Raw genomic sequence first — 56,247 nt, 5'->3', positions numbered from 1 at the left:
CCGGGGCGATGAGACTCATCATCCTCGACCGTGACGGCGTGATCAACTTCGATTCGGAAAGCTTCATCAAGTCGCCGCGTGAATGGATCCCGATTCCCGGATCGCTGGAAGCCATTGCACGCCTGAACCAGGCCGGATACCGGGTGGTTGTCGCCACCAACCAGTCGGGCGTGGCGCGCGGCAAGTTCGACATGGTGACGCTCAACGCGATCCACCAGAAGATGCACGACAGCGCCCAGAAAGCAGGTGGCGAAATCGATGCGATCTTCTTCTGCCCGCACGCCGCCGATGAGGACTGCGATTGCCGCAAGCCGAAGGCCGGCATGCTCAATGCCATTGCCCGCCGCCTGAATGTGAGCCTGAAAGGGGTGCCGGCGGTCGGCGACTCCCTGCGCGACCTGCAGGCCGGATTCGTGGTCGGTTGCGTGCCCTATCTGGTACTGACCGGCAAAGGCGAAAAAACCCTCGAAAAGGGCGGCCTCCCGCCCGGCACCCAGACATTCGACAATCTCGCGGCGGTGGTGGACCACCTGCTGCTCATGCCCACCGCCGCTGGCAGCGACGCCGGCGCATCCAAAGAAAGCAGGAAAAAACAGTGACCCATGAAGAAATGACCAGCCCGCGGCGCTCGTTGCCGAACCTGTTCCTGCGTTCCTTGTTGTTCGCCCTGGTGATGCTGGTAATGACCGTGATCTGGGCGCCGCTGTGCTTCCTGTTCGCGCCGCTGCCCTATCACCAGCGCTACTACATGACCGGGCGCTGGAATGTGGTCGTAATCTGGGCGGCGAAGGTGATCTGCGGAATCCGCTACCAGGTGAAAGGCATGGAGAACCTGCCGGATGCACCGGCCGTCGTGCTCTCCAAGCACCAGTCCGCCTGGGAGACAATTTTCTACATCGTGCTGATGCCGCGTCCACTGGTCTATGTGTTCAAGAAGGCGCTGACCTACATTCCCTTCTTCGGCTGGGGCATCGCGCTGTTGCGCATGATTCCGATCGACCGCAGCAAGGGCACGGATGCGATGAAGCAGGTGGTCGCGATCGGGCGCAAGCGCCTGGCCGACGGACAATGGATCATCATGTTCCCCGAGGGCACCCGCAGCCAGGTCGGCTCGAAGGAAAAATACAAGATCGGCGGCCCCCGCCTTGCGGTCGAGACCGGGGTGCCGGTCATACCGGTGGCAATGAATTCGGGCGAATGCTGGCCCAAGAATTCCTTCATCAAGAAGCCGGGCCTGATCACCGTATCGATCGGCAAGCCGATCTCGTCGGAAGGGAAGAGCGCGCTCGAATTGCTGCATGAAGTTGAAAATTGGATAGAATCGGAAATGCGGGTAATTTCTCCTGCTGTGTACGCCCGATCCAGTCCAGTCCAGAGTCCGCCAACGTCTTGAAAAAGCTGCTCCGCAACCTGCTGCCCGATCCAAAACAGCTTGCGCTGCAACTGGACTTTTTCACATCGCCTTCGATTTTCAGGACCGGATCGCGAGATCCGGCCCCTGCTGCGCCTGCTGCCCCGCCCCCCTCACCCAAGACTGCAACGCCTGGCCAGGCCACCCCTGGCCGGCGCCGGATCCAGTTGCGCGAGAACGCGCTCGATTACACGCTGCGGCGCTCCAAGCGGCGTTCCATTGGCTTCGTCATCGACGAAGACGGGCTGCACGTTGCAGCGCCGCGCTGGGTGACCGTCGCCGAGATCGAAGGCGCAATCCGTGAAAAGGAACGCTGGGTTTTCGCCAAACTGGCGGAGCGGCGTGAGCGATCGGCGCGCATGCGCCCGCCAATGGAATGGCGCGACGGGGCCAGCCTGCCCTACCTGGGACGCGAGGTGGTGCTGCGCATTTTGCAGCAACAGCAACAACAGCAGCAGCGCCAGCAGGCCACGCATTTCGACGCGGACCGCAATGAACTGCTGGTGTGCCTGCCGAGCGATGCTGGCGAACAGCAGCTCAAGGACCAGGTGCTGGGCTGGCTGCAGCGGGAAGCAAAGCGCGTGTTTGCGGAACGGCTGCCCTTGTACGCAGAAAAGCTCGGCGTCGAATACCGCTCCTTCGCGCTATCATCGGCGCTGACGCAGTGGGGATCGTGCACGCATGACGGCCGCATCCGGCTCAACTGGCGCCTGATGCATTTCGGCCTGCAGCAGATCGATTATGTGATCGCGCACGAACTTGCCCACCTGCGCGAGATGAATCACAGTCCGCGCTTCTGGGCCACCGTGCAATCCGTATTTCCCGAGTTCGAAGCCGCGCGCCGCGCGCTGCGCGAACAGGGTCCGGAAACGCTGCCGATTTTCTGAAGTAACGTTTCCCCGTTTAACTCGGGGCAAGCAACCAACATCGAGGACAGACAATGCGACTGCTACACACCATGCTGCGCGTAGGCGACATGCAGCGATCGATAGACTTCTACACCAAGGTGCTCGGCATGAAACTGCTGCGCACGACCGACCGCCCGGACCAGCAATACACGCTGGCATTCGTCGGCTACGAATCAAATCCGGAACAGGCCGAGATCGAACTCACCTACAACTACGGCGTCGACAAGTACGAGATGGGAAGCGCGTACGGCCACATCGCGATCGGCGTGGACGACGCGTACAAGATGTGCGCCGAGGCCAAGGCAAAGGGTGGCAATGTCACGCGCGAGGCCGGCCCGGTGAAGGGCGGCAGTACCGTGATCGCGTTCATCACCGATCCTGATGGATACAAGATCGAGTTGATACAGCGCGGGACGTAATCAATGCATAAATGGGCTCAGGCTCGAATTAAACGAGTTTAATTCGAGCCTGAGCCCATTTAAGTCACCCCATTTAACGGATACCAGTCAAGTTCCTAGCATCCTCGCCAAGCCTACAAACCCCTCTACCGCCACCGTCTCCGGCCGCGCCTGCGGGTCGATCCCTGCGTCCCTGATCTGCTCTTCCGTAAACATCCCCGACAGGCAATTGCGCAAGACCTTGCGCCGCTGCGAGAACGCCTTGGTCACCACTTGGCCCAGCAAGGCCGGGTCGCAGGCCAGCGGCTCGCGCAGCGGGATCATGCGCACGATCGCAGATTCAACCTTCGGTGGCGGGTCGAACGCAGTCGGCGGCACCACCATCAGCATATCCATCTGGTAGCGCCACTGCAGCATCACGGACAGGCGTCCGTACACCTTGCTGCCAGGCTCCGCCACCATGCGCTCGACCACTTCCTTTTGCAGCATGAAATGCTGGTCGACCACGATGTCGGCGAAATCGGCGAGATGGAACAGCAGGGGCGACGAAATGTTGTACGGCAGGTTCCCGACCACGCGCAAGCTGCGCTGCGAACCGGATCCCGGTGGCGCTTGAACGTCGCCGGACGGCAGCAGCGAGCGAAAGTCAAAGGCCAGCGCGTCGCCGGAATGCACGATCAGCCTGGCCGGGTCGAACTTGCGTGACAGCCGTTCGACCAGGTCGCGGTCGAGCTCGACTACGTGCAGGCGTTCAAGCGAGCCCAGCAACAGGCTGGTCATGGCACCCAGACCGGGGCCGATCTCCACCATCAGGTCGCCGGGCTGCGGCCCGATCGCACTGATGATGTCATGCAGTACGGTCTTGTCGGTCAGGAAATTCTGGCCGAAGCGCTTGCGGGGAATGTGTTTCATTGCGCCTTCTGTGCAGCGGCCATGCTTGCCGCCACCTTGATTGCCTGCAGCATGCTGCCGACGTCCGCACGGCCGATTCCGGCAGCGGCGATATCCAGCGCAGTGCCGTGGTCAACCGAGGTGCGGATCAGGGGCAGGCCCAGTGTAATGTTGACGCCGCGGCCGAAGCTGGCGTGCTTGAGCACCGGCAGCCCCTGGTCGTGATACATCGCCAGCACGCAGTCGGCGCGGTCGAGGTATTTTGGCTGGAACAGGGTGTCGGCCGGATAAGGGCCTTCGACCGCGATGCCCTGTGCCTTGGCACGCGCCAGCGCCGGTTCGATGATGTCGATTTCCTCGCGGCCGAGGTAACCGCCCTCGCCCGCATGCGGATTGAGTCCCGTCACCAGTATGCGCGGCTGCGCCAATCCGAACTTCGCTTGCAGGTCGCGATGGATGATGGAGATGGTCTGCAGCAGGCTGTCGATGGTGATCGCCGCAGCGACATCTTTAAGTGGCAGATGGGTGGTCGCCAGCGCGACCCTGAGCGGATGCGGCCCGGCGCCGTCAGCCAGCATCATTACCACCCGCGGCGTGCCGGTTTTTTCAGCCAGGTATTCGGTGTGGCCGGAGAATGGCACGCCGGCATCGTTGATCGTGCTCTTCTGCAGCGGTGCCGTCACGATTGCGTCGAACAGCTTGTTCATGCCGCCGTCGATCGCCATGTCGAGCGTGCGCAGCACCGGCAATCCATTGACGGCATCGAGCTTGCCGGGCACGACCAGCGCATTCAGGGGGCAATCGATCACCGCGACACGATCCACGCCGAATGACGGCAAGCCGTCATTGCGTACCGCCTGCCACGACAGTGCTACCAGCCGGATTTCGGGATCGATTGCGTGGGCGGTCATGCTCAACAGCGCAGAATCGCCGATCAGCACGCATTCGACGCTGTCACGCAGGGCCCATGCCGCGCGTATGGATATCTCCGGTCCGATACCGGCCGGTTCGCCACAGGTGACTGCGATGCGCGGACGTCCCATCAGCGCCGGCCGTCGGCGTCGTCGCGGTATTCGACATAGGCACGGTCGCGCAACTGGCGCAGCCATTCCTCCTGGGCCTCGGCCGCCTTGCGCTCGCGCAGGACTTGCCTTGCGGCTTGCCGCTGCCGCTCCTTCGATACGTCATCACGCTTGCGTTCCATCACCTGGATCAGGTGGAAGCCGAACTGCGACTCGATCGGTTCGCTGATGTCGCCCGGCTGCAATGCATTCATGGCCCGCTCGAACTCGGGCACCGTGTCGCCCGGATAGACCCAGCCAAGGTCGCCGCCGCGGGACGCGGTGGAGTCGTTGGAATACAGGCGCGCCATCTCTTCAAAGGTGGCGGCCTTGTTGGCCAGGCGCTCCCTGACCTCGGCCAGCTTGCGGCGGGCATCGGTGGACGACACGACCTGGTTCACCTTGATCAGGATATGGCGCGCCCGGGTCTGCACTACTGCCGGCACGCTGCCGCCGCTGGTGCCGCTGGTGCCGGCCTCCGCCTTGCGGGTACCGAGCAGCTTCAGGATATGGAAGCCATTTGCGCTCTTGACGGCGGCGATGTCACCCGGCTTGCTCTTGGCCATTGAATCGACGAACAATTCAGGCAGGCGATCCGGCGTGCGCCAGCCGATCTCGCCGCCGCGCAATGCATCGGCCGAGTCCGAAAATGTGGCGGCGACCTTGGCAAAGTCAGCGCCGCCTTTCAATTGTTGCACAGCCTGCTCGGCACGTTCCCGGCGCTGGCTGATTTGCTCCGGCGATGCGTTTTCAGGAATCCGGATCAGGATTTGTGCAATGTTCAGTTCGGTCGGTTCGGCGGTGGCCGGGCTCTCGGCCATGAAATTGTCGATCTCGGATTCGGAAATCTGGATCTTGCTGTCGACTTCCCGCTCGCGCAGCCGCTGCAGGGTGATCTCCTCGCGGATATCCTCCCTGAAACGGGCGAAGCTCATGCCGTCACGTTCCAGCTGGTTGCGGAACTCCTGCATGTTCATCTTGTTCTGCTCTGCAATGCCGGCGACCGCCCGGTCCAGCATCTGGTCGTCCACCCGTATGCCGGACTCCTTCGCCAGCTGCATCTGGGCCCGGTCAACGATCAGCCGCTCCAGCAACTGCTTGCGGAATTCGGCACGCGGCGGCATCGCCACGTTCTGGCTGCGCATGCGCGCCTCGACCATCTTGATACGGTCTTCCAGTTCACGGTTGGTGATCACTTCGTTGTTCACGACCGCAACGATGGAATCGACCGCTTGCACATTTTGCCGGGCGGGCGCTGCTGCCGGGCCTTGTGTCTGGGCATGGACCGCCGGCAGCGCAAGGATGGCGGCGGCGGCCAACAGCCAGCCGCCAGGCGCGCGCCGGGGCTGGCGTGGCGATCGACGAATTGCGGTTGCAGAAGATGACTGTTGTTTCATGTTCGTTTCTCGTTATGCCTAGGGCGAGGTAAGCGACTGGTAACCTGGGACGTTGGTACGCAGGATCTGCAATGGATTCGAGCCGATTTTCGACAAGCCGTTCAGTTCCAGCTGCAGGAAGATGGTGGATGTGGACACACCGGTGCCGGTCGGTATCCGCTGTGCCACCAGACGGAAGATCCAGCAGTCCGCCTTGTATTCGATGCCGGCTACGCTTTCTGCCAGGCGGTTCTCTTGCAGCGAGTAATTCAGCCGGCCCACGCCGTACAGCCGGTTGGTCAGCGGCCACTGCGCCGAAATGTCGAACAGCCGCAAAGGCGTGGTCTGGTCGCGCCGGTACTGCACGTTCAGCACCCGATTGGCGCCAGGACGCCAGCGCACGCCGAAGCTGGTGCGTTGCCAGGAATGCAGGCTCTGGCTGTATTGGAAAGTGCTGTCCACCGCCACCGTGGAAGACACCTGCCCATACCCGAGCAGCAGTATGTCGGATTTTGTCTCGGACTGCAGCCCGCCGATCACCCTTTGATCGTTGAAATAAAAGCGCTGCGCCAGGGCGACGTTCATCCGCTCGACGCCGCTCTCTTCGATGAAACGGCTCGACACTGCAGCAGTAAGCTGATTGGCGTCACTGATACGATCATGGCCGCTGAAACGGTTTTCGCGAAACATCTGCGTGTAGTTGAAGTCGGCCAGCGCGGTGTCGAAGATCGGGAACTGGCTCTGGTCCTTGTAGGGCGTGTACACGTAGTACAGGCGCGGCTCGAGCGTCTGGGTCAGCGTCCGGCCCATGAGCGCCGTCTGCCGCTCGAACACCACGCCGCTGTCTACCGACAGCGTTGGCAGCACCCGGTTGAATGTGGTCGGCAGGCCTGCTGCCTGGTTGGTCAGGTTATAGCTGGTCGCATGCACCGAAGCGCTCGGCGTAACAAAAAATCCCGGGTAGATCAGCGGATAGGATACCCGCGGATTCACCACCATCCTGGTGCCCTGCACGAATGTCGGATGCGCAAACCTGGTGAGTTCCGAGTCGAACCCCAGGTCGAAGCCCTTGACGTCGACCCTGGATGCGACCAGTCCGACCTGTGGCAGCCGTTCGTAAGGCTTGACGATAGGCGATAGCGGGTCCTGCAACACCTGGTAACCGCTGGCGCGGGCGTACGCTGTCCAGCCGGCGCCGGCATAGCCCAGGCTGGCGTCGCGCAACAGGATGCGCTGTGTCGACGTCGTGATCGTATTGGTGAAGTCGTTGGGATAATTGCCGTCCGACGCCGCGTTGATGTTGGTACTGAGTGCCAGTTGCGGGGTCAACTGCTGGGAATGCACGGATGAAATCGCGTAACGACTGCGGCCGGCAAGCTGGTCGTCCAGCATCCCTTCGAATCGGGTCTGGCCGGAATATGTCTGGCCGAGATAACGCGCCTGCGCCCCCATCTGGAAGCCGCGCTGCGCAATGATGCGCGGGTACAGCGTCAGGTCCCGATTGGGCGCGATGTTCCAGTAATAAGGCATCTGGATCTGCAGGCCGCCGCGGCTGCTGGTGCCGAAGCTCGGCGGCAGCAGGCCGGACTTGCGTTCGGACGTCATCGGGAACGACAGGTAGGGCGAGGCCAGCAGCGGAACGCCCTTGAAGATCACGACCGCGTTCCTGGCGGTCCCGATGTCGCGCTCACGATCCAGCGTCAGCTTCCCGGCACGCAGTTGCCAGTCGGGATCCGGCCCCTCGCAGGTGCTGTAGTTGCCCTGTTCGATCACGGCGCGGTCACGCGACTCGAACTCGAGGCGTTCGGCGCTGCCCTGGGCGTTGTTGTTCTCCAGCCGGTAAGTCGGATGGACGACGTAGCCCTCGCCCGTGTCCAGCTTCAGGTTGAGTTCCTCACCAGTGTAGCGGTCGCCGAAATTGCGCAGGCGGACATTGCCGGTCGCGCGCACGCGGTCGTCAACGATGTCGAAATCGGCCCGGTCGGCATTGAGCGTCATGCTGCCGCGCTGGATTTCGACATCGCGCTCCAGGCTGATCTCGCGATCAGGGCGCCCGGAGAGCCGCTCGGCGTCCACCGTGGTCGGGGCGTCGCTCTCGTCCGGGCGAGCCGGTTTCGGCCCCCCCTGTGCCAGCGCCCCGTCCGCCATGGCGGCCGCCGACAGCGCAACCGTCAAGGCATGCACCAGCCGGCTGGTTCGGGTAAATCGTCTGCGCAGGGTCATGTAGCGGGCGGAAGGCGTACCATGTAGGGACGATTTTTCAGGGTGAATCCCGTATTATAGGGGAACTCAACGCGCTAACTCATCGCACTAACTCATCGCCAATCAAACGCAGCTCAAACGCACCTCCTCCCTTCGCCATGCCCTCCGATTCCACTTCAGATCAACGCCTGGTGGCGCTCCAGCAATGGCTGGCCACCCTGCAGGCCCCCGCAATTGACGCCGGCAGCATCCGGCCAGCGTCCTCGGACGCCAGTTTCCGCCGTTACTTCCGTGCCGACGGCGACGACGGACTTACCTATATCGTGATGGACGCGCCGCCGCCGCAGGAAGACGTGCGGCCATTCATCCATGTTGCCGACGTGTTCGGCAAGACCGGGGTATCTGTGCCGGCGATCATCGCCGCCGACGTCCCCCAGGGCTTCCTGCTGCTGTCGGACCTCGGGTCCACCACCTATCTCCACCAGCTCAATATCGACACCGCCCACAAGCTGTACATGGATGCGATCGACGCGCTGGTGCTGATGCAGGTGCAGAGCAAGCCCGGCGTGCTGCCCGAATACGACCGCGCGCTGCTGCTGCGGGAACTGATGTTGTTTCCCGATTGGTATATCGGCAAGCACATCGGCCTGGCCCTGAGCGACCAGCAGACTGCCGACCTGAACAAGGTGTTCGATGCGCTGCTGGCCAACAACCTGGCCCAGCCGCAAGTGTATGTGCACCGGGATTTCCATTCCCGCAACCTGATGGTGCTGCCCAAGGGCAACCCCGGCATTCTGGACTTCCAGGATGCCGTCTACGGGCCGATCACTTACGACCTGGTATCGCTGCTGCGCGACGCCTACATCCAGTGGGATGAGGAAATGGTGCTCGACTGGGCGATCCGGTACTGGGAGCGCGCGCGCCGCGCCGGCCTGCCGGTCAGCCACGATGTCGACGCGTTCTACCGCGACTTCGAATACATGGGACTGCAGCGGCATCTCAAGGTGCTTGGCATCTTTGCCCGGCTATATCACCGCGACGGCAAGCCGGCTTACCTGAACGACATGCCGCTGGTGCTGGAATACACGCGGCGGGCAGCAGGACGCTATCGCGAACTGGCACCACTGATCCGCCTGCTCGACGCGCTGGAAGACAAGGCGCCCTCGGTCGGATACACCTTCTAGGCCAGCCGATGAAAGCAATGATCTTCGCTGCCGGCCGCGGCGAGCGCATGCGTCCGCTCACGGACGATTGCCCCAAGCCGCTACTGAAGGTGCGCGGCAGGCCGCTGATCGTGTGGCACATTCTCAACCTGGTGCGGGCGGGCATTACCGAGATCGTCATCAACCATGCGCACCTCGGCGACATGATCGAGCAGGCGCTGGGAGACGGCTCGGCATTCGGCGCCAGCATCGCGTACTCTCGGGAAGGCACTGCGCTGGAAACGGCGGGCGGCGTCGCCCTTGCCCGACCATTGCTGGGCGTGGAACCGTTTGTCGCGATCGCCGCCGACGTCTACTGCCCGCATTTCGATTTCTCGCAAGTCAGCGACACGCTCAAGGACAATGACCTGTGGGGAAACCCGCATGCGATCGACAAGCGCGACGTCGCCTGGCTGTACCTGGTCAAGAATCCGGCGCACCATCCACAGGGCGACTTTGCCCTGAACAATTTTTCGGTCACCAACGAAGGCGAGCCACGCTATACGTTTTCCGGCATCGCCGTCTATCGGCCCTCGATGTTCGACAGCGTGCAGGCAGGCGATACGGCGAAGCTGGCGCCGCTGCTGCGCGAATATGCCGCTCGCGGCCAGGTCGGCGGAGAAGTCTATCGCGGCGACTGGACCGATGTCGGCACCGCCGAACGGCTGGACCAGCTGAATGCACCCTACTCCCCAAGGAGCTGAAATGAGTTCATATGCAAGGCGGCGCGCCGAAGTGCTGCGCCAGATGCGCGAAAAAGGCGGCGGCGTCGCCATCCTGGCCACCGCGCGCGAAACCATGCGCAATGCGGACGCCGATTTCCCCTATCGCCACGACAGTTCGTTCTACTACCTGACCGGGTTCACCGAGCCGGAAGCCGTGCTGGTGCTGGTAACCGGCCAGGCCGGGCAGGCCGATCAGTCGATCCTGTTCTGTCGCGAGAAAAATGAAGAGCGCGAGATCTGGGATGGCTATCGCTATGGTCCGGAAGCGGCGCGCGAATCGTTCGGTTTCGATGCTGCGCATCCGATCGGCCAGCTCGATGCCGAGATGACCCGGCTGCTGGCGAACGCGCCGGCAGTGTTCTATGCGCTCAGCACCGACCATGAGCTGGATGCCCATGTGCGCCGCTGGCTGGACGCGGTACGCATGCAGGCGCGCTCCGGCGTGGTTGCCCCGTCCACCGCGATCGACCTGCATGTGATGCTCAACGAGATGCGGCTGGTGAAAGATGCCGGCGAAATCGCCATCATGCAGCGCGCCGCCGACATCTCCGCGGTCGCTCACATCCGCGCGATGAAGCTGGCGCAACCTGGCCGGCGCGAGTACGAACTCGAAGCCGAGCTTCTGCATGAGTTCCGCCGCAACGGCTCGCAGTTTCCCGCTTATGGCTCGATCGTCGCCACCGGTGCCAGCACCTGCGTGCTGCACTACCGCGCCGGCGATGCGATCCTGAAGGATGGCGACCTGGTGCTGATCGACGCCGGCTGCGAACTCGACAGCTATGCGTCCGACATTACCCGCACCTTCCCGGCCAACGGCCGCTTTTCCGGGCCGCAGCGCGAACTGTACGAAATCGTGCTGGCCGCGCAGGAGGCGGCAATTGCCCATACCGGCCCGGGACGGACCTTCATGGAAGGCCACGATGCCGCCGTCAGGGTGCTGGCGCAGGGCATGCTCGACACCGGCCTGCTGAACCGGGACAAGCTCGGCACGCTCGACGACGTCATCGCCAAGGGCGACTACCGGCAGTTCTACATGCACCGCACCGGCCACTGGCTGGGCATGGACGTGCATGATGTCGGCGAATATCGTGAACGCGAAGCGCTGGAGGAGGAAAAGCCATGGCGCAAGCTGAAGCCCGGCATGGTGCTGACGGTCGAGCCGGGCATCTACGTGCGCCCGGCGCCCGGCGTGCCGGAGCAGTACTGGAATATCGGCATCCGCATCGAGGACGACGCCGTCGTGACTGAAAGCGGCTGCGACATCATCACCCGCAATACGCCGAAGTCGATTGCCGACATTGAAGCGCTGATGCGGCATTGAGTATTGACCACCCGATGCCAACTGATTTCGACATAACGATCTGCGGCGCCGGCCCGGTCGGCCTGGCGCTTGCTGCCTTGCTGGCGCGCCGCGGCGTGGAACCTGCACGAATAGCCCTGATCGATGGCAAAACGCTGGCGGCATCGGTCGCCGATCCGCGCACCATTGCCCTTTCCTATGGCAGCCGTCAGGTACTGGAACAGATCGGAGCATGGCCTGTTGCGCACGACCCGATCCGGGAAATACACGTATCGCGCCGCGGGCACTTCGGGCGCGCGCTGCTGCGCAGCAGTGAGTTCGGGGTACCCGAGCTCGGTTATGTCTGCCGCTACGGCAAGCTGGTCGAGCGCCTCGCGGGCAGCGTGGCACAAGCCGGCGTCACGGTCCGGCGCCCCCTCACCGTCATCAATACGGCAGAGGCGGCGGACGAGGTGAGCATCAGCCTCGACAACGGCCAGGTGCTGTCATCGCGAATCCTGGTACAGGCCGAGGGCGGCTTGTTCGGCGCGCAGGCTGACCGGCCGGTGCACCGCGACTACGGCCAGACCGCCATCATCAGCCATGTGCGCGTTTCTGCACCGCAGGACGGGCGGGCTTATGAACGGTTCACGGAAGAAGGCCCGCTGGCGCTGCTGCCGCAAGAGCAGGGTTATGCCCTGGTCTGGTGTGTCGGGCCGGATCGGGCGCAGATGCTGATGGCGTGCAAGGACGATGAATTCCTGGCCGAGTTGCAGAAAACATTTGGCGAACGCGTCGGACGATTCGTGAGCGCCAGTGCGCGCCACCCGTTCCCGCTCGGCCTGAATGCGCACCCGCTTCAGACGCAGCGCTGCGTCGCCATCGGCAATGCCGCGCAAACCTTGCATCCGGTCGCCGGCCAAGGGCTCAATCTCGGCCTGCGTGATGCGACCGTACTGGCGGAATTGCTGGCGCGTGACCTTGCCTCCGACACTGCCCCCGACGCCCTGGCCCGATTCTCGGCCATGCGCAAATCCGATCGCGGCCTGACGATCAGGCTGACAGATGCGATGGCGCGCCTGTTTGCCGGCGCAGCCGATGGCAGCGGATCGCAGGCCATGCTGGGCGTGGGGCTGGGACTGATCGATGCCATACGACCGGCCAAGCGCTTGCTGGCCGGGCAGATGATGTTCGGGTGGCGCTGACGGCCAAGGATCAACGCCGGGTGGAATAAAAAAGGGCGGCCGAGGCCGCCCTTTTTGCATGCCGCATGCGGATCTATTCGACCGCCTTCACCATGTCCTCGATCACTTTCTTGGCATCGCCAAACACCATCATCGTCTTGTCCATGTAGAACAGTTCGTTGTCGAGGCCGGCATAACCCGCCGCCATCGAACGCTTGTTGACGATGACCGTCTTGGCCCTGTACGCCTCCAGGATCGGCATGCCGGCGATCGGCGATTTCGGATCCTTGGCAGCCGGGTTGACCACGTCGTTGGCGCCCAGCACCAGCACCACGTCGGCCTGGCCGAACTCGCTGTTGATGTCTTCCATCTCGAACACCTGGTCGTACGGCACTTCGGCTTCGGCCAGCAACACGTTCATGTGGCCGGGCATGCGTCCCGCGACCGGGTGGATCGCGTACTTCACGATCACGCCCTTGTGGGTCAGCTTTTCGGTCAGCTCCTTCAGGGCGTGCTGCGCACGTGCCACCGCCAGGCCGTAACCGGGAACGATGATCACGGTTTCGGCGTTGCCCATCAGGAAGGCAGCATCGTCGGCAGAACCGGATTTGACCGGGCGCTGTTGCTGGGCGCCGGCAGCCGCCGTTGCCGTCTCGCCGCCAAAGCCGCCCAGCAGCACGTTGAAGAACGAGCGGTTCATCGCCTTGCACATGATGTAGGACAGGATCGCGCCGGAAGAACCGACCAGCGAGCCTGCAATGATCAGCATCGAATTGTTCAGCGAGAAGCCGATGCCCGCAGCGGCCCACCCGGAATAGCTGTTCAGCATTGACACCACCACCGGCATGTCAGCGCCGCCGATCGGAATGATGATCAGCACGCCGAGGATGAACGCGATCGCGGTCATCACCACGAATGGCAGCCAGGACGACTCGGCACCCGGTGCGAACACGAAGATCAGGCCAAAGCCGACCATCGCGATTGCCAGGGCGAGGTTGATGAAATGCTGGCCCTTGAACTGGACCGGTGCGCCCTGGAACAGGCGGAACTTGTACTTGCCGGCCAGCTTGCCGAAGGCAATCACCGAACCCGAGAACGTGATGGCGCCGACGAAGGTGCCGATGAACAGTTCCAGCCTGTTGCCGAACGGGATCGGCTGTCCTTTTGCCGCAATGCTGAAGGCCCACGGTTCGGACACGGCAGCGACAGCGATACAAACGGCAGCAAGACCGATCAGCGAGTGCATCGCAGCGACCAGTTCCGGCATCTTGGTCATTTCGACCTTCTTTGCCAGGAAGGTGCCAATGCCGCCACCGACCACGACACCCAACAGCACCAGGCCCATGCCCATGCCGCCACTGCTCATCTGCGTCTTCAGCTTGATCATCAGCAGGATGGTGGTGACGGTCGCAATGGCCATCCCGCTCATGCCGAATGCATTGCCGCGGCGCGCGGTGGATGGATGGGACAGGCCTTTAAGCGCCTGGATGAAGAATACCGACGCGATCAGGTACAGCAGCGTCACCAGGTTCATCGTGACAAAAGAGAGATTCATTATTTCGCTCCCTTGGCGTCAGCAGCGGAAGCCGATTTCGGTTCCTTTTTCTTGAACATTTCCAGCATGCGCTGGGTCACGAGGAATCCGCCGAAGACATTGACGGCTGCCAGCGCAACCGCCAGCGTGCCCATGACCTGGCCAAGCGGGCCTTCGGTCAGGCCAGCCGCCAGCATGGCGCCGACGATGATGATGGCGGAGATGGCGTTGGTGACTGCCATCAGCGGCGTATGCAGTGCCGGCGTGACCGTCCACACGACGTGGTAGCCGACGTAGATCGCCAGCACGAAGATGATCAGGTTGATCAGGGTATGACTAACTTCCATGATGCTGTTTCCTTTGATGATGAAGCCGCAGCAACGCGGCATCTGTTCCGCTTATTTTTTCAGGCCGGTGATCTGGTTGCGTTGGTCGACAAAGACGATCTTCGGGCGATAAGCCTCGATCTCGTTTTCCGTCATCGGCGCGTAGGTGCAGATGATCAGCAAGTCGCCGAGGTGAGCGCGGCGCGCAGCGGCGCCGTTCAGCGAAATCTCGCCGCTGCCGCGCTTGCCCCTGATCGCATAGGTCGAGAAGCGCTCGCCGTTGTTGATATCGTAGAGTTCGATTTTCTCGAACTCGCGGATATCGGCAGCGTCGAGCAGGTCTTCGTCAATGCCGCACGATCCCTCGTAGTTGAGGTCGCACTGCGTCACCGTGACGCGGTGGATCTTCGAACGAAGCATGATCCTCTGCATTGCCAGCCCCTACTTCCGCAGCACTTCACCGCCGCTGCACAGCATGGTCGCGGCCACGATCTCGTCCTCGCGGTTGATCGCCAGCGCGCCATCCTTGTCGACGATCAGCTTCATGAAGTCCAGCAAGTTGCGGGAATACAGGGCCGATGCGTCCGCGGCGACCAGCGCCGGCAGGTTGGCTTCGCCGATGATGTGCACGCCGTACTTGGTCACCGTCTTGCCCAGTTCGGACAGCGGGCAGTTGCCCCCCTGCTCCACCGCCATGTCGACGATGACCGAACCCGGCTTCATTGCCTTGACGGTCTCTTCGCTGATCAGCGTCGGTGCCTTGCGGCCCGGGATCAGCGCAGTGGTGATGATGATGTCGGCCTGTTTGGCGCGCTCATGCACCAGTGCCGCCTGGCGCTTCATCCATGCTTCCGGCATCGGACGGGCATAGCCGCCGCTGCCTTTGGCGATCTCGCGCTCTTCGTCGGTCTCGAACGGCACGTCGATGAATTTCGCACCGAGTGATTCGACCTGCTCCTTCACCGGCGGACGCACGTCGGACGCCTCGATCACCGCACCCAGCCGCTTGGCCGTTGCGATGGCTTGAAGTCCGGCCACGCCCACGCCCATGATCAGCACGCGCGCGGCTTTTACCGTGCCTGCTGCTGTCATCAGCATCGGCATGAAGCGCTGGTAGGTATTGGCGGCCAGCATCACTGCCTTGTAGCCGGCAATGTTGGCTTGTGACGACAGCACGTCCAGCGACTGCGCACGCGAAATGCGGGGCGCTGCCTCCAGCGCGAACGCGGTCAGGCCGTGTGCGGCCATCGCGGCAGTGTTCTCGGCATCGAACGGGTTCAGCATGCCGACCACCACAGCCCCGCTTTTCATCAGGGTGCGTTCTTCAGCGGAGGGAGCGCGCACCTTGAGCACCATCTCGGCGCCAAAAGCGTCAGCTGCGCCGCCTATGGTCGCGCCGGCCGCAACATAGGCATCGTCCGTCACGCTGGCACTGACGCCCGCGCCGGACTGAACCACCACCTGGTGCTTTGCCGCCACCAGCTTCTTTACGGTTTCCGGCGTAGCGGCGACACGGGTCTCCCCCTGCCGCGACTCGGCGGGAATGCCGATTTTCATAGATATCTCCAGATGCAATAGTAAAGTTTGGCAAGATATTACACGGAAATTACGCGGAAATTCAGGCAATCCGGAAGCGACGCACCAAATTGGGGCGGGCTGCGAACGGGATAGCATGCTACAAGCTGCGTGCTCCGGCCACCGCTCATAGGGGAAGCCGTAGCGAGCCCTGCTTGTTGCTAATGGATACGATCAATAGATTCAATGATCCGCGCGCCTTGGCGAAGCATGGCGAGGCATGGCGAGACATAAGCCCCGCCACGGATTCTCCAATTTTGCTGTGGTGCCGCATTCCGGGCCCTGCCCTGGCGCAACTTGGGCCGCGCCGCTGTAAAATGACGCCTCTCTGAAGGGAAGTCATGTCCGATATCTGGAAACCATCCGTCACCGTGGCCGCCGTGATCGAGCGCGAGCGGCGCTTCCTGCTGGTCGAGGAAGAGACCAGCGAAGGTGTGCGCTTCAACCAGCCCGCAGGCCATCTTGATCCGTTCGAATCGCTGGAACAGGCTGTTGCACGCGAGACAATGGAAGAGACCGCCCACGAATTCGCTCCAAGCTCGCTGGTCGGTGTGTACATGTCACGTTACCAGTCGGCACGCACCGGACTGGATGTGACCTACCTGCGCTTCGCATTTTGCGGCACGGTGGGCCGGGTGCACGATCGTCCGCTGGACCATGGCATCCTGCGCGCGCTGTGGCTGACATACGACGAATTGTTGGCCACCCGCGACCTGCACCGCAGCCCGCTGGTCCTGCAATGCGTCGATGATTACCTGAAGGGCCAGAGCGCCCCGCTTTCGCTGCTGCACACCACGCCGAGCGTGATCGGAGACCTGAATGGCTAGGAAGCGCGTGGTGCTTGGCATGTCGGGCGGGGTCGACTCCTCCGTCGCAGCCTGGATGCTGAAGGAGCAGGGCTACGAAGTGATCGGCCTGTTCATGAAGAACTGGGAAGACGATGACGATTCCGAGTACTGCTCGACGCGCGAAGACTGGATCGACGCTGCCAGCGTGGCCGATGTGGTCGGCGTCGACATCGAGGCGGTCAATTTCGCCAGCGAGTACAAGGACCGGGTGTTCGCTGAATTCCTGCGTGAATACGAAGGGGGACGCACACCGAATCCGGACGTGCTGTGCAATGCAGAAATCAAATTCAAGGCATTCCTGGACCATGCCATATCGCTGGGCGCGGACCTGATCGCGACCGGGCATTATGCGCGGGTACGACAAGCCGCCGATGGCCGCTCCGAACTGCTCAAGGCGCTGGATGCCAGCAAGGACCAGAGCTATTTCCTGCATCGCCTGAACCAGGCCCAGTTGGCGCGCACCCTGTTCCCCCTGGGTGAACTGCACAAGACGGAAGTACGCAGGATTGCGACCCAGCTTGGCCTGCCTAACGCGAAGAAGAAAGACTCGACCGGCATTTGCTTCATCGGCGAGCGCCCGTTCCGCGAATTCCTGAACCGCTACGTCTCGTTCAAGCCCGGCCCGATGATGACGCCGGAAGGCGACGTGGTCGGCGAGCATGTAGGCCTGAGCTTCTACACGCTGGGCCAACGCAAGGGCATAGGCCTGGGCGGCATGAAGTCCTACCGCAACGACCAGGGCGAAGCCGAACCCTGGTATGTCGCGCGCAAGGACATCGCCACCAATACCCTGTACGTCGTGCAGGGCCATGACCATCCCTGGCTGCTGTCGACATCGCTGACCGCGGACCAGATGAGCTGGGTCTCGGGCCAGGCGCCCGGCGATGCGCTGCTGGCAGCCAAGACCCGCTACCGCCAGGCCGACGTCGCCTGCCGCCACCACCTGCTGGCCGAACCGGGCATGTTCGCCCTTGAATTCCCGCAGCCCCAGTGGGCGGTCACGCCCGGCCAGTCGGCCGTGCTTTACGATGGTGAAATCTGCCTTGGCGGGGGCATCATCGCTTCCGCCGGCGCAGTCGTACCAGCCTGACGCAGCGCCGCCACGACGGCGCTGCCCCCCCCCTCCCTGCACGATCCCCTCCGGCCGCGCCTTGCCGGCTTGCCGGCACTTGAGCACGTTCCACACGCTCCGCACGTTCCACTTGCCAAGCTCGTTCTTTTCGAGAATAATCTAAATGCGAATTGTTCGCATTTAGATTTAGCCAACAGATACGGGCGGCAACAAGATGATCGGGATGGAACTGAAGGTCGATGAAGCAGGTGGAGAAAGCAAGAGCCGGCCAGCGGTTTCGGCCGTCCGCCGCATCTCGAGCCGGGATTTGCTGGGCGACACCCGCGAGCTCGAAATCGATCACGACGGGCGCATCTACCGCCTGCGCCTGACCCAGTCCAACAAACTGATCCTGACCGCCTGACAACAAGGACACTGCCATGATTCCGACACTCATGATCAGCTTCAGGGAAGGACTTGAAGCATTCCTGATCATCGCAATCTCCCTGATATTCCTGAAGAACACCAATCGCCGCGAGCTGGTTCCGGCGGTGTATTCAGGTGTCGCGCTGGCGGTCGTGCTCTCCTGCCTGCTGGGCGTGCTGCTGGCACGGCTTGGCGCCCTGTCGCCGTTCTGGGAAGGCTTGATGGCGTTGATCGCGGCGGTGTCGGTGATCTACTGCACCGTGCACATGATGAAGATGGGCCGTTTCATGAAGCGCGAGATTGCCGAAGGTCTTGGCCGAACCGATCGTTCGGCACGCCAGGCATGGATGCTGGTGTTCCTGTTTTCCGCGTTCATGGTGGGCCGCGAGGGCGTGGAAACGGCGACGATGATTGCATCCCTGTCGCAGCAAGCCGGGAACGGACAGATGGCTGCCGGCGGATTCATCGGCGTCGTCCTCGCCGCCATGCTCGCATGGGCTTGGGTCCGCTTCGGCCAGCGCGTGAACCTGCAGCGTTTTTTCCAGCTGACGGCGATATTCATGGTGGCGTTCGCCATCCAGCTCGTCATCTACGCATTTCATGAATTTACCGAATCGGCTTCGCTGCCATTCCTCGACAACGCCTGGTGGCATATTGCGACCGAACCTTGGGGACCGGAAGGCGACTATGGCCAGTGGTTCTCGTACAGCCTGGGCATCCTGCCGCTGGGCTGGCTGCTTTATTCCTGGCTGGCTGACCGCCGCGCCGGAACCACCCGCTCCGCCGTCCACTGAACCCTTCCACCAACTCCGGTGCCTAAATGATCGTTTGTGTCTGCAATAACGTCTCTGACCGAAAAATCCGTGCCGCCGTGGACGAGGGCCTGACGTCGATGCGCGAACTGCGCAGCGAACTCGAGGTCGGCACCTGTTGCGGCAAATGCCACGCCTGTGCCAAGCAGGTACTGCGCGAGTGCCTCGACGAGAAGCTGTCAGCCGTGCCGGTCTTTTTCCAGTCCGGCGCGCTCGCGGCCTGATTCATCAAGCGCATCACCCTGATCAAATCGCCTGTGGCCCGGCTGATGTATGATGAAATTCATATCACCCCACTCTCTTTAGCCGAGGCATCAAATGAAAGGTGACCCAACGATCATCAAGCTGCTCAACGCACAGTTGACCAACGAGCTGACTGCCATCAACCAGTATTTCCTGCATGCCAGGATGTACAAGCACTGGGGCTTCGGGAAGCTGGGCAAGAAAGAGTATGACGAGTCAATCGGCGAGATGAAGCACGCCGACAAGCTGATCAACCGGATACTGATGCTCGAAGGCCTGCCCAACCTGCAGGCCCTGCACAAACTGATGCTCGGCGAAAACACGGCGGAAATGCTGAAGTGCGACCTGAAGCTGGAACATCTCTCGCAAAAGACCGTGAAGGAAGCAATTGCGGCCTGCGAGGCGGCCAGCGATTATGTTTCGCGCGAGATCTTCGTCGAGATCCTTGACGATACCGAGGAGCACATCGACTGGCTCGAGACGCAGATCGGCCTGATTGATGCAGTGGGGCTGCAGAACTATCTGCAGTCGCAAATGGATGGGAGCGAGGATTGATGCAGTCCAGGCAAGCTCGCGCGTCCTTCCCCCAATAAAAAAACGGAGCCGCAGCTCCGTTTTTTCTTTCGCCCTCCCACATTCGATCAGCGTGGCGCGGTGTCCTTGAACGACTGCCGCTCCGACAGCTTGTCGAACAGCTTGGCAAGATCCGGATAGTCGTCGCGCCAGGTGATCTCCGGGAAGCGGAAGGCCAGCCAGCCCAGCGTGCAGCCCACGGCCACATCCGCCAGCGTGTACTGGTTGCCGGCGCAGAACGGCGTGTCGGCAAAACCGGCGGACATCGCTTTCAGGCCGTCGTGAACCTTGCCCATCTGGCGATCGATCCATTCCTGGCTCTGCTGCTCCGGCGCACGCCGGGTTTTTTCCAGACGCACCAGAATTGCCGCATCCAGGATGCCATCGGCAAGCGCCTCCCAGCATTTGATGCTGGCCCGCTCGCGTCCCTGGACGGGAATCAACTTGCCGACCGGCGTGAGCGTGTCCAGGTATTCGACAATCACGCGCGAATCGAACATTGCGCCGCCATCTTCCATGATCAGGCACGGAACCTTGCCCAGGGGATTGGACAGGCCTATGGTCGTCTTCGGATTCCAGACGTCTTCCACCACATGTTCATAGTCGAGTTTTTTCTCGGCCATGACGACGCGGACCTTGCGGACGTAGGGGCTGGCGAGTGATCCAATCAGTTTCATAGGTAGTCTTGGTGTTGGCTGCGGCCGATTATAGCATCGGGGCAATCGCCGCCACCACTGCGGGCGGTGCTGACGGAGCAGCCCGGCCCCGGTGGTAAAATTGCGGGTTACCGCGCACCCGATCCGTTCGGCTTCACGCCTGCGGACCGCATTTTCTCCTGACCCGTTCCCCACAATCATGCCTCTTACCGCCCTTTCTGCCCTTTCGCCGCTGGATGGCCGTTACGCCGCCAAGACCGACAAATTGCGCCCCCTGCTCTCCGAAGCGGGATTCATGCATCATCGGGTGAAAGTGGAAATTGCCTGGCTGCAGGCGCTGGCCGCCGCCGGCTTTGACGAAATCAAGCCGTTTTCCGCGGACGCCAGCAAGCTGCTGGATGCGCTTGCAACGAACTTCACCGAAGCAGACGCCGAGCGCATCAAGGCGATCGAGGCGGTCACCAACCACGACGTCAAGGCGGTTGAATACTGGCTCAAGGAAAAGGTTGCCGGCGTGCCGGAACTGGTCGCGGCGTCCGAATTCATTCACTTCGCCTGCACCTCCGAAGATATCAACAACACCTCGCACGGCATGATGCTGAAGGCGGCGCGCGACGAGGTGCTGCTACCGGCGTTGAACCAGGTGATCGATACGCTTGCCACCATCGCGCGCGACAACGCCGCAATGCCGATGATGTCGCGCACCCATGGCCAACCGGCCAGCCCGACCACGCTCGGCAAGGAAATGGCGAACGTGGTCGCCCGCCTGCGCCGCGCAGTGAAGCAGATCGCCGCGGTTGAAATCCTGGGCAAGATGAATGGCGCGGTCGGCAACTACAACGCCCACCTTTCCGCCTACCCGGACGTGGACTGGCCGTCATTCTCGCGCCAAGTGATAGAACAGCGGCTGGGCTTGATATTCAATCCGTACACGATCCAGATCGAACCGCACGACTACATGGCCGAACTGTTCGACGCGATCGCACGCGCCAACACCATCCTGCTCGACCTGAACCGCGACATCTGGGGTTACATCTCGATCGGCTATTTCAAACAGCGCACCAAGGCCGGCGAGATCGGCTCGTCGACGATGCCGCACAAGGTTAACCCGATCGACTTCGAAAATTCCGAAGGCAACCTCGGCATGGCCAATGCCGTGCTGCGGCACATGGCAGAGAAACTGCCAATCTCGCGCTGGCAGCGCGACCTGACCGATTCGACCGTGTTGCGCAATATCGGTGTCGGCCTGGGTTATGCCGTGCTGGCTTACGACAGCTGCCTGCGCGGCCTGAACAAACTGGAAGTGAATCCGGAAAAAATGGCGGAAGACCTGGAGGGCAGCTGGGAAGTGCTGGCCGAACCGGTGCAGACCGTGATGCGCCGTTACGGCATCGAGAACCCTTACGAGCAGTTGAAAGAGCTCACCCGCGGCAAGGGCATTTCGAAAGATGCCATGCACGAGTTCATCCGCGGGCTGGCTATTCCGGCCGATGCAAAGGATCGCCTGCTGCAAATGACGCCGGCAAATTACATTGGCATCGCGGCGAAACTGGCGGGCGAAATCTGAGGACTGCGAGTTCGCGGGAAAACGCATATGATGCGGTTTCCACAACAATCAAGCAAAAGGATCCGCAATGAAGCGTTTGTCTGCCGCACTCGCATTCAGTAGCCTCCTCGCCGTGCCCTTCTCCGCCCAGGCGCAGTTTGCCAAGGTGGAGGATGCGGTCAAGTACCGCCAATCCGCGCTTTCCGTGATGGGCACTCACTTTGGCCGCATCGGCGCCGTCGTCAAGGGCGAAAAGCCGTATGACAAGGCGACCGTGGAACGGGACGCTGCCATCGTCGAAACCCTGAGCAAGCTCCCGTTCGCAGCGTTCCCGCCGGGTTCGGAGGCGGCCAATTCCAAGGCCAAGGCGGAAATCTGGAAGGAACAGGACAAGTTCAAGGCAGCCGGCGAGAAGATGCAGTCCGAGGTCGCCAAGCTGTCGGCCGCTGCCAAGTCCGGCAACATCGACACCATCAAGACTGCGTTCGGCGCCGTCGGCCAGTCCTGCAAGGCCTGCCACGACGACTTCCGCAAGAAATAATCTTTACCTGCTGCAAGAAAAACGCCCCGCCGGTCTTGTCGACCGCGGGGCGTTTTTGCTGGTGCTCCCTGCTTCCGGTTTCCTGCTATGGCTTCATGTTGACCAGAAGGTAGACCGCCGAAGCGCACAGCGCGAGAAGCACCGCCGCGAACAGGCGCACACCCCAGCTGTCGTTGGCGTCCGGCGCATCGAAGTCGACCTTCTTGTCGCCGGTCAGCATCGGCACCACCAGGTTTTCCTTCTTGCGCAGCAAATACCAGAGTATGGCTGCCACATGCAGCCCGACCAGCACGAAGATCAGCGTGGCGCCAATTTCCTTGTGCAGCCAGGTCGCCTGGTCGGACAGCTCCTTTGAAATGAACTTGACCAACGGGCCTTCGCTGGCAATGTCATCGTTGGAGAAAAGCCCGAATCCGGCCTGCAGCAGCAGGACGCCGAGCATGGCCACGATCGACAGGCTGCCAAGCGGATTGTGACCGGGAAATCTGGTTTGGCTGCGGCCGCGCAGGTAGTCGAGCAGGCGCGCGGGCGTGGGCAGGAAATTCGAGAAACGGACATAGCGGGGACCGACCAGCCCCCAGATGATGCGAAACAACACGAGCGTGAGGATGGCGTACCCGGTCCGGAAATGCCACTGCATCGCATTGCCGCCGATTTCCTGCGTGACCACCGCGGTAACGACCAGCGCCACCAGGGTCCAGTGAAAAATCCGCACCGGCAGATCCCACACCCGTATCCGTTTCATTTCCCGCCTCCTTCTCCAGAGCCCGGCTTGGCCGCGATGCGGTAAACCGGGATATGAAACAGTCGTGCCGGCTACTGCTGGCCTGCAGGCATGTCAGACTACTGCGCCGTCGGTCTCGTCCTTTTCCTTGACCGGCTTGATCAGGTCTTCGCGCTTCACGCCCAGCCACATCGCCACGGCGGCCGCAACGAACACGGATGAATAAATACCGAACAGGATGCCGATGGTCAGCGCGATGGCGAAATAGTGCAGCGTGGGGCCGCCGAAAAACAGCATGGACAGCACCATGATCTGAGTCGATCCGTGCGTAATGACTGTCCGCGAAATGGTGCTGGTAATCGCATGGTTCATCACGTCCGCCGTCCCCATCCGTCCGAAGCGCCGGTCACGGAAGGTCTCGCGCACCCGGTCGAACACGACCACCGACTCGTTCACCGAATAACCGAGGATGGCGAGTATCGCAGCGAGCACGGTCAGCGAGAATTCCCACTGGAATGCCGCGAAGAAGCCGAGGATGATGATCACGTCGTGCAGGTTGGCAATCACAGCCGACACTGCGTATTTCCATTCGAAACGGATTGCCAGGTAGATGATGATGCCGATGATCACCATGGCCAGCGCTGTAAGGCCATCCTGGGTCAGCTCATGCCCGACCTGCGGCCCGACGAACTCGACCCGCTGCAGCTTCACGCCAGCATCCGGCCCGCTGAGCGCCGCCATCACTTTCTCGCTGACTTGCGCGGTGGTGACGCCTTTCTGCGCCGGCAGCCTGATCAGCACATCCTGCGCCGTGCCGAAGCTCTGCACCTGGCTGTCGGCAAACCCGAGGCCCTCGATGGTCTTGCGAACCTGCTCGACATTGGCAGCCTTCGGATAGGCCACTTCCATCACGGTGCCGCCGGTAAATTCGATCGACAGGTGCAAACCCTTGCTGAACAGGAAAAACACCGCGAGGGCAAACGTCAGCGCCGAAATCACATTGAATATCAATGCGTGGCGCATGAACGGTATGTCTTTTTTGATACGGAATAACTCCATGCCTTCCTCTTGTTACCTGTTACGTTGTCCGGGGCGCTGGTGCGCTCAGGGGGTGGGCTTCCATACTTGGCCGATCGACACCGATGTCAGTTTCTTCTTGCGGCCGTACCAGAGATTGGCGAGGCCGCGGGAAACGACAACCGACGAGAAAATCGAGGTCAGGATGCCCAGGCAATGCACCACGGCGAAGCCGCGGATCGCACCCGATCCGAAAATCAGCAGCGCCAGGCCGGCAATCATGGTCGTCACGTTGGAGTCCAGAATGGTGGCCCAGGCGCGGTCGAAGCCGGTGGCAATCGCCGCTTGCGGCGTGTTGCCATTGCGGAGCTCCTCGCGGATCCGCTCGTTGATCAGCACGTTGGCGTCGATCGCCATGCCCAGCGTGAATGCGATAGCAGCAATGCCGGGCAAGGTCAGCGTGGCCTGCAGCATCGACAGGATCGCGATCAGCAACAACAGGTTGACCGACAGCGCAATCACGCTGAACACGCCGAACAGCATGTAGTAGACGATCATGAACGCGGCCACGGCGGCGAAGCCGTACATGGTCGAATTGAAACCCTTGCCGATGTTATCGGCGCCGAGCTGCGGCCCGATGGTGCGTTCCTCAATGATTTCCATCGGCGCTGCCAGCGAACCTGCGCGCAGCAGCAGGGCCAGGTCGGAGGCAGCTTCAGCCGAACCCATGCCGGTGATCTGGAAGCGGGCGCCAAGTTCGTCGCGAATCGTGGCGACCGTCAGCACCTCGCCCTTGTTCTTTTCGAACAGCACGATTGCCATACCCTTGCCGACCCGGCTGCGGGTCGCTTCGCGCATGCGCCGGCCGCCATCGCCATTGAGGTCGATGCTGACTGCGGGCTGCTGGTTCTGGTCAAAGCTGGCGCTGGCATTGGAAATGTAGTCGCCGGTGATCACCGGATCCTTGTACAGCACCACCGGCGCGTTCTTGCCGACCTTGAACAGCTCGGAGCCAAACGGAATCGCCGCGCTTTCCTCGGTGCCGCGCGTCACGGTCTCGTCCACCAGCCGCACTTCCAGCGTTGCGGTGCGGCCAATGATGTCCTTCGCCCGCGATACGTCCTGCACGCCAGGCAACTGCACCACGATCCGGTCCGCGCCCTGGCGCTGGATCACTGGCTCGGCCACGCCCAACTCGTTGACCCGCTTGGACAGCGTCGTGATGTTCTGCTGGACGGCTTCCTCGACAGTCTGCTTCAGCGCATCCGGACGCATGGATGCCACCAGCCGCAACTCGGCGCCCTCGCCGGATTCCTCCAGCACCAGTTCCGGCAACTGGCTGGCCAGCAGGCTTTTCGCCTGCGCCCGTGTCTCGGCTTCGCGGAACTTCAGTTCGATGCTGTTACCGCTGCGGCTCAGGCCTGAATAGCGGATCTTCTTGTCGATAAGGGTGCTGCGGATGCCGGACTGCAAACCCTGCAAGCGCTTGTTCATCACCGCGCGGGTATCGATCTGCATCAGGAAATGCACGCCGCCGCGCAGGTCGAGGCCGAGATACATCGGCGACGCTTTCAGGCTTTGCAGCCAGGCGGGCGTGTTGGGCAACAGGTTGAATGCGACCAGGTAGGTCGGGTCGGCCGGATCGCGGTTGAGTTCGCGCTCCAGTACCGCCTTGGCCTTGAACTGGGTGTCGGTATCGGCAAAACGGGCACGCACCGTGCCGTGCGTGCCACTGCCGTCAAAGAAAACGGCCTGCGGCTTGAACCCGCCCGTCTGCAACACCTGGTCGACTTGCGTGATCAGGCTCGCATCGACTTTCACCGTCGCCTTGGCGCTGCTGATCTGCACTGCGGGCGACTCTCCGTAGAAGTTCGGCAACGTATACAGCACCCCGAACAGCAGCGCGACGGCGATCAGGATGTACTTCCAGAGAGGATAGCGATTCATTTTTTAAAGTCGAATTGAGACGTTGGCGACCAGTCGCCCCTGCCGGAGCGGGATCCGCCGGGTCAGAGGGACTTGATGGTTCCCTTGGGCAGCAGGGTCGAGATGGCCGCTTTCTGCACGATGGCTTCAGTACCTTCGGCGACTTCGACCGTGACATAGGCGTCAGTGACCTTGGTCACTTTGCCCAGGATGCCACCGGCGGTGACGACTTCGTCGCCCTTGGCCAGCGCTTCCATCATGGCTTTCTGTTCCTTCTGCCGCTTCATCTGGGGACGGATCATCAGGAAGTACAACACGACGAACATCAGGATGATCGGCAGAAAGCTGGTCAGGCTGCTTTCCACGCTGCTGGTGGCGGCCTGGGCGTAGGCATTGGATATGAACACGGTTTTCTCCGGGTGTTGTTATGGGAACAGGCGGGCATTTTAGCATCGGGTTGCGGCAAACCCGGATGCCGTTGACCCGGCAGTATGCCGAGACGTCAGCGGACGGCCACGCCACGCCCGCGTTCGACTGCAAAACGGGCCCGATAGTTGTCGAAATCACCTTCCTCGATTGCGTCCCGCAGCTCCTGCATCAGGGTCAGGTAGTAATGCAGGTTATGGATGGTGTTGAGCGTTGCACCCAGGATTTCGCCGGCGCGGTGCAGGTGGTGCAGGTAGGCCCGCGAAAAATGCTTGCAGGTGTGGCAAGTGCAGCTGGCGTCGAGCGGCGCCTGGTCATCCTTGTAACGGGCATTCTTGATCTTGACGTCGCCGAAGCGGGTGAACAGCCAGCCATTGCGCGCGTTCCGGGTCGGCATCACGCAGTCGAACATGTCGATGCCATTGGCCACACCCTCGACCAGGTCTTCCGGCGTGCCCACGCCCATCAGGTAGTGCGGCTTGGCAGCCGGCAGCCGCGGGCCGATATGCGACAGCACCCGCATCATGTCTTCCTTCGGCTCGCCAACCGACAGCCCGCCGATCGCCACGCCGTCGAAGCCGATCCCTTCCAGGCCAGCCAGCGATTCGTCGCGCAACTGCTCGAACATCCCGCCTTGCACGATGCCGAACAGCGCATTCGGATTGCCGCCGCGTTCGAATTCATCTTTCGAACGCTGTGCCCAGCGCAGCGACATGCGCATCGAACTTGCCGCCTCATCAACCGTGGCCGGCCGGCCCTCGATTTCATAAGGGGTGCATTCGTCGAACTGCATCACGATGTCGGAATTCAGCGAGCGCTGGATCTGCATCGAGACTTCCGGCGACAAGAACAGGCGGTCACCGTTGAGCGGCGAAGCGAACTTCACGCCCTCCTCGGTGATCTTGCGCATGGCGCCCAGCGAGAACACCTGGAAACCGCCGGAGTCGGTCAGGATCGGCTTGTCCCATCCCATGAAGCGGTGCAGGCCGCCAAATTTCTCCATCACCTCGGTGCCCGGGCGCAGCCACAGATGGAAGGTGTTGCCGAGGATGATCTGGGCGCCGACATCATCAAGCTGGTCCGGCGTCACCGCTTTTACCGAACCATAGGTACCAACCGGCATGAAGATCGGCGTCTCGATGGTGCCGTGGTTCAGCTTCAGGCGGCCGCGGCGGGCATTTCCATCGGTTTTCAGCAGGGTAAATTCAAGCATGGTCGGGCGCCTTGGTGCCGGTGGCGCCGCTGGCGCCGGTCCTGTCACGGGTGAGCAGCATGGCATCGCCATAGCTGAAAAAGCGATAACGCTGCGCTATCGCATGGCGGTAGGCGGCGCGTATCGTGTCGTAGCCGGAGAATGCCGATACCAGCATCAGCAAGGTCGACTTGGGAAGATGAAAATTTGTCACCAGCCGGTCGACCGTCCGGAAGCGGTAGCCGGGCGTGACGAACAGCCTGGTGTCGGCGCTGCCGGCGGCCAGAGGACCGTCCTGGGAAGCAGATTCCAGCGCGCGCATGCTGGTGGTGCCGACCGCGATCACATCGCGCCCGGCTGCATGGGCTGCGCCGATTGCGTCCACTGTCTGCTGCGGGATGGTGTACCACTCGCTGTGCATGTGGTGCTCCGCCAGGTTCTCGGTCCGCACCGGCTGGAAGGTGCCGGCCCCCACATGCAGCGTGACGAAAGCAATCTGCACGCCCTTGTTGCGCAGGCGCTCCAGCAAGGGCGCATCGAAATGCAGGCCGGCGGTTGGCGCCGCCACCGCGCCCGGCTCGCGGGAATACACGGTCTGGTAACGTTGTTCATCCTCGCCGGTCGCCGCATGCTCGATGTAAGGCGGCAAAGGCAGGCGGCCATGGGCTTCGATCAGGTCGAACACTTCCGCCGGAAATTTCAGTGAGAAAAATTCGCCGGCGCGCTCCCCCACCTCGACCTCGAAAGCGTCGGCCAGGCGAATGAAGGAACCAGGCTGCGGCGTCTTGGAAGCGCGCACCTGTGCCAGCACATTGCGATTGTCCAGCACGCGCTCGACCAGCACTTCGACCTTGCCGCCACTGGCTTTCACGCCATGGAAGCGCGCCTTCAGGACACGGGTATCGTTGAACACCATCACGTCGCCGGGCTGGACCAGTTCGACGATATCCGTGAAAGAACGGTCTTCGAAACGGGCAGGCTGGCCGGGGACGACATGCAGCAGGCGCGAGCCGCTGCGCTCGGGCAGCGGCAATTGCGCGATCAGTTCCGGCGGGAGTTCAAAATCAAAATCGGAGAGTGAATAGAGTGAATGCATGGTGTCGCAGGCCGGCAACGAGGGCCAGGGCAGGGGCCGGCCGTGTTGCGCGGCGGATGCGCCCTTTGGAAAACCCGTTATTCTACGCGGATTGCCATTGACGGACTTCGCACTCCCCTTCCCATGCCCCCTGCCACGCCCAAAGCGCCTCGCCCCACTGCCAAGGGCGGAAATACGGTCGCCGACAAGCTGGCGCGGCTGGGTTTGCGAACCGACATGGACCTGGTGCTGCACCTGCCGCTGCGCTACGAGGACGAAACCCGGATCGTGCCGATACGGGAAGCGCATTTCACCGGCGGCGCGCCGGCGCAGGTGGAAGGCGTGGTGCGCAATAGCGAAATCGCATTGCGGGGGCGCCGGCAACTGCTGGTCACCATCGAAGACGACAGCGGCAGCCTGGTGCTGCGTTTCCTGAATTTCTACGGTAGCCAGGTCAAGCAACTGAGCGAAGGCACCCGGGTCCGCGCACGGGGCGAAGTGCGGCATGGATTCTTCGGCGACGAGATGGTCCATCCGGTCTACAAGGTGGTGCCGGAAGGCGCCCCGCTGCCGACCGCGCTGACGCCGGTCTACCCTGCCGGCGAGGGCCTGTCGCAGACACTGCTGCGGCGCGCGATTGCACAAGCAATGCAGCGCATCGACTGGCAGGACACGCTGCCGCCGGCATTGCTGGAGAAGATCGGCCTTTGGCCGTTCCGGCCGGCGGTGGAGCTGCTTCACAATCCGCCGCCGGATGTGGATGAAAACGCGCTGATGGAGCGCAGCCATCCGGCCTGGATACGGATGAAGTTCGACGAGCTGCTGGCGCAGCAACTGTCCCTGAAGCGCTCGCAGGAAGCGCGCCGTACCAGGGGCGCCGTGCCGCTGCAATCCGTGGGTGAGCTGTCGGCCGCGTTCCTCGCCAGCCTGCCGTTCGCTCTCACGGGCGCGCAACAACGCGTGCTGGAAGAAATCCGCCACGACCTGCGCCAGTCGTGGCCGATGCAGCGCCTGCTGCAAGGCGACGTCGGCAGCGGCAAGACGGTGGTTGCCGCGCTGGCTGCCGCCCAGGCAATCGACAGCGGCTTCCAGGCAGTGCTGATGGCGCCCACCGAGATCCTGGCCGACCAGCATTTCCGCAAGATAGCGGCATGGATGACGCCGCTCGGCGTCAAGGTCGCATGGCTGACCGGCAGCCTGAAGAAGAAGGAAAAGGACGATGCGCGCGAGCGAATCGCCAGCGGCGATGCGCAACTGATCGTCGGCACTCATGCGTTGATCCAGGACACGGTCCAATTTTCGCGGGTCGGGCTGGTGATCGTCGACGAACAGCATCGCTTCGGCGTGGCCCAGCGGCTGGCGCTGCGCAACAAGGGGCTGGAAGCGGAAAACCAGCCGCACCAGCTGATGATGTCGGCCACGCCGATACCGCGCACGCTGGCCATGACCTACTACGCCGACCTGGAAGTGTCGGTGATCGACGAACTGCCGCCCGGGCGCTCGCCTGTGGTGACCCGCATCATCGACCAGAACCGGCGCGAGGAAGTGATCGAACGGGTCCGCGCCGCTGCGCTGGAAGGCCGCCAGGTGTACTGGGTCTGCCCGCTGATCGAGGAGTCGGAAGCCCTGCAACTTCAAACCGCAACCGACACCCATGCGACGCTGGCAGCGGCCCTGCCCGAACTGCAGGTCGGACTGATACACGGCCGCCTGAAGCCGGCCGACAAGCAAGTCGTGATGGATCGCTTCTCCAGCGGTGAACTGCATGTGCTGGTGGCGACCACGGTGATCGAGGTCGGCGTCGATGTGCCAAATGCCTCGCTGATGGTGATCGAGCATGCCGAGCGCTTCGGCCTGTCGCAACTGCATCAGTTGCGCGGGCGGGTCGGCCGCGGGTCGGCTTCCAGCGTCTGCCTGTTGCTGTATCAAGCGCCGCTCGGGCCGGTGGCGCGGCAGCGCCTGTCCACCATGCGGGAGACCGCCGACGGCTTCGAAATCGCCCGCCGCGACCTGCAATTGCGCGGCCCGGGCGAATTCCTCGGCGCCCGCCAGTCCGGCCAGGCCATGCTGCGCTTTGCCGACCTGGAAACCGACCAGTGGCTGGTCGAAAAGGCGCGCGACCTGGCAGCGCAACTGCTGGCCGGCGACATGGATACGGTACGGCGCCATCTGGCACGCTGGCTTGGCGACCGCGAGGACTATCTCAAGGTCTGAACCGCGCCGGACTGAGAATCCTTCCCCCGCCCACTGCGGTAAGATATCCGCCATGACCCTCACCGAACTCAAATATATCGTCGCCGTCGCTCGCGAGAAACATTTCGGCCATGCGGCCGAGGCCTGCTTCGTCGCCCAGCCGACCCTGTCGGTCGCGATCAAGAAACTGGAAGACGAATTAGGCGTCGTGATATTCGAGCGCGGTGGCAGCGAAGTGACGATGACGCCCTTGGGCACGCAGCTCGTCGCGCAGGCCGAGCGGGTGCTGGAACAGACCGCCGCCATCAGGGAAATCGCCAAGCAGAACAAGGATCCGCTGGCGGGGCCGCTGCGGCTGGGCGTGATCTACACGATTGCCCCTTATCTGCTGCCGCAACTGGTGCGCGTGATGATTGACCGCGTGCCGCAGATGCCGCTGATCCTGCAGGAGCACTTCACCACCCGGCTGATAGAGCAACTGCGCCAGGGGGAACTCGACGCCGCCATCATGGCCCTGCCGTTCGCCACCCAGGGACTGTCGGTGCTGCCCTTGTATGATGAACCCTTCGTGGTCGCCGTACCGCGCCATCACCGATGGGCCGGCCGCGACGTCATTCCGGCCGATGAACTCAAGAGCGAGACCATGCTGTTACTGGGAAGCGGCCACTGTTTCCGCGACCAGGTGCTGGAAGTCTGCCCCGAGATGTCGCGCTTTTCGACTACCGGTGACGGCATCGCCCGCACCTTCGAAGGCTCGTCGCTGGAAACCATTCGCCACATGGTGGCCTCGGGCATCGGCATTACGGTACTGCCGCAAGCTTCGGTGCCGGAAACGGAAGCGCCGGACAGCATGCTGCGTTACATCCCCTTCAAGGATCCGGGACCGTCGCGCCGGGTGGTGCTGGCCTGGCGCAAGAGCTTCACCCGCACCGCAGCGATCGAGGCAGTGCGCAATGCGGTGCATTCCTGCAAGCTGCATGGGGTGGAGATGCTGCAGGACCCGGCCGCAACGGATGCGTGAAATGATACTGGCCGAGTCCCGCTTGCAGCTCTACTGGCGCCTGATCCGGATGGACAAGCCCATTGGCATCCTTCTGCTGCTGTGGCCAACCCTGTCTGCCTTGTGGCTGTCGTCCAACGGCAATCCGGACTGGAAGCTGGTCGTGATTTTCACGCTGGGAACGGTGCTGATGCGCTCTGCCGGCTGTGCGGTGAATGACTACGCCGACCAGGATTTCGACCGCCATGTAAAGCGCACCGTCGACCGGCCGCTGACCAGCGGCCGCATAAGCGGCTGGGAGGCGCTGGCCGTGGCTGCGGCGCTGTCGCTGGCCGCCTTCCTGCTGATCCTGCCGCTTAATTCGCTGACCAAGCTGCTGTCCCTGGCGGCACTGGCGATTGCCGGCAGCTATCCCTACTTCAAGCGCTTCTTCGCGATTCCGCAGGCCTACCTCGGGATTGCATTCGGGTTCGGGATTCCGATGGCCTATGCGGCCGTGCAGAACCAGGTGCCGCCGGAAGCCTGGATGCTGTTGCTGGCCAACGTGTTCTGGGCGGTTGCCTACGACACCGAATATGCGATGGTGGACCGGGACGACGACCTGAAGATCGGCATCAAGACCTCGGCCATCACCTTCGGACGGTTGGACGTGGCGGCGGTGATGGCCTGCTATGCGGTGGCACTGGGAATGATCTTCGTGATTGGCTGGCAACTGGGATTGCGCGGATGGTTTGCCGCCGGGATGGCGGTGGCAGCGGGGATGGCGGTGCATCATTACACCCTGATCCGGGCGCGCGACCGGATGGGGTGTTTTGCGGCGTTCAGGTACAACAATTACCTGGGGGCGGCGGTGTTTGCCGGGATTGCGATGGATTTTGCGTTGCGCTGAAAGTGCGGGCTACATCCGGGGGTGGATGGTTTGGCGGCTTGTTGGCTTATTGGCTTGCGGGTGGCGTGGCTGGGTTTGTTGTTTGTCGTTGTGAAGCCGGGAGACACCCCGGCGGGTGTGTAACTTTCTTTTGGAAAAGAAAGTCACCAAAGAAACCAAAGTCAAAACCCACTTGGCCAACGCTCGCCTCGATAGCCAACCAGACGCGGACGCCTGGGCCGAACCATTGCGGCGTTCGCGAGGAAGGTCCTGCCACTCGTTCGCCTCTGACCGGGATCAGCCAACCCGCTTCAATGCCGCCGACCGCACACCACCGCTCGTTGACTCCCAATTATTTTCGAAGCTGCTAATTGATTCTTGAGGGCGTGTTGCCAGGGGGCGCGGGGATCTCCGGAAACAACTGCGGTGCTCGGCCTTTCGTGAAACAGACCCGTCGCTTGTTTGAAGCTTCGAAAAACATTAAGAGTCAACGGTGCGCCGGGCATCGGTATAAGACACTTCATGGGGTTGGCTGATTAGGTAAGCGGCACACAGCCGAGGGATCATCACTCGCGAGCGTCGCACTGGATTAGCCCAGACATCCGAGTCTGGTTGCCTATCGAAGCGGGCGTTGGCCAAGTGGGTTTTGACGGTGTTTTCTTTGGTTCCTTTCTTTTTAAAAAGAAAGGAACACACCCGCCGGGGTGTCTCCCGGCTTAACAACCACAACCATCAAAACCAGCCACACCATCCGCAAGCCAAAAAGCCGCAAAACCACACCATCAAAAAAACTCAATCCCGCCCGAACTCTTCCCCCATCTCCTTGCCGCGCGCCGATGCCGCTTTCATCGCCTTGATGATCAACTCCTTCACGCCTGACTGCTCCATGCTGGTCAGCGCAGCGTAAGTCGTGCCGCCCTTGGAGGTGACCCGCTCGCGCAGCAGCGAGACCGGGTCGCTGGACTTGGCAGCCAGTTCCGCCGCGCCGGTGAAGGTGGCAATCGCGAGTTGCTTGCCCTGCTCGGCAGTCAGGCCCATGGCCTGCGCCGCTTCCTGCATCGCTTCGATGAAATAGAACACATAAGCAGGTCCGCTTCCGGATACCGCCGTCACCGGGTCGATCAGGCTTTCGTCATCCAGCCACACGGTCTGTCCTACGGCCTGCATGATTGCGTCCGCGAATTCACGCTGCGCAGCGCTGACGCCAGGCAGCGCCGTCATGCCGGTGATGCCGCGTCCGATCAGCGCCGGGGTATTCGGCATGGTGCGAACAATTGCGCCATAGCCGCCTAGCCAGCGCGACAGGTCAAGCGCGCGAATGCCGGCAGCGATCGACAACAGCAATTGCGAGCCCAGGTGCGGCCGCAAGGCCGCCACCACTTCCTTCATCTGCTGCGGTTTTACCGCCAGCACCACGACATCCGCCTGGGCGACTGCCGCATCGATCGCAACGGACGTCGTGACGCCAAACTGCTCCCTCAATTTCAACAGCGCAGCCTCGCTGATATCTATCGCGTGGATGTTGGCTGCGGCAGTCAGTTTCCCGGCCAGTCCGCCGATCAGGGCAGTGGCCATGTTTCCACCGCCAACGAAGGCAATGCGCATATTGTTTTGCATGATGTGTTTTCCGGTTTCGCTTTGTTCGGTCTTTGCTTCAGGTTCTCTTGCCAAAAATCGCCGTGCCGACGCGCACGATGGTCGCGCCCTCGGCCACCGCCGCTTCCAGGTCGGCTGACATGCCCATGGACAGCGCGTCGAGCGGCACGCCATCCCGGATCAAGCTGTCGGCAAGCTCGCGCACGCGCCGGAACGGCAGGCGCTGCTGTTCATAATCCGCCGCCGGCTCGGGAATTGCCATCAGCCCGCGCAGGCGCAAGCGCGGCAAGCCCGCCACTGCCCTCGCCAGCGGCAGCACTTCGCCAGGCGCAACACCGCTCTTGCTTTCCTCTGCGCTGATATTGACCTGCAGGCAAATGTTCAGCGGCGGCAGCGATGCCGGACGCTGGTCGGACAAGCGCTGTGCAATCTTTTCGCGCTCGACCGAATGCACCCAATCGAAATGTTCCGCGATCTGGCGCGTCTTGTTGCTCTGGATCGGGCCAATGAAATGCCATTCCAGCACCAGGTCCGGGCGCAATCGGCGCACCGCATCGATCTTGTCGAGCGCTTCTTGCAGGTAGTTTTCGCCAAAGGCGCGCTGCCCGGCATCGGCTGCCTCGATCACCGCCTCGGGACCGAAGGTCTTGGACACAGCCAGCAGTGTCACGTCGTGCACGTCCCGCGACGCCTTGAGCGCCGCAGCGGCGATCTGTTGCTGCACGGCTTGCAGGTTGCGAGATATTGGAGACATAATCGGGATGACTTCGGGATGACTGCAGGCAACTTCTTGCCGCCTCGACAAATCGAATCAATTCGACTTCATCCAGGTCGGGTTTTCCTCCACGGAGCAGGGATTATAAATGGACATTTCGGAACTACTCGCCTTTGCCGTCAAGAACAAGGCATCTGACCTGCACCTGTCCGCAGGCATGCCACCCATGATCCGGGTCCACGGCGATGTCCGGCGCATCAACCTGCCGGCGATGGACCACAAGGAAGTACACGCGATGGTGTACGACATCATGAACGACGGCCAGCGCAAGTTTTACGAGGAAAACCTCGAGTGCGACTTCTCGTTTGCGATTCCGGGCCTGGCGCGCTTCCGCGTCAATGCCTACAACCAGGACCGCGGCGCCGCGGCCGTGCTGCGGACGATCCCGTCCAAGGTGCTGACGCTGGAACAGCTGAACGCACCAAAAATCCTTGCCGACCTGGCGCTCAAGCCGCGCGGCCTGGTGCTGGTGACCGGCCCGACCGGCTCCGGCAAGTCGACCACGCTGGCCGCGATGGTCAACCACATCAACGAGACCGAGTACGCCCACATCCTGACGGTCGAGGATCCGATCGAATTCGTGCATGAGTCACAAAAAAGCCTGATCAACCAACGCGAGGTCGGACCGCATACCCACTCGTTCACCAACGCGCTGCGCTCGGCCTTGCGGGAAGATCCGGACGTGATCCTGGTCGGCGAACTGCGCGACCTCGAGACGATCCGGCTGGCGCTGACCGCAGCCGAGACCGGCCACCTGGTGTTCGGCACGCTCCATACATCGTCTGCGGCCAAGACCATCGACCGTATTGTCGACGTGTTCCCCGGCGACGAAAAGGAGATGGTGCGGGCGATGCTGTCCGAATCACTGCAGGCGGTGATATCGCAAAGCCTGCTCAAGACCAAGGACGGTTCGGGCCGGGTCGCCGCCCATGAAATCATGCTCGGCACGCCGGCAATCCGCAACCTGATCCGGGAAGCGAAAATTGCGCAGATGTATTCGGCAATCCAGACCGGATCGAACGTCGGCATGCAGACACTCGACGGCAACCTGTCCGACCTGGTCAAGCGCAACATCATTTCCCCCGCAACCGCGCGCTTCGCTGCGAAGACACCGGAAAATTTCCCCGGCTGACCCCGGTGCCGGCAAGCGCCGGCCCGGCCCCACTGAAGCACCAAAGGACACGAGATGGAACGCGAGCAAGCGACAAAATTCATGCACGACCTGCTGCGGCTGATGCTCAGCAAGGGCGGCTCCGACATGTTCATCACCGCCGACTTCCCGCCGGCTTTCAAGGTGGACGGCAAGATGACGCCAGTGTCGAACCAGCCGCTGACCGCCCAGCACACGATGGAACTGGCGCGGGCCATCATGAACGACAAGCAGGCGGCCGAATTCGAAGCGAGCAAGGAAGCCAACTTCGCAATCAGCCCGGCGAGCCTCGGCCGCTTTCGGGTCTCCGCCTTCGTCCAGCAGGGACGGGTCGGCATGGTGCTGCGGACCATCACGACCACCATCCCGACCCTGGGCGACCTCGGCGTGCCGGACGTGCTGAAGGAAATCGTGATGACCAAGCGCGGCCTGGTCATCATGGTCGGCGCCACGGGCTCCGGCAAATCGACCACGCTGGCCGGCATGATCGGCTTCCGCAACGAAAACAGCTACGGCCATATCATTACCGTCGAGGATCCGGTCGAATACGTCCATCCGCACAAGAATTGCGTCATCACGCAACGCGAGATCGGGGTTGATACAGCGGACTGGAGCACGGCGCTGAAGAACACGCTGCGGCAGGCGCCGGACGTGATCCTGATCGGCGAGATCCGCGACCGCGAGTCGATGGATTACGCGATCGCCTTCGCCGAAACCGGACACCTTTGCATGGCGACCATGCATGCCAACAATGCCAACCAGGCGCTCGACCGCATCATCAACTTCTTCCCGGAAGAACGCCGCCAGCAGTTGCTGATGGACCTGTCGCTGAACCTGAAGGCAATGATCTCGCAGCGCCTGATCCCGCTGAAAGCGACCAAGGGGCGCGCCGCTGCGGTCGAGATCATGCTGAATTCGCCGCTGATCTCGGACCTGATCTTCAAGGGCCATGTGCACGAGATCAAGGAAATCATGAAGAAATCGCGCGAACTCGGCATGCAAACCTTCGACCAGGCGCTGTTCGACTTGTACGAAGCCGGAAAGGTTTCGTACGAAGATGCCTTGCGCAACGCCGACTCGGTCAACGACCTGCGCCTGTCCATCAAGTTGCACGGCAAGGACTCGCGCGACCGCGACCTCGCGGCCGGCACCGAGCACCTGGGTATCGTGTGACGGACACCCCGCGCTCGGTTTTCGATTTCGAAGCCAGGACGCTGCAGGGAGAAAGCGTCGGTCTCGACTGCTACCGCGGCAAGGTGCTGCTGTTGGTGAACACCGCCAGCAACTGCGGATTCACACCCCAGTACCGCGACCTGGAAGAACTGTATCAACGCTACCGTGAGCGCGGCCTGGTGGTGCTGGCCTTTCCCTGCAACCAGTTCGGCCAGCAGGAACCTGGCAGCGCCGCCGACATAGCGCAGTTTTGCAGCACCCGCTTCGCGCTCAGTTTTCCCTTGTTCGACAAGCTTGACGTCAATGGCCCGCAAGCCCACCCACTGTTCACCTTCCTGAAAGAAGCTGCGCCAGGCATTCTCGGCAGCACGGCGATCAAGTGGAATTTCACCAAATTCCTGGTCGACCGCAATGGCAAAGTGCAAGAGCGGTTCGCACCGATCGTGCCGCCGAATCGGATGATTCCTTCGATCGAGCGACTGCTCGACGAATCGCCTTCCGCACAATAGTCCCAATAGTCCGCACTTGGCCGCACGCCGACATGCTTGTGGTTTCGCAGGCATGTCGCCGCCTGTGACGGGAACGTAATCGCAATCTCCGTTACACACCCGCCGGTTCTGACCAGCACGATTGAAGGTCGCCGGTTCAATGGCCCTTCGCCTCTCAATTTCCTGCAGGAGAAGTTCATGACGGAGACGAATTTTGGCGCTCTCTGCCGCGCGGCATGCAAGACGCTGGGTATCGGCGGTGAAGTCAGCTTGATGGAAAAGGGATACCTCGCCATTGACGGCATTCCGGTCGGCCTGTTCCTTGAACCGGGCAGCGCTCCTCACCGGATGTTCTGCTATGCAGACCTCGGTCCGGTGGATCCACAACTGCAGGCCTCCGCCTATGAAACCCTGCTGATGCAAAACCAGCTGAACATGTCAAAAGCAGCTGGCAGCTATGGCATCGAGCCGCTGACCGGACACGCAGTGTTCACGCTGGCGCTTGGCCATCTGGAGCAAATCTCTGCCGGACGGGTTGCCGACGCGATGCGCAACTGCGCCAGCGAGGCCAAGCGGCTTCGCAAGGAATGGAATGCGGCCAGCTTGCAGCGTGGCAATCGGGGGCATGATGCGCGCGCCGGCAAGGCAGACTGGACGGAATCAGCGGAAGAAGCGTTTAGCTGACGGCCCTCGAAATCATCCGGTCCACCAGTTCGATCCAATGCTCGACCGGTTTGTCGGTCCCTGACTGCAGGTGCGTCACGCAACCGATATTGGCCGAAACAATCCGCTTCGCACCGGTTTCATCCAGCTTCCTCAGCTTGTCATCGCGCAAGCGATAGGCAAGCTCCGGCTGCAGCACCGAATAAGTCCCGGCCGATCCGCAGCACAAATGGCTGTCGGCGCACATCTTCACTTCGACTCCCGCGGCCTGCAGGATCTCCTCGACCACGCCACGAATCTGCTGCCCATGTTGCAAGGTGCAGGGTGGATGCCAGGCTACCGGCGAGTGGCCGCCCTCCTCGCCCGCGTTGGCCTGCATCGCCTGCACCTTGGCGCGCAGTCCGTCAATATGCTCGTGCAGCACCTCGGATATATCCTTGGCCAGACGCGAAATGGCTTGCGCCCGGGCGCTGTATTTCGGGTCGGCCGCCAGCAAGTGGCCGTATTCCTTGACCATGACGCCGCAACCGGAGGCGTTGATCACGATTGCTTCGGCACCGGCCTGGACATGGGGCCACCAGGCGTCAATGTTGCGGCGGGCATCGTCCCGTCCGCCGTCGTGATCGTTCAGATGGTAGCGGATCGCGCCGCAGCAGCCGGTTTCCGCTGCGCGGATCAACTCGACACCCAGCGCATCGAGCACGCGGGCTGTCGCCGTATTGGTGTTGGGCGACATCGACGGCTGGACGCAACCTTCCAGCAACAACATCTTGCGCGCGTGCTGGCGGACCGGCCAGATGCCGCTCTCCTGCCGTGCCGGCACCTTGTTGCGCAAGGACGGCGGCAGCAAGGGGCGCAGCGCCTGCCCGAGCTTCATCGCGGGGCTGAATATCCATTGGCGGGGCAAGCTTTCTTTCAACAGGGTGCGCACCACCCGCTCCCCGAAAGGACGGGTAACCTTGTCCTCCACCACCTTGCGTCCGATGTCGACCAGGCGGCCGTACTGAACGCCCGAGGGACAGGTGGTCTCGCAATTGCGGCAGGTCAGGCAACGGTCCAGGTGCAGCTGCGTGCGCCGGGTCGGCTGCTCGCCTTCCAGCACGCGCTTCATCAGGTAGATGCGGCCGCGCGGACCGTCGAGCTCATCGCCCAGCAACTGGTAAGTCGGGCAGGTCGCGGTGCAAAACCCGCAATGCACGCAGGCGCGTAAGATGGCGTCCGCCTCCCTGCCCTCGGGCGTGTCCTTGATGAAATCTGCGAGATTGGTTTGCATGGTCAGAAGTCGTTGTACAAACGGCCCGGGTTGAAGATGCCGTCGGGGTCGAAGCTCTTTTTCAGCTTGCGCTGGATGGTGGCCACCCCTGGCGCCAGCGGATGGAACACGCCGTCCTGCTTGTTACCGCCATGGAACAGCGTGGCGTGACCGCACACCCGTTCGGCCGCAGCGCGCACCGTGCCGGCATCGGCATCGTCGGCACGCAGCCAGCGTAGCGCGCCGCCCCATTCGATCATCTGCTCCCCAGGCAATGCCAGCGGTGGCGTACTCGACGGCACCGACAGTCGCCAGCATGGCGTGGCCGACTGCGCCGCGAAGAACGGATGCTGCTGTTCACGCACCCGTTGCCAGAGCGCGTCAGCGTCGTCCACCGTTTCGCCGCCCAGCAGCTTGCGAGCAGAGCCGACTGCCGACCGCGCGCCGGACAGCCGCACCAGCAGGGTATCGTCGTGCCACAGGCTGGCCGAGATCGGCAGCGGTTGCCCGCCCCATTCGTTGAGCATGCGAATCGCATTGGCTTGGTCCGCACCCAGCCATAGCGTGGTTTCCATGAAGGGCCGCGGCAGCACCTTGAGCGATACCTCGAGCAGCAGCGCCAGCGAACCCATGGAGCCGGCCATCAGGCGCGACACGTCGTAACCGGCGACATTTTTCATGACCCGGCCGCCGAAATTCAGGACCTGGCCGTGCGCGTCCATGATGGTTGCGCCAAGCACGAAATCGCGGACCGCGCCCACGGCCTGCCGGCGCGGCCCCGACAGGCCAGCAGCCACCATGCCGCCCACCGTGGCGCCGGCGCCGAAATGCGGCGGCTCGAAGGCCAGCATCTGGTTCTGCTGCGCCAGCGCTGCCTCCAGCTCGGCCAGCGGGGTGCCGCAGCGGGCAGTGATGACCAGTTCGGTCGGATCGTAGTCGACAATGCCGCAATAAGGCCGGGTGTCGAACACCTCGCCGGCCAGCGTCTGGCCGTACCAGTCCTTGGTGCCCCCGCCCCTGATCCGGAGCGGCTGGCGGGCAGCGGCGGCGGCGCGAATGCGTTCGCGAAAATCTTGCAGTACCTGTTCCATATCTTTTCCGGGAGTCCGAGGATTCTCGCGACCGATTCAAAAGCGCGGCAGGTCGGGGAATTTCAACTTGCCTTTGCTGACGTGCATCTTGCCGTACTCGGCGCAGCGATGAAGGGTGGGTATGGCCTTGTCCGGGTTGAGCAGGAAGGGCGGGTCGAATGCGCGCTTGACGGCAAAGAACACCTCGCGCTCCTCGGGTGCGAACTGCACGCACATCGAGTTGATTTTCTCGATGCCTACACCGTGTTCGCCGGTAATGGTGCCGCCGACCTCGACGCACAATTCGAGGATCTCGGCGCCGAACAGCTCGGCGCGATGCAGTTCGTCCGGCTGGTTGGCGTCGAACAGGATCAGCGGATGCAAATTGCCGTCGCCGGCGTGGAACACATTGGCGCAACGCAGACCGTATTTCGTTTCCATCCGCGTGATGCCGGACAGCACGGCGGCCAACTGCTTGCGCGGAATGGTGCCGTCCATGCAGTAATAGTCCGGCGAGATGCGCCCGGCGGCGGGAAATGCGTTCTTGCGGCCCGACCAGAATTTCAGCCGCTCCGCTTCCGAATGCGACACCGCAATCGCGGTCGCGCCGGATTCTGTCAGCACCGCCGTCATGCGTTCGATTTCCTCTTCCACCTCTTCCTGCGTGCCATCCGACTCGCATAGCAGCAGCGCCTCGGCTTCGGTGTCATAGCCGGCCTTGACGAAGGGCTCGACCATGCGCGTACTGGTCTTGTCCATCATTTCCAGTCCGGCCGGAATGATGCCGGCAGCGATGATGTTGGCCACGGCATTGCCACCTTTCACGACATCGTCGAAGGACGCCATGATCACGCGCGCCTGCTGCGGCTTGGGCACCAGCCTGACCGTGACTTCGGTGACGACCCCGAGCATGCCCTCGGAGCCGATGAACACTGCCAGCAGGTCAAGGCCCGGGGCATCCAGCGCCTCGCTGCCAAGTTCGACGATCTCGCCCTCGATCGTGACCATGCGCACCCGCATCACGTTGTGCACCGTCAGCCCATACTTGAGGCAGTGCACGCCGCCGGAATTCTCGGCCACATTGCCGCCGATGGTGCAGGCGATCTGCGAGGAAGGATCTGGAGCGTAGTACAGCTTGTGGACAGCTGCCGCCTCCGAGATTGCCAGGTTGCGCACGCCAGGCTGGACAATCGCGGTGCGGGAATACGGATCGACCTTGATGATCCGGCTCAGGCGTGCAGTGGACAGCACGACGCCATCGGCAATCGGCATGGCGCCGCCCGACAAGCCGGTTCCGGCGCCGCGCGGCACCAGCCTGACTTCCAGCCGCCGGCAGGCATTCAGCACCTCGACGATCTGCGCCTCGTCCTCCGGCAGCGCCACCACCATTGGCAGCTGGCGATAGGCAGACAGCCCATCGCATTCGTAGGGCCGGGTATCTTCTTCATTGAACAGAACGCAGTGCGCGGGCAGTACCGCACGCAGGGCGTCGACGACTTCGCGCTGGCGGGCTGCAGTGAAGGGGACTGTGATCGGAGCGTTCATCGGATATGGGACCAGAAAACCGCAGCCGGGCAGGTCCGCCCTTGGCCGCAAGATTCAGGATTGTAGGCCGGCCCGGGCCCGGCCGCCCGGCCGGGGAGGATGAAATTTTTTCGCCCGGAGGAAATATCTCCTGTCAGTCCCGGCGCGCCTTGCCCAGGGCGCCGCGCATCCATTCAATCAACAGCGCCACTTCCGGACGTTTCGCCGTGTGCTCTTCGTACACCATGTAATAGGCGTGCGGCGGCGACTCCAGTTCGATGTCGAACAGGCGCACGACTTTCCCGCGTTCCAGCATCTCGCGGGCAAAATGTTCGCGCGTCAGGCCGACGCCGTGCCCATGTTTGATCAGTTCCAGCAGCAGCCCGAGATCGTCGACACGCACGCCGCTGGTCGGCTCCGGCCAGTCCAGGCCGGCGGCCTCGAACCATGGCTGCCACGGCTCCAGCGCCGAGCGGATCAGGCTGGCCTGCTTCAGGTCGGCCGGCGCGCGCAAGGGCGCGATGCCAGCAAGATATGCCGGGCTGGCAACGGCGAACGCCGGTTCCTCGAACACCTTTTCCGACACCAGGTCCGGATAGTTGCCGGCGCCAAAGCGGACTTCGATGTCGCATTCCGACAAGGACAGGTCGTACAAGGGCACCGACAGGTAGAGTTCAACATTGACTTGGGGATGCAGGCGCATGAAGTCGGCCAGCCGCGGCACGAACAGGTAGCGGGCAAAGGTCGGCGGCAGCGTGACCTTGACGCGACTGTCATCGCGCAGCTCGCGCTGCACGATGGGGAATTCAGTCAGGGTTCGCAATGCCTGGCGCACCACATCCAGGTAGCGGCGGCCAAAGTCGGTCAGCCCCAGGCTTCGCCCTTCTCGCAGGAACAGCCGCTCGCCCACCATGTCCTCCAGCAGCCGGATCCTGTGCGACAGCGCAGAGGGAGTGATGCACAGTTCGCTGGCTGCCAATGCAAACGAACCATGGCGCGCCGCCGCCTCGAAGGCGGAGAGAGCATGGACTGGCGGAATACGTGTCACGTGAGGATTGCCTGATTGGATTGAGTGGGCTGAGTTGACTGAAGGATTGAATAGGGGCCGTGCGCTACCAGCGCACGATCTTGCCGGGATTCATGATGTTGTTGGGGTCGAGCGCGTGCTTCAGGGCGCGCATGGTGTCGATCGCGCCTTCGCCATGCTCCTGCACCAGGAAGCCCATCTTGTGCATGCCGACCCCATGCTCGCCGGTGCAGGTTCCATCCATGGCAATGGCGCGCGTCACCATGCGCGCATTGACTGCTTCGGCCCGGGCAATATCGGCCGGATCATCGGGATCGACCAGCATCTGCACATGGAAATTGCCGTCGCCGACATGCCCGATGATCGAATGCACCAGGTTCTCCCTTTCGCAGTCGGCCTTGGTCTCCAGCAGGCAGTCGGCCAATTGCGAGATCGGCACGCAACAGTCGGTAGAGATCGCGCGCGAGCCGGGGCGCATCTGCAGCAGGGCGAAGTACGCATTGTGGCGCGCCTGCCAGAGTCGCGAACGCTCCTCGGGACGGGTCGCCCATTCGAAGCCGATCGCGCCGTGTTCGCCGGCGATAGCCTGCACCTGCTCCGCCTGCTCCTGCACGCTGCTGGCACTGCCGTGGAATTCGAACAGCAGCAGCGGCTTTTCGGGCAGGCTCAGCTTGTCGTGCTTGTTGATGGCCTTGACGCCGTTCTCGTCGAGGAACTCGACCCGCGCCAGCGGTATGCCGGCCTGGATCGCGACGATGACCGTATTGACCGCACTGGCGATATCGGGGAAGGAGCACACCGCAGCCGAAATCGATTCCGGCTGCGGGTACAGCTTCAGGGTGATCCCGGTGATGATGCCGAGCGTGCCCTCGCTGCCGACAAAGAGCCGGGTCAGGTCGTAGCCAGCGGCGGATTTTTTGGCCCGGGTCCCGGTCTTGATCACCCGGCCATCGCTGGTGACAACAGTCAGCGCCAGCACGTTTTCCCGCATGGTCCCGTAGCGCACCGCATTGGTCCCGGAAGCTCTGGTCGCGGCCATGCCACCGATCGAGGCGTCGGCGCCGGGGTCGATCGGGAAAAACAGGCCGGTGTCCTTGATTTCCTGGTTCAACTGCTTGCGAGTGACGCCCGGCTCGACGGTGACCGTCAGGTCTTGCGGATGGACTGCTACCACCCGGTTCATTTGCGACAGATCGATGGTGATGCCGCCCGACAATGCCAGGATGTGGCCTTCCAGCGAAGTGCCGGTGCCGTAGGCGATGACCGGCACCCGATGCTGGTTGCACAGGGTGACGGCGGCCGCCACTTCTTCGGTGGAATGGGCGAACACCACTGCATCGGGCAGCATCGGGTCGTAGGACGACTCGTCCTTGCCGTGATGCTCGCGCATCGCCTTTGAAGTCGACAGGCGCTCGCCAAACAATGCCTGCAGGCCGGCCAGGAATGCCTCTGGCAGCGGCAGCCGCATGGCGGCAGGCGCAACGGGGTGGTTCATCAGTGCCTCCGGAAAATGGATGTGGCAGGCCGCTCGCCCGCCTCCCGGGCTGGCGAGAAACGACTGCCAAGCGAATACTGGAATTTTGCCTTATTCTCGGCCCAATCCATTTTTTATATCAAGGCCATGGGAAAGCGACTTTCGAAAATTGCCACGCGCACCGGAGACGACGGCACCACCGGCCTGGGCGATGGCAGCCGTACCGTCAAGGATGCGCTGCGAGTGCAGGCGATGGGGGATGTGGACGAACTGAATTCCCATCTCGGCCTGCTTCTGTGCGAGGACATGCCAGACGACCTGCGGGCCGAACTGTTGACCATACAGCATGACCTGTTCGACCTGGGCGGCGAGCTTTGCATTCCTGGCTACAGCCTGGTCAAGGAGAGCCACGTGGCCCGCCTTGACGCGTTGCTGGAAAAGTACAACGCCAAACTGCCTGCGCTGGAAGAATTCATACTGCCGGGTGGTTCGCGCGCCGCTGCACAGGCGCATGTCTGCCGCACCGTGTGCCGCCGCGCCGAGCGTTCGATCGTGGCGCTGGGCCGGTCCGAGGCGACCAATCAAGCGCCCGGCCAATACGTCAACCGGCTGTCGGATCTGTTTTTCGTGCTGGCACGAACGCTGAACCGCTTTGGCGGCGGCTCGGACGTATTGTGGGAAAAGGGGCGCAGCGGCTCCTGAAGGGAGTCGCGCGATCAAAAGGGGCGCAGCGGCTCCTGAAGGGAGTCGCTCGATCAAAAGGGGCGCAGCGGCTCCGGTCAGGAGTCGCGCGATCAGGCGGTGCGCTTGTCGAATTCGATCAGCGCATAGGCCGAATGATTGTGGATCGACTCGAAGTTCTCGGCTTCCAGCGCATAGGCGGCAATACGCGGATCGGCATTGAGCATGCCGGCCACGTCGCGCACCAGGTCTTCCACGAACTTCGGATTCTCGTAGGCGCGCTCGGTCACGTATTTCTCGTCCGGCCGCTTCAGCAAACCATACAGTTCGCACGATGCCTGCTCTTCAATCCCGGCAATCAGTCCATCGATCGGCAATTCCGCAGCAAGCACCGCATTCACCGTGATGTGCGAGCGCTGGTTATGCGCGCCGTAAGCCGAGATTTTCTTGGAGCACGGACACAGGCTGGTTACCGGAACCAGCACCTTCAGCGTCACCTCGACCTCGCCCTCACGAATCTCGCCGGTCAGGCCGACCTCGTAGTCCATCAAGCTTTCGACTCCGGACACCGGGGCCGTCTTGTTGACGAAATAGGGAAAGCTGACCTCGATGCGGCCGCTGCTCGCATCCAGCAACTGCACCATGCGCTGCAGCAGGCGCGTGAAGCTGCCGACGTCGAGCGGCGTGCGGTTTTCCTCCAGCAAGGCAATGAAGCGCGACATGTGCGTGCCCTTCTGGTCTTCCGGCAGGTGCACGTACATGTTCCAGGTTCCGACCGAAGGCTGGACGCCGTCGCCCGACTTCACCGAGACCGGGTACCTTACCCCCTTGACACCAACCCGCTGGATCGCGATGCGGCGCGTGTCGAGCGTGCTCTGGACGTCGGGAATGGCGGTGAGACTGAGATCGCGGGTATTCATGGCATTACCTGTATATGCAGGGGCTGCGCCCCTGGATGATGTTGTCATTGATTGTTGACGACCAGCCGCGGCTCGCCCTTGCCGAAGCGCTGCCTGATCGAGCCGGCAATGCCGGCTGCGTCCAGCCCGCATTGGGCCAGCAGCACTGCGGCGTCGCCATGATCGATAAATCGGTCCGGCAGGCCAAGATGCAAGACTGGTTTGACAATTCCTGCCTCGGCCAGCGCTTCCGCCACTGCCGACCCGGCGCCGCCCATCAGGCAGCCTTCCTCGACCGTGACGATGGCCTCGTGCGTCTGCGCCAACTGCAGCACCAGCGCGACGTCCAGCGGCTTGACGAAGCGCATGTTGGCCACGGTGGCATTGATCTCTTCCGCGGCGCCAATTGCCGGCGCCACCATGGTGCCAAAGGCAAGGATGGCAATGCCCTTGCCCGAGCGCCGCAGTTCACCGGTGCCGAGCTGAATGGTGTCGAGCCCCGGCTGCACCGCCGCGCCAATGCCGGCGCCGCGCGGATAGCGCACGGCGGCCGGGCCTTTGTGAAGGAATGCGGTGCTCAGCATCTGCCGGCATTCGTTCTCGTCGGAGGCGGCCATCACCACCATGTTCGGAATGCAACGCAGGTAGGCCAGGTCGTAATTGCCGGCATGCGTGGCGCCGTCGGCGCCGACCAGCCCGGCACGGTCGAGCGCGAAGGTAACGTCGAGATTCTGCAAGGCGACGTCATGAATCAGCTGGTCGTAGGCGCGCTGCAGGAAGGTCGAGTAGATCGCGACCACCGGCTTCACGCCCTCGCACGCCATGCCGGCGGCAAAGGTCACCGCATGCTGTTCGGCAATGCCGACGTCATGGTAGCGATCGGGGAAACGCTGCTCGAATTGCACCATCCCCGAACCTTCGCGCATGGCCGGCGTAATGCCGACCAGCCGCTTGTCATGCGCCGCCATGTCACACAGCCAGTCGCCGAACACCTGGGTGTAGGTCAGCTTGCCGGCCTTGGCCGGCTTGATGCCTTCTGCCGGGTTGAATTTCCCTGGTCCGTGATACAGCACCGGATCGGCTTCGGCCAGCTTGTAGCCCTGGCCTTTCCTGGTCACCACATGCAGGAACTGCGGCCCTTTCAGGTGGCGCAGGTTCTGCAGGGTCGGAATCAGCGATTCGAGGTCATGCCCGTCGATCGGTCCGATGTAATTGAAACCGAACTCCTCGAACATCGTGGCCGGCACCACCATGCCCTTGGCATGCTCCTCCAGGCGCTTGGCCAGTTCCAGCATGGGAGCCGGCAGCACCGACTTTCCGACGTTTTTTGCGGTTGCGTAGAACTTGCCCGACATCAGGCGCGCGAGGTAACGGTTGAGCGCCCCGACCGGCGGCGAAATCGACATGTCGTTGTCGTTCAGGATCACCAGCAGGTTGACGTCTTCATGCACGCCGGCGTTGTTCAGTGCCTCGAAGGCCATGCCAGCGGTCATCGCACCGTCGCCGATAACGGCGATCGCATGTCGCTGCTGGCCGAGCGTGCGCGCCGCCAGCGCCATTCCCAGCGCAGCGGAAATCGAGGTCGAAGAATGCGCCGTGCCGAAGGTATCGAACGGGCTTTCATCGCGCCGCGGGAAACCGGATATGCCGCCCTGCTGCCGCAGCGTATGCATCTGCTCGCGCCGGCCGGTCAGGATCTTGTGCGGATAGGTTTGATGGCCGACGTCCCAGACGATGCGGTCTTCCGGCGTGTTGAACACGTAATGCAAGGCAATCGTCAGCTCGACCGTGCCCAGGTTGGACGACAGGTGGCCACCCGTCTTCGATACCGAGTCCAGCACGAATGCGCGCAACTCGTCCGCCAGCGGCTTGAGCTGGGCGCGACTCAGGCGCCGCAAATCGGCCGGTCCGTCGATGTTCTTCAGTAGATCCATACTTTGCATATCTATGCTTTCCGGTGCACGATCAGGTCTGCCAGCTGGCGCAGGCGAATCGCGTCCTCACCCCACATTGCCACTGCAGCATGAGCTTCATTTCTCAACTGGGCTGCCAGCGCCCGCGATTGCTCCAGCCCCAGCATCGACACATAAGTCGGCTTGTTGTCCTGCGCATCCTTGCCCGCGGTCTTGCCCAGCGTCTGCGAATCGGCGGTAGCGTCCAGTACGTCGTCAACCACCTGGAAGGCCAGTCCGACCGCATTCGAGTACGCCTCCAGCGCAGCGCGCTCGGGCCCACCCAGCGAATCGGAACCGCATAGTGCCCCGAGCAACACCGAGGCCCGCAGCAGCGCCCCGGTTTTCAGCCTGTGCATCTGTTCCAGTTCCGGCAAGGACAGCGCGACACCCACGCTGGCCAGGTCGATCGCCTGTCCGCCGCACATGCCGGCCGAGCCGGCAGCCGAGGCCAGCAATGACACCATCGCCAGCCGGTTGGGCGCACTGCCTGCGCCGCCCGCCAGCACCATGAAGGCCTGCGCCTGCAAGGCGTCGCCCGCCAGCAGCGCCATCGCCTCGCCAAACTTGACGTGCACCGTCGGCTTGCCGCGCCGCAATTCATCGTCGTCCATGCAGGGCATGTCGTCATGCACCAGCGAATACGCGTGAATCATTTCCACCGCCGCCGCCGCGCTGGCCAAGGCTGCGGGCGGCGCCTTCACCAACTCTCCGGCTGCGAACACCAGCAGCGGCCGGACGCGCTTGCCGCCATCCAGCACCGCATAACGCATCGCTTCATGCAAGCTGGAGGGCACCTGTCCCGGCTGGGGAAGAAAGGAGTCCAGTGCCTCTTCCATCTGCGCCTGCACCAGCCCGGCCCACCCTGCAAAATCGTCTTGCGTCTCGTCTTGCCTCTTGTCTTGCCTCATTCGTCAGCCCCGGACTGCACACTATCTCCCGCAAACGGCTTGAGCATGTCGCCTTCCAGCACCTTGACCTGGTTCTCGACCCGATCGAGACGGGCCGCACAGAATTTGATGAGTTCCGAGCCGCGCTGGTAGGCGGCAATCGATGCCTCCAGCGGCAACTGGCCGGACTCCATCTGAGCCACCAGCTTGTCCAGTTCAGCCATCGCCTCCTCGAAGGATGCGGACGCATCGCCATTGACGGGGGGTTGTGCCATATATACATGCAGTCGGGGTGGTGAACCCTCTATTTTAGTCCAAACCCCCATTCCAGGTTCGCTCGCGGCATGACTGGGCGGCTGTCGGACATCAATTCTGTTGTTGCCCGCAAGAATGGCCATGGGCATTGATTCGCATTGATTGGCATTCGCTTAAGTATTTCGCGACAAGGGTCTCAGGGTATAATCGTCGGTTCTGTCCAAAATCTCCTCTTCATCTCGTTTGAACACAGGTTTTTGCGGATTCTTTCTCTCTTAGGTTGGTGCAAATTAATTTGGGGGTGGGGATGTCCGATTTGGCTACTCTTGCCAAACTCGCGCGCTCGAACGCGCAACTTCCGGTCGGCGTCTACTTTGACGAAAAGCTGCTGCAGCAGGAAACGCAGCTTCTATTCCAGCAGGGCCCGCGCTATGCAGGGCACGAACTCATGGTTCCCGGGAACGGCGACTTTGCAACCCTGCCATGGGAAAACGAAGGCCGGATGCTGGTGCGCAGCCCGCAGGGCATAGAGCTGCTGTCGAACGTATGCCGGCACCGGCAGGCGAAAATGTTCAATGGCCGCGGGCACGCCCGGAATATCGTCTGTCCGCTGCATCGCTGGACCTATGACCTGACGGGCCAACTTATAGGCGCGCCGCATTTCGGCGAGACGCCCTGTCTGAACCTGTCGAAAACGCCCCTGCAATCATGGAACGGCCTGCTGTTTGAAAAGAACGGCATGGACGTCGCCAGCATGCTCGGCGAACTCGGTGTGATGCGCGAACTCGACTTCAGCGGCTACATGCTCGATCACGTCGAGGTCCACGACTGCGATTACAACTGGAAGACCTTCATCGAGGTCTACCTCGAGGATTACCACGTCGAGCCGTTCCATCCGGGCCTGGGCAATTTTGTCAGTTGCTCGGACCTGAAATGGGAGTTCGGCGAACAGTACAGTGTGCAGACCGTCGGCGTGAACCAGTCGCTCCGGAAATCAGGCTCGCCGGCCTACCAGCGCTGGCAGGAGCAGGTGCTGAAGTTCCGCAACGGCGAAGCGCCGCCCTACGGCGCCATCTGGCTGACGCTTTACCCGAACATCATGGTCGAGTGGTACCCGCATGTGCTGGTGGTCTCGACCCTGTGGCCGAAGGGTCCGCAAAAGACCACCAACGTGGTCGAGTTCTATTACCCGGAAGAGATCGTGCATTTCGAGCGGGAATTCGTCGAGGCCGAACGCGCCGCCTACATGGAGACCTGCATCGAGGACGACGAGATTGCGCTGCGCATGGATGCCGGACGCAAGATCCTGCTCGACCGCGGCGTCAACGAAGTCGGCCCCTACCAGTCGCCGATGGAAGACGGCATGCAGCACTTCCATGAATGGTACCGCTCGCGCATCGAGGTCACGCCATGAGCACTGCCACATTGATCGGCGCCGCAGAACTGGCGGCGCACTTGCAGGACCCCGACTGGGTCGTGCTTGACTGCCGGCACGACCTTGGCGACCCGCAAACCGGTCGCCGCGCCTGGGAGGCCGGCCACATCCCGACAGCGCAGTACGTCGATATCGAGACCGAGCTTTCCGACAAATCGCCCGGTCCGAACGGCGAGTTCCGCGGCCGGCATCCGCTGCCATCGCCCGAAGCCTTCATCGCCACGCTGCGCCGCTGGGGAGTAAACCCGCAGTCGCAGGTGGTCGCCTATGACGCCCAGGGCGGCATGTTCGCGGCCCGGTTGTGGTGGATGCTGCGCTGGGTCGGGCACGAAGCCGTTGCAGTGCTCGACGGCGGCCTGGCGGCCTGGACTGCGTCTGGAAAACCGCTGTCGACCGACGCCGGGACGCGGCCGGCAGGCACAATCACGATACGGCCCTCGCTGGCCAGGACGGTCAATGCATCCGAACTTCTCGCGGCGTCGTCGCTGACCATCATCGATGCCCGTGCGCCGGACCGATTCCGCGGCGAGAACGAGACACTGGATCCGGTCGGCGGCCATATTCCGGGGGCGCGCAACCGCTTTTTCAAGGACAACCTCGACGCGGCCGGACGTTTCAGGCCGGCGAGTGAATTACGGGCGGAATTTTCGGCGCTGCTGGGCACGCCGGCGCTGACGGTCATGCAATGCGGTTCCGGCGTGACGGCATGTCACAACCTGCTGGCAATGGAAGTGGCCGGACTGGCCGGTGCCGCGCTGTATCCGGGATCGTGGAGCGAATGGTGCGCGGATCCGCAGCGGCCGGTAGCGACCGGCGCGGCCTGACCGGCTGCTAATGGCGCCCGGTGACCTGGGCCAGGAGCAGCACGATCACGACGCCGGCACTGATCAGGAAAACCTGTGGCACGGTCTCCCGTACCGTTGCCCGACGCTGCATCTGCGGCATCAGGTCGCTGACGGCGATATAGATGAAGCCTGACGAGGCCAGCACCAGCACATACGGAATCCACTGCGCGCCCTGGCCCAGCGTCAGGTACCCGACCACCCCGCCAATCACCGCCATCGCGCTCGACACCAGGTTGTACACATAGGCGCGGGCGCGGGTAAAGCCCGCATTCATCAGCACGATGAAGTCGCCGACCTCCTGTGGTATCTCGTGCGCGGTGATGGCAATCGCCGTAACCAGCCCAAGCTTCGGGTCGGCGATGAAAGCTGCCGCAATCAGTATCCCGTCAGTGAAATTGTGCAGGCCATCGCCGACCAGGATCATCCAGCCGGAGCGGCCGGCCTCGTGCCGGTCATGACCATGTTCATGCCCGTGACCGTCGCCCTCATGGTGGTGCGAGTGGCGCAGAATCGCCAATTTCTCCAGCAGGAAAAATCCGAACAAGCCGGCGAGCAGGGTTGCGAACAGCGTCCGCGGATCGGCTTGGGATTCGAATGCTTCGGGCAGCGCGTGCAGCAAGGAGGTCGCGAGCAGGATGCCGACCGACATGCTCACCATCCGGTCCACCATGCGCGACAGCAGTGAAAACGAGAACAGCGCGGCCGCACTGATGCTCAGCGCACCGGCAATCGCGGTGGCCAGCAGGATATAGAGCAGCGTGGAGTTGATGGGAACCTCGGTACAAAAACAAGCCGGAGATTATAAAGCATCGCTGGCGGGGTATTCGCAGACCCGGTGCAAACCCGGTGCAATCCCGGCGCGAACCCCGCCAAACCGCCAGTCCGCCGGCCTCAGCCGACGCCGTGCGTGCGGAACCAGCCCAGCGCCTTGTCCCAGCCGTCCTTCGCATCAGCCTGGACATAGCTGGGGCGGTAGTCCGCGTGGAACGCATGAGGCGAATTCGGATAGACGACAAACTGCGACCCGCTGCTGCCCTGGGCCAGCGCTGCCTTCATCTGGTCGACGCTGGCCAGCGGAATGCCGGTGTCCTTGCCGCCATAGAGTCCAAGCACCGGCACCTTCAGCTGCGGCCCGATATCGACCGGATGTCGCGGCGTCAGCGCAGTCTTGTCGCCCACCAGGCGGCCATACCAGGCGACACCGGCCTTCATCTGCGGGTTATGCGCGGCATACAGCCAGGTGATGCGGCCGCCCCAGCAAAAGCCGGTGATGCCAGCCTTTTGGGTATTGCCGCCGTTTTCCCGAGCCCAGGCCATCACGGCATCGAGGTCGCCCATCACCTGCTCGTCCGGCACCTTGGAAACCACTTCGCGGATCAGGTCAGCCATGGTGCCATAGGAAGTCGGATCGCCCTGGCGTATGAACAGCTCCGGCGCGAGCGCCATGTAGCCCTGCTTGGCAAAGCGGCGCGCGACGTCGGCGATGTGCTCGTGGACACCGAAAATCTCCGAGATCACCAGGATCACCGGCAATCCTGTCTTGCCCGCCGGCTGTGCCCGGTACACCGGCACGTTCTGACCCTTGACATTGATCGTCACTTCACCGGCAGTCAGGCCGGCGGTATCGGTCTTGACCACATTCTGCGCCACCACCGGCAATGCGGCAGCGGCGAATCCCGTCCCCAGCGCCGTCTTTATGAAGCCGCGGCGGTCAGTGCCCTCGCGCAGCGATGTAGCCGGGGCCAGACTGTCGATATCCCGTTCCATGTTACTCATTCTCCGCTCCTGTCGTCATGGTTGAAAATCCCGTCGCTGCCTGTCCCTGCCAGATCCAGCGTGCACTGGATCATAACGAGAATCACGGCGGCGCACAGGCGACCGCGGAGACCCCGGGCCCGGCCCCGCTGTCAATGCGCCTTAATGCGCTTCTTCCCAGTTCTTGCCCACGCCGACCTCGGCCAGCAGCGGCACCCGCAGCGCCGCCACACCTGCCATCAGCGCCGGAATGCGTTCCCGCACGACATCCAGTTCCTCGCCGGGCACTTCCAGCACCAGTTCGTCATGCACCTGCATGATCAGCAGGGTCTTCATGGCGGACTCTTCAAGCCAATGCTGGACCGCGATCATCGACAGCTTGATCAGGTCCGCCGCCGTGCCCTGCATCGGGGCATTGATCGCGGCGCGCTCGGCGCCTTGCCGGCGCGGGCCATTGGGCGAATTGATTTCCGGCAGCCACAGCCGCCGGCCAAACACGGTCTCGACATAGCCGTTTGCCTTGGCCTGCGCGCGCGTCTCGTCCATGAACTGCTTGACGCCGGCGAATCGCATGAAATATTTGTCGATGTACATCTGCGCTGCGCTGCGCTCGATGCCCAGGTTGCCCGCCAAGCCGAACGCGCTCATGCCGTAGATCAGCCCGAAATTGATCACCTTCGCATAGCGCCGCTGCTCGCTGGCGACATCGGCCGGGGCGATGCCGAAGATTTCGGCCGCGGTCGCGCGGTGGATGTCTTCACCCTGCGCAAAGGCGCGCAACATGTTCTCGTCGCCCGACAGGTGGGCCATGATGCGCAGCTCGATCTGCGAATAATCGGCAGAAAGGATCACGCTGCCCGGCGGCGCGATGAAGGCGTGGCGGATGCGCCGGCCTTCCGTCGTGCGCACCGGGATGTTCTGCAGGTTGGGATCGTTCGACGCCAGCCGGCCGGTGACTGCGGTCGCCTGGCCATAGTTCGTGTGTACCCGGCCGGTGCGCTGGTTGATCATGCGCGGCAGCTTGTCGGTGTAGGTGGACTTCAGCTTCGACAGGCTGCGATAATCCAGCAGCACCCGCGGCAAGGGATAATCTTCGGCCAGTTTCTGCAGCACTTCCTCGTCAGTCGATGGCGATCCGGACGGCGTCTTTTTCAGGACCGGCAACTTCAGCTTGTCGAAGAACACTTCGCCAATCTGCTTTGGCGATCCGAGGTTGAACGGCTGCCCTGCCAGTTCATAGGCCTGCTGCTCGATCTCCAGCATGCGCCGGCCCAGTTCGCCCGACTGCACTTCCAGCAGGTGGGCATCGACCAGCACGCCATTGCGCTCCATTTTCTGCAGGACGACCGCGGTCGGGATCTCTATCTTTTCATAGACGTAGCGCAGCTTGTCGCTCTGCTCGATGTGCGGCCACATGGCTTGATGCAATTGCAGCGTGACGTCCGCATCTTCGGCCGCATACTCGGTGGCGCGCTCCAGCTCGACCTGGTCGAAACAGATCTGCGAGGCGCCCTTGCCGCACACTTCCTGGAAGGTGATGGTCTTGCGCTCCAGGTGGCGCAGCGCCAGGCTATCCATGTCGTGGCTGCGGTGCGCTTCGAAAACATAGGATTCGAGCAGCGTGTCGTGCACGATGCCGCGCAATCCAATGCCGTGGTTGGCAAGCACATGGCTGTCGTACTTCAGGTTCTGGCCGACCTTTGGCTTGGCATCGTCCTCCAGCCATGGCTTCATGCGGGCCAGCACGTAGTCCCGGCCCAGTTGCTCGGGCGCGCCGGGATATTTGTGTGCCACCGGAATATAGGCCGCCACCCCGGGTTCGCAGCTCAGCGAGAGGCCGACCAGCTCCGCCTGCATCTGGTCCAGGCTGGTGGTCTCGGTATCGAATGCCGTGAGCGCAGCGCGGTCAATGCGCTGCAGCCAGGTGTCGAGCTGCTCTTGCGTCAGCACGGTCTCGTAGGCGACCGCCGGTACCGGCGCCACCGCCACTACCGTCGTCGAGGTCATGGGCGCATCGAACAGCCCGCCCTGCGCGCCGCTGGCCGGGGTTACAGCCGGGCCTCCGGCCTGGGTCGCCGGCCCCAGTTCCGCGTTCAGCTCGCGCAACCAGGTCTTGAAGCCATTGCGGGCGAAGAAGTCGCGCAGCGCCGGCCG

General features: G+C 62.6%; 55 protein-coding genes (1 of these 55 running past the window's edge). 26 read left to right on the top strand and 29 right to left on the bottom strand.

Features of this window, described 5'->3' with window-relative positions; translation table 11 throughout:
- Positions 1-8 precede the first annotated feature (8 nt).
- From gmhB to gloA, 4 genes are read left to right on the top strand one after another with little or no spacing between them, the layout of a single operon-like run.
- Positions 9-599 carry a D-glycero-beta-D-manno-heptose 1,7-bisphosphate 7-phosphatase gene (gene gmhB, locus FVE66_RS19365; RefSeq protein ID WP_151449123.1) on the top strand — a complete coding sequence of 197 codons (591 nt, stop codon included), beginning with the start codon at positions 9-11 and terminating at the stop codon, positions 597-599.
- A gap of 11 nt (positions 600-610) precedes the next feature.
- The gene (locus FVE66_RS19360; RefSeq protein WP_151449163.1) at positions 611-1,393 is read left to right on the top strand and encodes a lysophospholipid acyltransferase family protein; all 783 of its coding nucleotides are present in this window, start codon (positions 611-613) and stop codon (positions 1,391-1,393) included.
- Entirely contained in the window at positions 1,390-2,298 is a 909-nt protein-coding gene (locus FVE66_RS19355) for a M48 family metallopeptidase (RefSeq protein ID WP_194164414.1), read from the top strand. Before FVE66_RS19360 ends, FVE66_RS19355 begins: the two co-directional genes overlap by 4 nt.
- 53 nt (positions 2,299-2,351) lie before the next feature.
- Complete coding sequence (gloA, locus tag FVE66_RS19350; protein WP_151449122.1) at positions 2,352-2,738, top strand: lactoylglutathione lyase; 387 nt, start codon at positions 2,352-2,354, stop codon at positions 2,736-2,738.
- Between the two features lie 87 nt (positions 2,739-2,825).
- Here gloA and rsmA read toward each other — a convergent pair whose 3' ends face one another.
- From rsmA to FVE66_RS19330, 4 genes are read right to left on the bottom strand one after another with little or no spacing between them, the layout of a single operon-like run.
- On the bottom strand, positions 2,826-3,629 hold the full coding sequence (rsmA, locus tag FVE66_RS19345; protein WP_151449121.1) for a 16S rRNA (adenine(1518)-N(6)/adenine(1519)-N(6))-dimethyltransferase RsmA: 804 nt from the start codon (positions 3,627-3,629) through the stop codon (positions 2,826-2,828).
- Positions 3,626-4,651, bottom strand: a complete 1,026-nt coding sequence (pdxA, locus tag FVE66_RS19340) for a 4-hydroxythreonine-4-phosphate dehydrogenase PdxA (RefSeq protein WP_151449120.1) — start codon at positions 4,649-4,651, stop codon at positions 3,626-3,628. Before pdxA ends, rsmA begins: the two co-directional genes overlap by 4 nt.
- A complete protein-coding gene (locus tag FVE66_RS19335; protein WP_151449119.1) occupies positions 4,651-6,066 on the bottom strand; it encodes a peptidylprolyl isomerase in 1,416 nt (471 codons plus the stop codon). The genes pdxA and FVE66_RS19335 overlap by 1 nt, the downstream gene beginning before the upstream one ends.
- A gap of 18 nt (positions 6,067-6,084) precedes the next feature.
- Positions 6,085-8,268, bottom strand: a complete 2,184-nt coding sequence (locus tag FVE66_RS19330; protein ID WP_151449118.1) for an LPS-assembly protein LptD — start codon at positions 8,266-8,268, stop codon at positions 6,085-6,087.
- Between the two features lie 137 nt (positions 8,269-8,405).
- Between FVE66_RS19330 and FVE66_RS19325 the strand changes: the two genes are divergently transcribed.
- Genes FVE66_RS19325 through FVE66_RS19310 form a run of 4 tightly spaced genes read left to right on the top strand, consistent with a single transcriptional unit; the run spans position 8,406 to position 12,658 of the window.
- Entirely contained in the window at positions 8,406-9,431 is a 1,026-nt protein-coding gene (locus tag FVE66_RS19325) for an aminoglycoside phosphotransferase family protein (RefSeq protein WP_151449117.1), read from the top strand.
- Between the two features lie 8 nt (positions 9,432-9,439).
- Positions 9,440-10,153 carry an N-acetylmuramate alpha-1-phosphate uridylyltransferase MurU gene (murU, locus tag FVE66_RS19320; RefSeq protein ID WP_151449116.1) on the top strand — a complete coding sequence of 238 codons (714 nt, stop codon included), beginning with the start codon at positions 9,440-9,442 and terminating at the stop codon, positions 10,151-10,153.
- Position 10,154: 1 nt separating this feature from the next.
- A complete protein-coding gene (locus FVE66_RS19315) occupies positions 10,155-11,495 on the top strand; it encodes an aminopeptidase P N-terminal domain-containing protein (protein ID WP_151449115.1) in 1,341 nt (446 codons plus the stop codon).
- Between the two features lie 14 nt (positions 11,496-11,509).
- Positions 11,510-12,658, top strand: a complete 1,149-nt coding sequence (locus FVE66_RS19310; RefSeq protein WP_151449114.1) for a UbiH/UbiF/VisC/COQ6 family ubiquinone biosynthesis hydroxylase — start codon at positions 11,510-11,512, stop codon at positions 12,656-12,658.
- Positions 12,659-12,731: 73 nt separating this feature from the next.
- On the opposite strand, the gene FVE66_RS19305 is transcribed toward FVE66_RS19310, so the two are convergent.
- From FVE66_RS19305 to FVE66_RS19290, 4 genes are read right to left on the bottom strand one after another with little or no spacing between them, the layout of a single operon-like run.
- Complete coding sequence (locus FVE66_RS19305; RefSeq protein WP_151449113.1) at positions 12,732-14,192, bottom strand: NAD(P)(+) transhydrogenase (Re/Si-specific) subunit beta; 1,461 nt, start codon at positions 14,190-14,192, stop codon at positions 12,732-12,734.
- Positions 14,192-14,518 carry an NAD(P) transhydrogenase subunit alpha part 2 gene (locus FVE66_RS19300; protein ID WP_151449112.1) on the bottom strand — a complete coding sequence of 109 codons (327 nt, stop codon included), beginning with the start codon at positions 14,516-14,518 and terminating at the stop codon, positions 14,192-14,194. The genes FVE66_RS19305 and FVE66_RS19300 overlap by 1 nt, the downstream gene beginning before the upstream one ends.
- A gap of 51 nt (positions 14,519-14,569) precedes the next feature.
- The gene (panD, locus tag FVE66_RS19295; RefSeq protein ID WP_151449111.1) at positions 14,570-14,929 is read right to left on the bottom strand and encodes an aspartate 1-decarboxylase; all 360 of its coding nucleotides are present in this window, start codon (positions 14,927-14,929) and stop codon (positions 14,570-14,572) included.
- 9 nt (positions 14,930-14,938) lie between these two features.
- Positions 14,939-16,054 carry a Re/Si-specific NAD(P)(+) transhydrogenase subunit alpha gene (locus FVE66_RS19290; protein WP_151449110.1) on the bottom strand — a complete coding sequence of 372 codons (1,116 nt, stop codon included), beginning with the start codon at positions 16,052-16,054 and terminating at the stop codon, positions 14,939-14,941.
- 359 nt (positions 16,055-16,413) lie between these two features.
- On the opposite strand from FVE66_RS19290, the gene FVE66_RS19285 reads away from it, so the two are divergent.
- The 6 genes from FVE66_RS19285 (at position 16,414) to bfr (ending at position 20,007) form a co-directional block, all read left to right on the top strand.
- Entirely contained in the window at positions 16,414-16,899 is a 486-nt protein-coding gene (locus tag FVE66_RS19285; protein WP_151449109.1) for an NUDIX hydrolase, read from the top strand.
- Complete coding sequence (gene mnmA, locus FVE66_RS19280; RefSeq protein ID WP_151449108.1) at positions 16,892-18,010, top strand: tRNA 2-thiouridine(34) synthase MnmA; 1,119 nt, start codon at positions 16,892-16,894, stop codon at positions 18,008-18,010. The genes FVE66_RS19285 and mnmA overlap by 8 nt, the downstream gene beginning before the upstream one ends.
- A gap of 205 nt (positions 18,011-18,215) precedes the next feature.
- Positions 18,216-18,395 carry a hemin uptake protein HemP gene (gene hemP, locus FVE66_RS19275; RefSeq protein ID WP_151449107.1) on the top strand — a complete coding sequence of 60 codons (180 nt, stop codon included), beginning with the start codon at positions 18,216-18,218 and terminating at the stop codon, positions 18,393-18,395.
- A gap of 16 nt (positions 18,396-18,411) precedes the next feature.
- On the top strand, positions 18,412-19,191 hold the full coding sequence (locus FVE66_RS19270; protein WP_151449106.1) for an FTR1 family iron permease: 780 nt from the start codon (positions 18,412-18,414) through the stop codon (positions 19,189-19,191).
- 26 nt (positions 19,192-19,217) lie between these two features.
- Complete coding sequence (locus tag FVE66_RS19265; protein ID WP_151449105.1) at positions 19,218-19,433, top strand: (2Fe-2S)-binding protein; 216 nt, start codon at positions 19,218-19,220, stop codon at positions 19,431-19,433.
- Positions 19,434-19,527: 94 nt separating this feature from the next.
- A complete protein-coding gene (bfr, locus tag FVE66_RS19260) occupies positions 19,528-20,007 on the top strand; it encodes a bacterioferritin (RefSeq protein WP_151449104.1) in 480 nt (159 codons plus the stop codon).
- A gap of 86 nt (positions 20,008-20,093) precedes the next feature.
- On the opposite strand, the gene FVE66_RS19255 is transcribed toward bfr, so the two are convergent.
- Positions 20,094-20,702, bottom strand: a complete 609-nt coding sequence (locus tag FVE66_RS19255; RefSeq protein ID WP_151449103.1) for a glutathione S-transferase C-terminal domain-containing protein — start codon at positions 20,700-20,702, stop codon at positions 20,094-20,096.
- A 178-nt stretch (positions 20,703-20,880) separates the two neighbouring features.
- On the opposite strand from FVE66_RS19255, the gene purB reads away from it, so the two are divergent.
- Positions 20,881-22,248 carry an adenylosuccinate lyase gene (gene purB / locus FVE66_RS19250; RefSeq protein WP_151449102.1) on the top strand — a complete coding sequence of 456 codons (1,368 nt, stop codon included), beginning with the start codon at positions 20,881-20,883 and terminating at the stop codon, positions 22,246-22,248.
- Between the two features lie 67 nt (positions 22,249-22,315).
- On the top strand, positions 22,316-22,768 hold the full coding sequence (locus FVE66_RS19245) for a c-type cytochrome (protein WP_151449101.1): 453 nt from the start codon (positions 22,316-22,318) through the stop codon (positions 22,766-22,768).
- Positions 22,769-22,853: 85 nt separating this feature from the next.
- Here the strand turns inward: FVE66_RS19245 and FVE66_RS19240 are convergent, their stop codons facing one another.
- The 6 genes from FVE66_RS19240 to queA all read right to left on the bottom strand — a co-directional run bounded on the left by FVE66_RS19240 (position 22,854) and on the right by queA (position 29,149).
- Positions 22,854-23,513, bottom strand: coding sequence for a cytochrome b/b6 domain-containing protein (locus tag FVE66_RS19240; RefSeq protein WP_241673292.1), 660 nt, complete (start codon positions 23,511-23,513; stop codon positions 22,854-22,856).
- A 93-nt stretch (positions 23,514-23,606) separates the two neighbouring features.
- On the bottom strand, positions 23,607-24,551 hold the full coding sequence (gene secF / locus FVE66_RS19235) for a protein translocase subunit SecF (RefSeq protein WP_151449100.1): 945 nt from the start codon (positions 24,549-24,551) through the stop codon (positions 23,607-23,609).
- A 45-nt stretch (positions 24,552-24,596) separates the two neighbouring features.
- Entirely contained in the window at positions 24,597-26,456 is a 1,860-nt protein-coding gene (gene secD / locus FVE66_RS19230) for a protein translocase subunit SecD (protein ID WP_151449099.1), read from the bottom strand.
- Positions 26,457-26,518: 62 nt separating this feature from the next.
- Positions 26,519-26,842 carry a preprotein translocase subunit YajC gene (gene yajC / locus FVE66_RS19225; protein ID WP_151449098.1) on the bottom strand — a complete coding sequence of 108 codons (324 nt, stop codon included), beginning with the start codon at positions 26,840-26,842 and terminating at the stop codon, positions 26,519-26,521.
- A gap of 95 nt (positions 26,843-26,937) precedes the next feature.
- Positions 26,938-28,074, bottom strand: a complete 1,137-nt coding sequence (tgt, locus tag FVE66_RS19220) for a tRNA guanosine(34) transglycosylase Tgt (protein WP_151449097.1) — start codon at positions 28,072-28,074, stop codon at positions 26,938-26,940.
- Complete coding sequence (gene queA / locus FVE66_RS19215) at positions 28,067-29,149, bottom strand: tRNA preQ1(34) S-adenosylmethionine ribosyltransferase-isomerase QueA (protein ID WP_151449096.1); 1,083 nt, start codon at positions 29,147-29,149, stop codon at positions 28,067-28,069. Before queA ends, tgt begins: the two co-directional genes overlap by 8 nt.
- Before the next feature lie 123 nt (positions 29,150-29,272).
- Here queA and recG point away from each other — a divergent pair, with 123 nt between their 5' ends.
- Genes recG through ubiA form a run of 3 tightly spaced genes read left to right on the top strand, consistent with a single transcriptional unit; the run spans position 29,273 to position 33,210 of the window.
- Positions 29,273-31,342: an ATP-dependent DNA helicase RecG gene (gene recG, locus FVE66_RS19210; RefSeq protein WP_151449095.1), complete on the top strand. Its 2,070-nt coding sequence runs from the start codon at positions 29,273-29,275 to the stop codon at positions 31,340-31,342.
- A 52-nt stretch (positions 31,343-31,394) separates the two neighbouring features.
- Positions 31,395-32,342 (top strand): LysR substrate-binding domain-containing protein, encoded by a 948-nt coding sequence (locus tag FVE66_RS19205; RefSeq protein WP_151449094.1) that lies wholly within the window; start codon positions 31,395-31,397, stop codon positions 32,340-32,342.
- Complete coding sequence (gene ubiA, locus FVE66_RS19200) at positions 32,335-33,210, top strand: 4-hydroxybenzoate octaprenyltransferase (protein ID WP_241673291.1); 876 nt, start codon at positions 32,335-32,337, stop codon at positions 33,208-33,210. The genes FVE66_RS19205 and ubiA overlap by 8 nt, the downstream gene beginning before the upstream one ends.
- 771 nt (positions 33,211-33,981) lie before the next feature.
- Here the strand turns inward: ubiA and proC are convergent.
- Positions 33,982-34,806 carry a pyrroline-5-carboxylate reductase gene (proC, locus tag FVE66_RS19195; protein ID WP_151449092.1) on the bottom strand — a complete coding sequence of 275 codons (825 nt, stop codon included), beginning with the start codon at positions 34,804-34,806 and terminating at the stop codon, positions 33,982-33,984.
- Positions 34,807-34,843: 37 nt separating this feature from the next.
- Positions 34,844-35,539: a YggS family pyridoxal phosphate-dependent enzyme gene (locus tag FVE66_RS19190; RefSeq protein WP_151449091.1), complete on the bottom strand. Its 696-nt coding sequence runs from the start codon at positions 35,537-35,539 to the stop codon at positions 34,844-34,846.
- Positions 35,540-35,648: 109 nt separating this feature from the next.
- On the opposite strand from FVE66_RS19190, the gene FVE66_RS19185 reads away from it, so the two are divergent.
- From FVE66_RS19185 to FVE66_RS19170, 4 genes are all read left to right on the top strand, one after another.
- Positions 35,649-36,692 carry a type IV pilus twitching motility protein PilT gene (locus FVE66_RS19185; protein WP_151449090.1) on the top strand — a complete coding sequence of 348 codons (1,044 nt, stop codon included), beginning with the start codon at positions 35,649-35,651 and terminating at the stop codon, positions 36,690-36,692.
- Positions 36,693-36,746: 54 nt separating this feature from the next.
- On the top strand, positions 36,747-37,883 hold the full coding sequence (locus tag FVE66_RS19180) for a PilT/PilU family type 4a pilus ATPase (RefSeq protein ID WP_151449089.1): 1,137 nt from the start codon (positions 36,747-36,749) through the stop codon (positions 37,881-37,883).
- On the top strand, positions 37,880-38,392 hold the full coding sequence (locus FVE66_RS19175) for a glutathione peroxidase (RefSeq protein WP_151449088.1): 513 nt from the start codon (positions 37,880-37,882) through the stop codon (positions 38,390-38,392). The genes FVE66_RS19180 and FVE66_RS19175 overlap by 4 nt, the downstream gene beginning before the upstream one ends.
- A gap of 177 nt (positions 38,393-38,569) precedes the next feature.
- Entirely contained in the window at positions 38,570-39,055 is a 486-nt protein-coding gene (locus tag FVE66_RS19170) for a type III secretion system chaperone family protein (protein WP_151449087.1), read from the top strand.
- On the opposite strand, the gene glcF is transcribed toward FVE66_RS19170, so the two are convergent.
- The 5 genes from glcF to FVE66_RS19145 all read right to left on the bottom strand — a co-directional run bounded on the left by glcF (position 39,048) and on the right by FVE66_RS19145 (position 45,402).
- Positions 39,048-40,307 (bottom strand): glycolate oxidase subunit GlcF, encoded by a 1,260-nt coding sequence (gene glcF, locus FVE66_RS19165; RefSeq protein WP_151449086.1) that lies wholly within the window; start codon positions 40,305-40,307, stop codon positions 39,048-39,050. The two genes, FVE66_RS19170 and glcF, sit on opposite strands and share 8 nt — an antisense overlap.
- Positions 40,308-40,309: 2 nt before the next feature.
- On the bottom strand, positions 40,310-41,377 hold the full coding sequence (gene glcE / locus FVE66_RS19160; RefSeq protein WP_151449085.1) for a glycolate oxidase subunit GlcE: 1,068 nt from the start codon (positions 41,375-41,377) through the stop codon (positions 40,310-40,312).
- Between the two features lie 36 nt (positions 41,378-41,413).
- Positions 41,414-42,901, bottom strand: a complete 1,488-nt coding sequence (locus FVE66_RS19155) for an FAD-linked oxidase C-terminal domain-containing protein (RefSeq protein ID WP_151449084.1) — start codon at positions 42,899-42,901, stop codon at positions 41,414-41,416.
- Positions 42,902-43,034: 133 nt separating this feature from the next.
- On the bottom strand, positions 43,035-43,928 hold the full coding sequence (locus FVE66_RS19150; protein ID WP_151449083.1) for a LysR substrate-binding domain-containing protein: 894 nt from the start codon (positions 43,926-43,928) through the stop codon (positions 43,035-43,037).
- Positions 43,929-43,992: 64 nt separating this feature from the next.
- Positions 43,993-45,402 carry an FAD-binding oxidoreductase gene (locus tag FVE66_RS19145; protein ID WP_151449082.1) on the bottom strand — a complete coding sequence of 470 codons (1,410 nt, stop codon included), beginning with the start codon at positions 45,400-45,402 and terminating at the stop codon, positions 43,993-43,995.
- Positions 45,403-45,528: 126 nt separating this feature from the next.
- Here FVE66_RS19145 and FVE66_RS19140 point away from each other — a divergent pair, with 126 nt between their 5' ends.
- Positions 45,529-46,083, top strand: coding sequence for a cob(I)yrinic acid a,c-diamide adenosyltransferase (locus tag FVE66_RS19140; protein WP_151449081.1), 555 nt, complete (start codon positions 45,529-45,531; stop codon positions 46,081-46,083).
- Positions 46,084-46,175: 92 nt separating this feature from the next.
- Here the strand turns inward: FVE66_RS19140 and folE2 are convergent, their stop codons facing one another.
- The 4 genes from folE2 to FVE66_RS19120 are packed head-to-tail and all read right to left on the bottom strand — an operon-like array spanning position 46,176 to position 50,078.
- Positions 46,176-46,982: a GTP cyclohydrolase FolE2 gene (gene folE2 / locus FVE66_RS19135; RefSeq protein ID WP_151449080.1), complete on the bottom strand. Its 807-nt coding sequence runs from the start codon at positions 46,980-46,982 to the stop codon at positions 46,176-46,178.
- Positions 46,983-47,026: 44 nt separating this feature from the next.
- The gene (gene dxs / locus FVE66_RS19130) at positions 47,027-48,895 is read right to left on the bottom strand and encodes a 1-deoxy-D-xylulose-5-phosphate synthase (protein ID WP_151449160.1); all 1,869 of its coding nucleotides are present in this window, start codon (positions 48,893-48,895) and stop codon (positions 47,027-47,029) included.
- 11 nt (positions 48,896-48,906) lie between these two features.
- Complete coding sequence (locus tag FVE66_RS19125) at positions 48,907-49,824, bottom strand: polyprenyl synthetase family protein (protein WP_241673290.1); 918 nt, start codon at positions 49,822-49,824, stop codon at positions 48,907-48,909.
- Positions 49,821-50,078, bottom strand: coding sequence for an exodeoxyribonuclease VII small subunit (locus FVE66_RS19120; protein ID WP_151449079.1), 258 nt, complete (start codon positions 50,076-50,078; stop codon positions 49,821-49,823). The genes FVE66_RS19125 and FVE66_RS19120 overlap by 4 nt, the downstream gene beginning before the upstream one ends.
- Positions 50,079-50,365: 287 nt before the next feature.
- Here FVE66_RS19120 and FVE66_RS19115 point away from each other — a divergent pair, with 287 nt between their 5' ends.
- Together FVE66_RS19115 and FVE66_RS19110 are read left to right on the top strand one after the other, a co-directional pair.
- Positions 50,366-51,472, top strand: a complete 1,107-nt coding sequence (locus FVE66_RS19115) for an aromatic ring-hydroxylating oxygenase subunit alpha (protein ID WP_151449078.1) — start codon at positions 50,366-50,368, stop codon at positions 51,470-51,472.
- Positions 51,469-52,317, top strand: a complete 849-nt coding sequence (locus tag FVE66_RS19110; protein ID WP_151449077.1) for a sulfurtransferase — start codon at positions 51,469-51,471, stop codon at positions 52,315-52,317. The genes FVE66_RS19115 and FVE66_RS19110 overlap by 4 nt, the downstream gene beginning before the upstream one ends.
- 7 nt (positions 52,318-52,324) lie before the next feature.
- Here the strand turns inward: FVE66_RS19110 and FVE66_RS19105 are convergent, their stop codons facing one another.
- From FVE66_RS19105 to polA, 3 genes are all read right to left on the bottom strand, one after another.
- The gene (locus FVE66_RS19105; protein ID WP_241673297.1) at positions 52,325-53,035 is read right to left on the bottom strand and encodes a ZIP family metal transporter; all 711 of its coding nucleotides are present in this window, start codon (positions 53,033-53,035) and stop codon (positions 52,325-52,327) included.
- Between the two features lie 194 nt (positions 53,036-53,229).
- Positions 53,230-54,114 carry a dienelactone hydrolase family protein gene (locus tag FVE66_RS19100; protein WP_151449075.1) on the bottom strand — a complete coding sequence of 295 codons (885 nt, stop codon included), beginning with the start codon at positions 54,112-54,114 and terminating at the stop codon, positions 53,230-53,232.
- A gap of 141 nt (positions 54,115-54,255) precedes the next feature.
- On the bottom strand, positions 54,256-56,247 hold the 3' portion of the coding sequence (gene polA / locus FVE66_RS19095) for a DNA polymerase I (protein ID WP_151449074.1). It continues 792 nt past the right edge of the window; 1,992 of the gene's 2,784 nt are visible here — the last part of the coding sequence; its start codon lies off the right edge, out of view; it ends in the stop codon at positions 54,256-54,258.

Origin of the sequence: Lacisediminimonas profundi (assembly GCF_008831265.1) — a bacterium.
GTDB lineage: Bacteria > Pseudomonadota > Gammaproteobacteria > Burkholderiales > Burkholderiaceae_D > Lacisediminimonas > Lacisediminimonas profundi.
Note: the sequence above shows the minus strand (reverse complement) of the source record. Positions and strands in the feature narration are given on the sequence as shown.

Coding starts and splice junctions, on each gene's coding strand:
- gmhB (WP_151449123.1), top strand. CDS start 9: ATGAGACTCATCATCCTCGACCGTGACGGCGTGATCAACTTCGATTCG.
- FVE66_RS19360 (WP_151449163.1), top strand. CDS start 611: ATGACCAGCCCGCGGCGCTCGTTGCCGAACCTGTTCCTGCGTTCCTTG.
- gloA (WP_151449122.1), top strand. CDS start 2,352: ATGCGACTGCTACACACCATGCTGCGCGTAGGCGACATGCAGCGATCG.
- rsmA (WP_151449121.1), bottom strand. CDS start 3,629: ATGAAACACATTCCCCGCAAGCGCTTCGGCCAGAATTTCCTGACCGAC.
- pdxA (WP_151449120.1), bottom strand. CDS start 4,651: ATGGGACGTCCGCGCATCGCAGTCACCTGTGGCGAACCGGCCGGTATC.
- FVE66_RS19335 (WP_151449119.1), bottom strand. CDS start 6,066: ATGAAACAACAGTCATCTTCTGCAACCGCAATTCGTCGATCGCCACGC.
- FVE66_RS19330 (WP_151449118.1), bottom strand. CDS start 8,268: ATGACCCTGCGCAGACGATTTACCCGAACCAGCCGGCTGGTGCATGCC.
- FVE66_RS19325 (WP_151449117.1), top strand. CDS start 8,406: ATGCCCTCCGATTCCACTTCAGATCAACGCCTGGTGGCGCTCCAGCAA.
- murU (WP_151449116.1), top strand. CDS start 9,440: ATGAAAGCAATGATCTTCGCTGCCGGCCGCGGCGAGCGCATGCGTCCG.
- FVE66_RS19315 (WP_151449115.1), top strand. CDS start 10,155: ATGAGTTCATATGCAAGGCGGCGCGCCGAAGTGCTGCGCCAGATGCGC.
- FVE66_RS19310 (WP_151449114.1), top strand. CDS start 11,510: ATGCCAACTGATTTCGACATAACGATCTGCGGCGCCGGCCCGGTCGGC.
- FVE66_RS19305 (WP_151449113.1), bottom strand. CDS start 14,192: ATGAATCTCTCTTTTGTCACGATGAACCTGGTGACGCTGCTGTACCTG.
- FVE66_RS19300 (WP_151449112.1), bottom strand. CDS start 14,518: ATGGAAGTTAGTCATACCCTGATCAACCTGATCATCTTCGTGCTGGCG.
- panD (WP_151449111.1), bottom strand. CDS start 14,929: ATGCAGAGGATCATGCTTCGTTCGAAGATCCACCGCGTCACGGTGACG.
- FVE66_RS19290 (WP_151449110.1), bottom strand. CDS start 16,054: ATGAAAATCGGCATTCCCGCCGAGTCGCGGCAGGGGGAGACCCGTGTC.
- FVE66_RS19285 (WP_151449109.1), top strand. CDS start 16,414: ATGTCCGATATCTGGAAACCATCCGTCACCGTGGCCGCCGTGATCGAG.
- mnmA (WP_151449108.1), top strand. CDS start 16,892: ATGGCTAGGAAGCGCGTGGTGCTTGGCATGTCGGGCGGGGTCGACTCC.
- hemP (WP_151449107.1), top strand. CDS start 18,216: ATGGAACTGAAGGTCGATGAAGCAGGTGGAGAAAGCAAGAGCCGGCCA.
- FVE66_RS19270 (WP_151449106.1), top strand. CDS start 18,412: ATGATTCCGACACTCATGATCAGCTTCAGGGAAGGACTTGAAGCATTC.
- FVE66_RS19265 (WP_151449105.1), top strand. CDS start 19,218: ATGATCGTTTGTGTCTGCAATAACGTCTCTGACCGAAAAATCCGTGCC.
- bfr (WP_151449104.1), top strand. CDS start 19,528: ATGAAAGGTGACCCAACGATCATCAAGCTGCTCAACGCACAGTTGACC.
- FVE66_RS19255 (WP_151449103.1), bottom strand. CDS start 20,702: ATGAAACTGATTGGATCACTCGCCAGCCCCTACGTCCGCAAGGTCCGC.
- purB (WP_151449102.1), top strand. CDS start 20,881: ATGCCTCTTACCGCCCTTTCTGCCCTTTCGCCGCTGGATGGCCGTTAC.
- FVE66_RS19245 (WP_151449101.1), top strand. CDS start 22,316: ATGAAGCGTTTGTCTGCCGCACTCGCATTCAGTAGCCTCCTCGCCGTG.
- FVE66_RS19240 (WP_241673292.1), bottom strand. CDS start 23,513: ATGAAACGGATACGGGTGTGGGATCTGCCGGTGCGGATTTTTCACTGG.
- secF (WP_151449100.1), bottom strand. CDS start 24,551: ATGGAGTTATTCCGTATCAAAAAAGACATACCGTTCATGCGCCACGCA.
- secD (WP_151449099.1), bottom strand. CDS start 26,456: ATGAATCGCTATCCTCTCTGGAAGTACATCCTGATCGCCGTCGCGCTG.
- tgt (WP_151449097.1), bottom strand. CDS start 28,074: ATGCTTGAATTTACCCTGCTGAAAACCGATGGAAATGCCCGCCGCGGC.
- queA (WP_151449096.1), bottom strand. CDS start 29,149: ATGCATTCACTCTATTCACTCTCCGATTTTGATTTTGAACTCCCGCCG.
- recG (WP_151449095.1), top strand. CDS start 29,273: ATGCCCCCTGCCACGCCCAAAGCGCCTCGCCCCACTGCCAAGGGCGGA.
- FVE66_RS19205 (WP_151449094.1), top strand. CDS start 31,395: ATGACCCTCACCGAACTCAAATATATCGTCGCCGTCGCTCGCGAGAAA.
- ubiA (WP_241673291.1), top strand. CDS start 32,335: ATGCGTGAAATGATACTGGCCGAGTCCCGCTTGCAGCTCTACTGGCGC.
- proC (WP_151449092.1), bottom strand. CDS start 34,806: ATGCAAAACAATATGCGCATTGCCTTCGTTGGCGGTGGAAACATGGCC.
- FVE66_RS19190 (WP_151449091.1), bottom strand. CDS start 35,539: ATGTCTCCAATATCTCGCAACCTGCAAGCCGTGCAGCAACAGATCGCC.
- FVE66_RS19185 (WP_151449090.1), top strand. CDS start 35,649: ATGGACATTTCGGAACTACTCGCCTTTGCCGTCAAGAACAAGGCATCT.
- FVE66_RS19180 (WP_151449089.1), top strand. CDS start 36,747: ATGGAACGCGAGCAAGCGACAAAATTCATGCACGACCTGCTGCGGCTG.
- FVE66_RS19170 (WP_151449087.1), top strand. CDS start 38,570: ATGACGGAGACGAATTTTGGCGCTCTCTGCCGCGCGGCATGCAAGACG.
- glcF (WP_151449086.1), bottom strand. CDS start 40,307: ATGCAAACCAATCTCGCAGATTTCATCAAGGACACGCCCGAGGGCAGG.
- glcE (WP_151449085.1), bottom strand. CDS start 41,377: ATGGAACAGGTACTGCAAGATTTTCGCGAACGCATTCGCGCCGCCGCC.
- FVE66_RS19155 (WP_151449084.1), bottom strand. CDS start 42,901: ATGAACGCTCCGATCACAGTCCCCTTCACTGCAGCCCGCCAGCGCGAA.
- FVE66_RS19145 (WP_151449082.1), bottom strand. CDS start 45,402: ATGAACCACCCCGTTGCGCCTGCCGCCATGCGGCTGCCGCTGCCAGAG.
- FVE66_RS19140 (WP_151449081.1), top strand. CDS start 45,529: ATGGGAAAGCGACTTTCGAAAATTGCCACGCGCACCGGAGACGACGGC.
- folE2 (WP_151449080.1), bottom strand. CDS start 46,982: ATGAATACCCGCGATCTCAGTCTCACCGCCATTCCCGACGTCCAGAGC.
- dxs (WP_151449160.1), bottom strand. CDS start 48,895: ATGGATCTACTGAAGAACATCGACGGACCGGCCGATTTGCGGCGCCTG.
- FVE66_RS19125 (WP_241673290.1), bottom strand. CDS start 49,824: ATGAGGCAAGACAAGAGGCAAGACGAGACGCAAGACGATTTTGCAGGG.
- FVE66_RS19120 (WP_151449079.1), bottom strand. CDS start 50,078: ATGGCACAACCCCCCGTCAATGGCGATGCGTCCGCATCCTTCGAGGAG.
- FVE66_RS19115 (WP_151449078.1), top strand. CDS start 50,366: ATGTCCGATTTGGCTACTCTTGCCAAACTCGCGCGCTCGAACGCGCAA.
- FVE66_RS19110 (WP_151449077.1), top strand. CDS start 51,469: ATGAGCACTGCCACATTGATCGGCGCCGCAGAACTGGCGGCGCACTTG.
- FVE66_RS19100 (WP_151449075.1), bottom strand. CDS start 54,114: ATGAGTAACATGGAACGGGATATCGACAGTCTGGCCCCGGCTACATCG.